This window comes from Roseateles sp., assembly GCF_036404855.1.
Classification (GTDB): domain Bacteria; phylum Pseudomonadota; class Gammaproteobacteria; order Burkholderiales; family Burkholderiaceae_C; genus Pelomonas.
In genome coordinates, this window is record NZ_DASWYS010000197.1 from 1 (window position 1) to 43,129 (window position 43,129).

Sequence of the window (43,129 nt, forward strand, 5' to 3'; positions counted from 1 at the left end):
TGCGCGTTGTTGGCTGCCGCCACGGTGTTCGGGCTGTTCGAACAGTTTGGCATCTTCCGCGGCGAGGCCAAGCCGGAAAGGGAACTGATTGCCGCCGTGGACCTGCGCATCGGCAATCCGGCCGGGGCTGCCGAGCGCGGCGAGGCCCGGGCCCGGAGCGACATCGAGGCCGGCCTGCTGCAGCTGCAGGCGGCGGGCACCGAAAAGATGGATGCCGCCAAGGCCCGGCAACTGAAGCAGCGCTACGCCGTCACCTGGGTTCGCAAGGCCGAGAAGGCCTCGCCGCTCACGCAGGCCTTCGCGGACGCCTACAACCGTGTGATGTTGGCCGAGATCGAGCGCCGCCATGGCCGGGAGCTGGTGGACGAGCTGGTGCGCGGCGAGCATGGCGGTCTCGTCGGGCCGCAGAAGCCGGGGATGCAGGAGAAGGCGTCATGAAGCTCATCGGCATGCTGGATTCCCCCTTCGTGCGTCGCGTCGCGATTTCGATGCGACTGCTGGGCCTGCCCTTCGAACATGGGGCCATTTCGGTGTTCCGCGGCTTCGATGCGTTCCAGAGCATCAATCCCGTCGTCAAGGCGCCCACGTTGATTTGCGACGACGGCAGCGTTTTGATGGATTCGACTCTGATGCTTGTTTACGCGGAGGCCCTGGCCGGCCGCAGCCTGATGCCCAGTGCGCCGACCGAACTGGTGCGTGAACTGCGCCTCATCGGGCTGGCGCTCGCGGCCTGCGAGAAGACAGCCCAGATCGTCTACGAACGCGGCCTGCGCCCTGCAGAGAAGCGCCACCAGCCTTGGGTGGAGCGTGTCACCGGCCAGCTGAACGCGGCCTATCGCGAGCTGGACGACGAGCTGCGCGGGGCGATGCTGGATGCGAGCGAGGCGAACCTGCGCCAGTCCGGCATCACCGTCGGCGTGGCCTGGACCTTCACGCAATGCCTGCTGCCTGAGGTCGTGCCGGCGGACGGCTTCCCGCAACTCGTCGCGCACGCGTTGGCCGTGGAGTCCCTGCCGGTCTTCCAGGCCATCCCCTGCGACGATGGTGTGCAGCTGAGCTGATGGCCATGCCCGCGCAGGCCCCTCAGACCGTCTACGTCTTCCAGGGCGGTGGCGCTTTGGGTGCTTACCAGGCGGGCGTCGTCGAAGCGCTGGAGTCGGCCGACCTGCAGCCGGACTGGCTGGTCGGCACGTCCATCGGCGCGATCAATGCGGCGCTGATCGCCGGTAACGCGCCGGCCGACCGCCTCACGGCATTGCGCCAATTCTGGGATCGCGTCACGCGGCCGGGCTTGGCGGCGCACCTGCCGGTCAATCCGTTTACGGCGCTCTGGCAGCAAGGGTTGCAGACATGGCAGACGCTGACCACGGGCATTCCTGGCTTCTTCAAGCCGCGGGGCCCGCAGGCCTGGGACATGAACCGTCGCGCACCGCTGGCTGAACTTGGCTTCTACGACACCGCGCCGTTGGCGGCGACGCTGCGTGAGCTGGTGGACTTCGACCGTATCGCCCGGGCCGAGACGCGGCTGACGCTCTGCGCCGTGAACGTGCGCAGCGGCGAGCTGGCCTTGTTCGACAACCGCGACAGCCACATCCGCATCGGCCCCGAACATGTGATGGCCAGCGGCGCGCTGCCGCCCGGCTTCGCGCCCGTCGTCATCGGCCACGAGGCCTACTGGGACGGCGGCATCTACTCCAACACGCCGCTGGACGTGGTGCTGGACGACAGCGAGCGCCGCGACTCGCTGTGCTTCATGGTCGACCTGTGGGACGCCAGTGAGGCCGCCCCGCACACGATGGCGCAGGCGCTGACGCGCTACAAGGACATCCAGTACGCCAGCCGCATCTGCGAGCATCTGGACGACCACGAGCGCATGCAGAATCTGCGCCGCGCGCTGCGTCTCGTCGGCCGCAGGCTGGATGCCGCGACCGCGGCGGAGCCTTCCGTGAAGCAACTGCTGGCCATGGGCTGCGACGCGCACATCGACGTCGTCCACCTCGTCATGCGCGCGCTCCCGGGTGAGGACTCCTGGCGCGACATCGACTTCAGCGATGCGCGCCTGCGCGCACGCTGGGCGGCCGGCCTGACGGACGGCCGCCGCATGCTGGCCCGGGCGCCGTGGCAGGAGCCCGCGCGCCACGGCGTGGGCATGCGCGTGCACACGCTGGACGATCCAGCCTAGGCCTTCGCCAGCGCGTCCAGCTTCTGGACGGTTGCCCAGTTGCGGGTCGTGCCGCGCTCTCCGAGCCTCTTCAGCAGCGCCACGGCGGCCTTGCTCTCGAGGATGCCGTTGCCGCACCACAGCCAGGCTGCGTCGGCTGTGACGACGAAGCTCTCGCCGCTGGCGGCCACAATGTCGGCTGCGGTCTGCAGGGCCTCGACGTCCGCGGTGATGGCCACGAGCAGGCGGCTCGGGTCATCAGCCTCAGCGACGGGCTGCGCGGCAGCGATGGCGGCCCACTCGGAAGCCGTCTTCAGGATGACGGCCGCATCAACGCCAAGTTTGTCGAGGACGGCGCCACGTATCCGGTCGGCATCCAGCTTTCTCTTCGCATCGAAGACGGCATTGCCGCTGTTCAGCAGCGTCGTGACATCCGTCGCTCCCAGTTCGGCGAGCACGACCTTGAGGTCGGCCATCGCAAGGCGCTTGGCCTTGCCGACGTTGATGCCGCGCCAGAGGGCGACGTAGCGCATCAGCTCATCCCTTGATGACGCAGCAGCGCATCGATCTTCGGCTCGCGGCCGCGGAAGGCCTTGAAGTTGACGATGGCATCGCGCGCGCCGCCCTGCTCCAGGACCTCGGTGAGGAATCGCTTGCCGGTGGCAGCGTTGAAAACGCCTTCCTCTTCAAAGGCGCTCCAGGCGTCGGCGCTGAGCAGCTCCGCCCACTTGTAGCTGTAGTAGCCGGCCGCATAGCCGCCCGCGAAGATGTGCGAGAAGCTGTGCTGGAAGCGGTTGAAGCTGGGCGGGACCAGCACGGCGACCTCGGCGCGGACCTCGTCCAGCAGCTTTTGCACGTCGCTTTCAGAGCCCGGCTCGCCATGCAGCCGCATGTCGAACAGCGCGAACTCGATCTGGCGCAGCGTCATCAGCCCGCTCTGGAAATTCTTGGCGGCGATCATCTTGTCGAACAGGTCGCGGGGCAGGGGTTCGCCGCTGTCGACCTGGCCGCTGAGCTGCTGCAGCACATCCCATTCCCAGCAGAAGTTCTCCATGAACTGGCTGGGCAGTTCGACGGCGTCCCACTCGACGCCGGAAATGCCGGACACGCCCAGGTCGTTGACCTGCGTCAGCATGTGGTGCAGGCCGTGGCCGAACTCGTGGAAGAGGGTGATGACGTCGTCGTGGGTCAGCAGGGCCGGCTTGTCTCCCACTGGGCTGGCGAAGTTGCAGGTCAGCAGCGCCACGGGCGTCTGCTGATCACCGGTGGGCTTCAGCCAGCGGCTGCGCACCTCATCCATCCAGGCGCCGGGACGCTTGCCGTTGCGCGCGTAGAGGTCGAGGTAGAACTGCGCGATCAGTTGGCCGCCGCGGCGCATCTCGTAGAACTTGACGGTCTCGTGCCAGACGGATGACCGGGCTTCGGAGATGGCCACATCGAACAGGCGCTCGATGATGGAAAACAGGCCGGCGACGACCTTGGGCGCCGTGAAGTACTGCTTGACGGTCTGGTCGCTGAAGGCGTAGCGGGCCTCCTTGAGCTTCTCGCTCCAGTAGGAGACGTCCCAGGATTCCAGCGGCTGGCCCTTGGCGAAGTCGCGCAGTTCTGCGAGGTCTTTCTCGGCAAAGGGCCGCGCGCGTGCCGCCAGGTCACGCAGGAAGGCGACCACTTCGGCGGGCGAGTTGGCCATCTTGGGCGCCAGCGACACATCGGCGAAGCTGGCGTAGCCCAGCAGGCGGGCCTCTTCCTGGCGCAGTGCGACGATTTCGCGCATGGCGGCCGTGTTGTCCCACTCTGGCTTGCCGGCCTCGCTGGCGCGGGTCACGTACGCGCGGTAGAGCTTCTCGCGAAGCTCGCGGCTCTCGGCGTACTGCATGACGGGGAGGTAGACCGGGAAGTGCAGCGTGAGCTTGTGGCCGCCGTCGTCGAGCTTGGTGGCATCCAGCACGTCCGGCGGCACGCCGGCAAGTTCCTCGGTCGAAGCCACGTAGCTCCAGCCGTCGGTGGCATCCAGCACATGCTCGCTGAACTGCTGCTGCAGTTCAGCGCTGCGCTCCTGGATCGCGGCGTAACGCTCGCGGGCCGCGCCTTGCAGCTCGGCGCCGGAAAGCACGAAGTTGCGGATGGCGTGCTTGAGCACCTGCTGGCGCGGCGCGCTCAAGGTCTTGCCCTGCGCGGCCACGACGGCCTTGTACTTGGCAAACAGTGCCTCGTTCGCGCCCATCGCCGTGCTGAACTCGGTGACGGCCGGCAGCATCGCGTTGTAGGCCTCGCGCAGCGCCGGTGTGTCGGCCACCGCGTTCAGGTGCCCGACGGCACCCCAGGCGGCGCCCAGGCGCTCGGTGGCGGCGTCCAGGATGCGCGAGAGCGCGTCATAGTCGGCCGGCGTCGTGGGCTTGACGGCGTCGTCGAGTGCCGCCTGCGCGGCGGCCAGCAGCTCAGTGATGGCCGGCTGCACATGCTCGGGCTGGATGGCCGCGAATTCGGGCAGGGCGGCGGTGGACAGCAGGGGATTCGTCATGATCAGGCGGACTTGAGGCTGCGTTCCGCGGATTCAAGCGTGTTGACCAGCAGCATGGCAATGGTCATAGGACCCACGCCACCGGGCACCGGAGTGATATAGCCGGCGACTTCCTTCACGCCGTCGAAGTCCACGTCGCCGCAAAGCTTGCCTTCATCGTTGCGGTTCATGCCCACGTCGATGACGACGGCGCCGGGCTTGACCATGTCGGCCGTCAGCACGTTTCGCTTGCCGACAGCGGCGACGATGACGTCGGCCTGGCGGGTCATCGCGCCCAGGTCGGCGGTGCCGCTGTGGCAGACGGTGACCGTGGCGTTGGCGGCCAGCAGCATCAGGGCCATGGGCTTGCCGACGATGTTGCTGCGGCCGATGACGACTGCGTGCTTGCCTTTGAGGTTGCCCATGCCAATGCTCTCCAGCATCTTCATGCAGCCGTAGGGTGTGCAGGCCTTGAAACCAGGCTCGCCCACCATCAGCGCGCCGGCGCTGGCGACGTGGAAGCCATCGACGTCCTTGGCCGGGGAGATGGCTTCGATGACCTTGTGGTCGTCGATGTGCTTGGGCAGCGGCAGCTGGACGAGGATGCCGTGGATGCTGGGGTCGTTGTTCAGCGCGTCGACGCGGGCCAGCAGCTCGGCCTCGGTCATGGAGGCGTCGTACTTCTCCAGGCGCGAGTGGATGCCGGCCTCCTCACAGGCCTTGACCTTGTTGCGCACATAGACCTGGCTGGCCGGGTTGTCGCCCACGAGGACGACGGCAAGGCCGGGCTGCCTGCCCTGGGCAGTCAGTGCAGCGGCGCGGGTGGCGGCCTCGACGCGCAGTTGCTTGGAAAGGGCGAGGCCGTCGATCAGTTGGGCGGTCATGTTTTCAACTCCAGAAATGCAAAGAGGCCGCAATGCGGCCTCTGGGGAACGTCGTCGGGTCAGGCCTTCGCCGTTGCGCCGAGGGCGATCTTCAGCAGATCGGCCACGGTGTTGGCGTTGAGCTTCTCCATGATGTTGGCGCGGTGGGCTTCGACCGTCTTGATGCTGATGCCGAGGTCGTCGGCGATTTGCTTGTTCAGCCGCCCGGCCACGATGCGCTCGAGCACCTGGGCCTCGCGCGTCGTGAGCCGCGCCAGCAGGGCGTCGCGGCTGGCGGCTTCTTGGTGGCTGGAGAAGGCGTCGCGGGCCTGGTCGAGCATGCGCTCCACCAGTGCCAGCAGCTCCTCTTCCTTGAAGGGCTTCTCGATGAAGTCCATCGCCCCCTTCTTCATCGTCTGCACCGCCATGGGTACGTCGCCGTGGCCGGTGATGAAGACGATGGGCAGCGGGCTCTTGCGCTCGATGAGGCGGTCCTGGAGTTCCAGGCCCGTCATCCCATCCATGCGGATGTCGGCGATTAGGCAGGCGACCTCGCGGGGGTCGTAGCGGGCCAGGAAGGATTCGGCCGAGTCAAAGCACTTGACCCGGTAGTCCTTGCCTTCGAGCAGCCATTGCAGGGAGTCGCGAACAGCCTCGTCATCATCGACGACGTAGACATTGCCCTTCTTCGGGATCAAGCTCATGGTGCAGTGGGTTCGGTTCTCTGAGCGCTGCCGGAAGCGTCTGGCACGGTGTCCTGACGCAGTTGTTCTGAGGTGATGGTGACCGGTATCGTGAAGGCGAATCGGCAACCAACGACCAAGGAGCCATTGTAGAGGTTCTCGGCTTTTATCCGGCCCTGATGCGACTCGACGATAGACCGGCATAACCCTAATCCGATGCCGAGGCCGTCGGCCTTGGTCGAGAAGAAGGCCTCATACATGCGGGCCAGCACCTCATCGGGCAAACCCGGCCCCATGTCGGTCACGGAAAACTCGATGTGGCCGCCCAGTTCGGCGCTGTGCTTGGGCACGATGCGCAACTCGATGTGCCGGCGTGAGGTCGGGAGCGAGGCGTTGTCGATGGCCTCGGCGGCGTTCTTCAGCAGGTTCATCAGCACCTGCTCGATGAGGATGGGGTCCACCATCAGCTGTGGCAGGCGCTGGGCCACATAGGTGTGGATGGCCACGTTGCGGCGGCGCAGTTCGATGCCGGCCAGTTCCACCGCGTCCTCGACGATGTCGGCCGCGTGGGCCGGCTGGCGCTGCGGCTCGCTGCGTTTCACGAAGTTGCGGATGCGGTGAATGATCTGGCCGGCGCGCTCCGCCTGCTTGGCGGTCTTGGTCAGCGCGGCCAGCAGCGCGTCCTTGTCGATGCTGTCGTTGCGCACGCGGCTGACCATGCCGTTGCAGTAGTTGGTGATGGCGGTCAGTGGCTGGTTCAGTTCATGGGCAACGCTGGAGGCCATCTCGCCCATGGTCATCAGCCGGCTGGTCACCTGGGCCTTATCTGCCTGCAGCGCGGCCTGGGCCTCGGCGTGACGGCGCATGGTGATGTCGGTGGCGATCAACATCTGAGCCAGGCGCCCGTCGGTCCATTGCAGATAGCGCGCACGCACGTCGAACCACATGGCCAGGGACTCGACGTAGACCTCGCGCGGGTCGGAGCCCATGTCGGTCAGGGCTTCGGCGGGCAGGCCGGAGTAGTCGTCGACCTCGTCGGAGGAATCCGTCAGGCCGCGGCGACTGGTCGTGCCCACGAGCTGGCCGCCGGCCAGCAGCGCATGGCCGGCCGGGTCGGCGCCGAACCAGAGCCGGTAGCTGCGGTTGGCGAATAGCAGCTCCGGTGGGTTGACCGACAACACCGAGACGGCGGCGTCCAGCCCCTCCAGCACGGTGGTGAAGCGCTCGTGCGAGGCCGAGAGCTGGTCGCGCACGCGCTTGGCCTCGGTGATGTTGGTCATCGAGGTCATCCAGCCGGTCTGCTTGCCCTTGGTGTCCACCAGGGGTGACACATAGACGCGGGCGTCGAACTGGCTGCCGTCCTTGCGCTGGATCTTGACCTCCACGCCGCCGGAGGGGCTGCGGCCCTGCAGCTCCTGTTGCAGGGCGCGGGCGTTGTCCTCGCGGCGGTCACTGGGCCAGAACGGGTAGGGCGGCGTGCGGCCCACGAGGTCGGTCTCCAGGAAGCCGGTCATCGCGCAGAAGGCCGGGTTCACGTAGGTGATGCGCGTGTCCATGTCCATGGCGCGCATGCCGGTCAGCATGGAGTTCTCCATGGCGCGGCGGAAGTTTGTCTCCAGCGTCAGCGCGTTCTGGATCTGAGTGCGGCGGCGCATGTGTCGCCAGGTGCCCAGCAGCATCCAGACCGTCATCCCGGCCAGTGCCAGGACCAGCCAGAACAGCGCGTTGTTGATGAGGCCGATGGAGGTGCGCCAGCCCTGGCCGCGCAGCACCAGGCCGTTGAGTGCGGGTGCCAGCGGCACGTCGTGCAGCAGTGCGGCGCGACGCAGCATCTGCCCCGGCATGGGCGTGACGGTGCTGGCGACCACCTGGTCGCGCGGCACGTCCAGCACGGCGATGCTGTGGCGCGTCGCCACTTCGCTGGGCACGTAGTAGCGCAGCAGCGACTCCACGGTGTACTCGGCGATCAGCACGCCGGCGAAACCGCCCCGGTCGATCAGCGGGATGTGGAGCTGGAAGACGATGGCGCCATTGGTGTCGGGGAACGGGGACGAATAGACCGGCTGGCGGCGCTCCTTGGCGGCCTCGAAGGCGATCGCCGGTGCATTGGACTGGTTGGGCATCGGCATGGACGGGTCACTGCCGTCTGCCGACATCAGCCCGTCGGCCTGGAAGCCCGCCGCGCCGACGCTGCTGCGGCGTTCGCGCTTGGCGCTGAGCCAGGTCACATGCGTGAGCTCGGGGCGCTCGCGTGCGAAAGCCTGGGCCTGCGCGGAGAATTCGTGGGCATCGATCTGGCGCGTGACAACCTCGCGCGCAATGCGCACCAACTGCTCCTGGTTCTCGATGAGGCGCAGGCGAATCTGCTGCTGGGCGATCTCGGTGTCGCGCTTGACGGACTCGGTCTCGCGCTCGATTTCTTCGTTGCGCAGATACCAGAAGGCCGAAATGATGGCCGCCAGGAACAGCAGCACGGAGATCAGGGGCCCCAGCGTGGCCAGGCGGTCCTGGCGGGACGGCGACTGCCGGAACCACCAACTGGTGACCAGGCGGCGCAGCGTCGCGATCCAGCGCTGACTGCGGTTGGGCGGAGCGGAGGCAGGGGGCATGGCGCAAATTATCCGGGCCGGCATTGCCGCCCAGAATTTCACAATAAGAAATCGATTCGCACAATTTGGGAATTCGGGCGGGCTTGTGAGACACTCCGCCGGCCCGGGGGTCGCAGTCCGGGTAGACCCCTGTCAGAAACTCAGTCCGCCGCCCGCCAGAGGCGCGCCAGATATAGGAGACCGGCCATGTCCGCCCAGCCGAAAGACATTCCAGGCGCCGCATTGAATGACGCCGACCCGCAGGAAACCAAGGAGTGGCTGGATGCGCTGTCCGCCGTCATCGACCGTGAAGGCGCCGAGCGTGCGCACTTCCTGATCGAGGAGATCCTGGAGCACGCCCGCCAGCACAGCATCGACCTGCCGTTCTCGGCCACGACCGGCTACGTCAACACCATCGAGGCAGACCAGGAAGCCCGCTGCCCCGGCAACATCCAGATCGAGAAGCGCCTGCGCGCCTACATGCGCTGGAACGCCATGGCCATGGTCGTGCGCGCCAACCGGCTGGACCCTGCCGACGGCGGCGACCTGGGCGGCCACATCGGCTCGTTTGCGTCAGTGGCCAGCATGTTTGGCGCCGGCTTCAACCATTTCTGGCACGCGGCCAGCGAGGACCATGGCGGCGACTGCCTCTATATCCAGGGCCACAGCGCGCCCGGCATCTACGCCCGCGCCTTCCTGGAAGGCCGGCTGACCGAGGAGCAGCTCGACAACTTCCGCCAGGAAGTCGACGGCCAGGGGCTGTCGAGCTACCCGCACCCGAAGCTGATGCCCAACTTCTGGCAGTTCCCCACCGTCAGCATGGGCCTGGGCCCGCTGATGGCGATCTACCAGGCGCGCTTCCTCAAGTACCTGCACGCTCGCGGCATCGCCAACACCGAGAACCGCAAGGTCTGGGTGTTCTGCGGCGACGGCGAGATGGACGAGCCGGAAAGCCTCGGCGCGATCGGCCTGGCCGCGCGCGAGAACCTCGACAACCTGGTGTTCGTCGTCAACTGCAACCTGCAGCGGCTGGACGGCCCGGTGCGTGGCAACGGCAAGATCATCCAGGAGCTCGAGGGCGAGTTCCGCGGCAGCGGTTGGAACGTCATCAAGCTGATCTGGGGCAAGGGCTGGGACGAGCTGCTCGCCCGTGACAAGAGCGGCAAGCTCAAGCAGCTGATGATGGAGACGCTGGACGGCGACTACCAGGTCATGAAGGCCAAGGACGGCGCCCATGTCCGCGAGCACTTCTTCGGCAAGTACCCCGAGACGGCCAAGCTCGTCGCCCACATGAGCGATGAGGAGATCTTCGAGCTGCGCCGCGGCGGCCACGAGCCCGAGAAGGTCTATGCCGCCTTCCACAAGGCCCACAACAACACGACGGGCCAGCCGACCGTGCTGCTGGTCAAGACCGTCAAGGGCTACGGCATGGGCAAGGCCGGCGAAGGCAAGAACACCGTCCACCAGACCAAGAAGCTGACGGACGACGACATCAGGTACATCCGCGACCGGTTCAACATCCCGGTGCCGGACAGCGAGCTGCCCAAGATCCCGTACTACAAGCCGGCCGAAGACACGCCGGAGATGCGCTACCTGCACGAGCGCCGCCAGGCCCTGGGGGGCTACCTGCCCAGCCGCCGTGCCAAGGCCGAGGAGCATTTCAAGGCGCCTGACCTGGCCACCTTCCAGGCCGTCCTGGATCCGACCGCCGAAGGCCGCGAGATCTCGACGACGCAGGCCTATGTTCGCTTTCTGACGCAGTTGCTGCGCGACAAGGAGATCGGCCCGCGCGTCGTGCCCATCCTCGTTGACGAGGCGCGTACCTTCGGTATGGAAGGCCTGTTCCGCCAGATCGGCATCTACAACCCCAAGGGGCAGCTGTACACGCCGGTCGACAAGGATCAGGTCATGTACTACCGCGAGGACAAGGCCGGCCAGATCCTGCAGGAAGGCATCAACGAAGCGGGCGGCATGGCCAGTTGGATCGCCGCGGCGACGTCGTACTCGACGAACAACCGCGTGATGATCCCGTTCTACGTCTACTACTCGATGTTTGGCTTCCAGCGCATCGGCGACCTGGCCTGGGCGGCGGGCGACATGCAGGCCCGCGGCTTCCTGCTGGGCGGCACGTCGGGTCGCACGACGCTGAACGGCGAAGGTCTTCAGCACGAGGACGGCCACAGCCACATCCTCGCGGGCACGATCCCCAACTGCGTGTCCTATGACCCGACCTTCGCGCACGAAGTCGCCGTCATCATGCAGCGCGGCCTCAAGCGCATGGTCGAGGACCAGGAGAACGTCTTCTACTACATCACCCTGCTCAACGAGAACTACCCGATGCCGGGCCTGAAGGCCGGCACCGAGGAGCAGATCCTCAAGGGCATGTACCTGCTTGAAGAGGCCGATGCAAGCAAGCCCGTCAGCGTCAACCTGCTGGGCTCGGGCACCATCCTGCGCGAGAGCCAGGTCGCCAAGATGCTGCTGGAGGAAGACTGGGGCGTGGGCGCCAACGTGTGGAGCTGCCCGAGCTTCAACGAACTGGCTCGCGACGGCCAGAACGCCGAGCGCTGGAACCTCCTGCACCCGACCGAGCTCGCCTGCGTGCCCTTCGTGACGCAACAGCTTGGCCAGACCAAGGGGCCGGTCATCGCGTCCACCGACTACATGAAGAACTACGCGGAACAGATTCGCGCCTTCATCCCGAGCGGCCGCACGTACAAGGTGCTGGGCACCGATGGCTTCGGCCGCAGCGACTTCCGCTCCAAGCTGCGCCAGCACTTCGAGGTCAACCGCCACTACATCGTCGTCGCCGCGCTGAAGGCGCTGGCCGACGAAGGTGCAGTGCCCGTCGCGCGCGTGGCCGAGGCCATCGCCAAGTACGGCATTGACGTGAACAAGATCAACCCGCTGTACGCCTAAGCCACCGGGAGACAAGACATGGCATTGGTTGAAGTCAAGGTTCCCGACATCGGCGATTTCGACGAGGTCGGCGTCATCGAAGTGCTCGTCAAGGTCGGCGACACCGTTAAGGTCGAGCAGAGCCTCGTGACCGTGGAGAGCGACAAGGCGTCGATGGAGATCCCGTCGTCGCAGGCCGGCGTCGTCAAGGAGATCAAGGTCGCCGTGGGCGACAAGGTCAAGCAAGGCAGCGTGCTGGTGGTCGTCGAAGGCGAGGGTGCTGCTGCCCCCGCGCCTGCCGCTCCGGCACCGGCCGTGTCCAAGCCGGCACCGGCACCGGCACCTGCTGCGGCCGAACCTGCTGCGCCCGCATCGGCGGCTGCGCAGGGGGGCTCCGTCACCATCGAAGTGCCGGACATCGGTGACTTCGACGAGGTGGCCGTCATAGAGCTGCTCGTGAAGGTGGGCGACACCGTCAAGGTTGAGCAGAGCCTGATCACGGTCGAGAGCGACAAGGCCTCCATGGAGATTCCGTCGTCGACGGCGGGCGTCGTCGAGGAACTGCTGGTCAAGGTGGGTGACAAGGTCAGCAAGGGCTCGCCCCTGGCCCGCGTGAAGGCAGTCGGCGGTGCTGCTGCCGCACCCGCTCCCGCTCCGGCCTCCGCGGCGGTTGCCCCTGCAGCAGCGGCGCCCGTCGCCGCGGCAGCGCCGGCGGCAGCACCTGCCGCTGCCGTGCTGCCCGCGCACCAGCCGACCTCCCCCACGGGTCAGCTGCCCCACGCCTCGCCCAGCATCCGCAAGCTGGCACGCGAGCTGGGCGTGCCGCTGGCTGAAGTGAAGGGCACTGGCGCTAAGGGGCGCATCACCGAGACCGACGTGCAAGGCTTCGTCAAGGCCGTCATGAGCGGCTCTGTGCAGACGGCCTCGCAGAAGGCAGCCGCGCCCGCGGGCGGCTCTGCGGCCGGCGGTGCTGGCCTCAACCTGCTGGCCTGGCCCAAGGTGGACTTCGAGAAGTTCGGTGCGGTGGAGCGCAAGGAGCTGTCCCGCATCAAGAAGATCTCGGGTGCCAACCTGCATCGCAACTGGGTCGTCATCCCGCACGTGACGAACCACGACGATGCGGACATCACCGAGCTCGAAGCCTTCCGCGTGCAGTTGAACAGGGAGAACGAGAAGGCCGGCATCAAGGTCACGATGCTCGCCTTCATGATCAAGGCGGCCGTCGCGGCGCTGAAGAAGTTCCCCGAGTTCAACAGTTCGCTGGACGGCGACACGCTGGTGCTGAAGAACTATTTCCACATCGGCTTCGCGGCGGACACACCCAACGGTCTTGTCGTGCCTGTCATCAAGGACGCCGACAAGAAGGGCATCTTCCAGATCAGCCAGGAGATGTCCGAGCTGGCCAAGAAGGCCCGCGACGGCAAGCTGGGCCCGGCCGACATGAGCGGCGGCTGCTTTTCGATCTCGTCGCTGGGCGGCATCGGGGGCAAGTACTTCACGCCCATCATCAACGCGCCGGAAGTGGCCATCATGGGTGTCTGCAAGAGTTCGATGGAGCCAGTCTGGGATGGCAAGGCCTTCGTGCCGCGCCTGATCCTGCCGCTGTCGCTGAGCTGGGATCACCGCGTCATCGACGGCGCGGCTGCCGCACGCTTCAACGTCTACTTCGCGTCGCTGCTGTCCGACTTCCGTCGGATCGCGCTGTGATCGGGAGTCGAACTCATGGCACTCATTGAAGTTCAAGTTCCCGACATCGGCGACTTCGACGAAGTCGGCGTCATCGAGGTGCTGGTCAAGGCTGGCGACACGATCAAGGTCGAGCAGAGCCTGATCACCGTCGAGAGCGACAAGGCCTCGATGGAGATTCCGTCGTCGGCCGCCGGCGTTGTGAAAGAGCTGAAGGTCAAGGTCGGCGACAAGGTCGGCAAGGGCTCGGTCGTGCTGACGCTGGAGTCCGAAGGTGCTGCTGCACCCGCCCCGGCTCCCGCGGCGCCTGCGCCGGCTCCGGTGGCTGCGGTGCCCGTACCAGCGCCCGCTGCCGCGACCTACTCCGGCAGTGCGGACCAGGCCTTCGACGTCGTCGTCCTGGGCGGTGGCCCCGGCGGGTATTCGGCCGCGTTTCGCTCCGCCGACCTCGGCCTCAAGGTCGCCATCGTCGAGCGCTACGCGACGCTGGGTGGCGTCTGCCTGAACGTGGGCTGCATCCCGTCCAAGGCCCTGCTGCACGTCGCGGCGGTCATGGACGAGGTCAGCCACATGGCCGACCTGGGCGTGGCCTTCGGTGCACCCACCGTCGACATTGACAAGCTGCGCGCGCACAAGAACAAGGTCACCGGCAAGCTGACCGGCGGTCTCGCGGCCATGGCCAAGATGCGCAAGGTGACGGTGCTGCGCGGCGTCGGTTCGCTGCTGGATGCGCAACACCTTAAGGTCGAGGCCACGGAAGGTGCGGTCGGACAAGCCAAGACCGGCGCGACGCAGACTGTGGCGTTCAAGCGCCTCATCATTGCGGCCGGTTCGCAGGCCGTGCGCCTGCCGTTCCTGCCGGCCGACCCCCGCATCGTCGATTCGACCGGTGCGCTGGAGATGGGCGTCAAGCCCGAGAAGATGCTCATCGTGGGCGGCGGCATCATCGGCCTTGAGATGGGCACGGTGTACTCCACCCTCGGCGCGCGCCTGGATGTCGTCGAGATGCTGCCCACGCTGATGACCGGCGCGGACCGCGACCTCGTCAAGGTCTGGCAGAAGTTCAACCAGGGCCGCTTCGACAACATCATGTTGAACACGAAGACGGTCGCTGCCGAAGCCAAGCCCGATGGCATCTACGTGACGTTTGAAGGCGAGGGAGCCCCCAAGGAGCCCCAGCGTTACGACCTGGTGCTGCAGGCGGTGGGCCGCACGCCCAATGGCAAGAAGATCGGCGCCGAAAACGCTGGCGTCATCGTTGGCGACCGCGGTTTCATCCCAGTCGACGTGCAGATGCGTACCAACGTTGCCAACATCTTCGCCATCGGTGACATCGTCGGTCAGCCGATGCTGGCCCACAAGGCGGTGCACGAAGGCCATGTAGCGGCGGAAGTGTGCGCCGGCGAGCTGCTGGGCGACGACAAGCTCAAGAAGTCGCAGTTCGATGCCCGCGTGATTCCGAGCGTGGCTTACACCGACCCCGAGGTCGCGTGGGTGGGCATGACCGAGGACGAGGCCAAGGCCAAGGGCATCAAGATCACCAAGGGACTGTTCCCCTGGACGGCCTCGGGCCGTGCGATCGCCAATGGCCGCGACGAGGGCTTCACCAAGCTGATCTTCGACGAGGAAAGCCACCGCATCATCGGCGGCGGTATCGTCGGCACGCATGCCGGCGACATGATCGGCGAGATCGCGCTGGCCATCGAGATGGGGGCTGATGCCGTGGATATCGGCAAGACCATTCACCCGCATCCGACGCTGGGTGAGTCGCTGGGCATGGCCGCGGAAGTGGCGCACGGCTCCTGCACCGACGTCCCCCCGGTCCGGCGCAAGTAGGCGCCATGCGCCGGCCGGGAGCGGTCGCGCTGCTGGGCCTTGCCGCGTTTGCGGCAGCGGCCCAGCAGCCTGTCACGTGGTCCATCGCTCCCCATGCAACTGACGCGAGACTGGCGGCTGGAGAGCCGGCACATTGGGTCGCCTACGACCCGGCCACGGCCGGGCCTTTGCTGGTGTGGCTGCCTGGCACTGGTGGCCAGCCCGAGCGCGGTCCCAAGGCCCTCTTCGCCGAGGTGCTGGGTGAGGGCTACCGGCTCGTGGCGCTGTCCTACCACGACACACCGGCCGTGGCCCAGGTCTGCACGCCCGCGCGGCTGCGCATGCAGCCGGCATGTGCTGCGCAGTTCCGCCAGCAGCGTGCCTGGGGTGACCAGTCCGGTGCGCCGGTGGATGACCGGCCCGAAGACGCCATCGTGCCGCGCCTCTCACAGCTGCTGCGCCACCTGGCCGGGCAGGACCCGGCGGGCCATTGGCAGGGCTACCTGGACGGCAACGAGCCGCGTTGGAGCCGCATCGTGCTGATGGGCCAATCGCAGGGCGGTGGCATGGCGGCTTTCATCGCGCAGACCCGCGCGGTGGCGGGCGTGGTGGTGTTCTCCGGCGGCTGGGACCATGGCGCCAATGGTGACATCGCCGCTTGGTACCGACGTCGTAGCGTCACGCCGCTCGAGCGCTGGCAGGCCACCTACAACGCGCAGGAGCCTCAAGCCGGCACGCTGGAACGCATCTACCGCACCCTGGGCATCCCGGCCGCGCAGGTGCATGTGCTGGACCTGCCGGTCGTCACCCGCCTGCCCCACACCGATGGCGTGGGCAATGCGGCCTACGCGCCCCTGTGGCGCGAGATGTTGAATGCGGTCAAGCCGCAGCAGCCCTAGCTGGCCAGGGTTTTCACGATGCCGTGCAGGCTATCGGCAATCACCCGTTCGCGAAGTTGCATGCGTTCCGGCAGCGGGTACCGTGGCATGCCCAGCACCACCAGCAAGTAGCCAACCAGCTTGATCAGAGACAGCGCCGAGGCTTCGGCCAACCGGACCTCGCTGGGCTCGGTGGTGCCGGCGCAGGCAGCCACACGCTCCCGCTCCAGCTGGATCAGCTGACGGTAGACCGGCTGGTCCTTCATCGGCACAGCCTCCTTGCCGTCGCCCTGGGGCGTCGACATGTAGATCATGCGGAACTGCTCCGGACGGGCCTCCCAAAAGGCCAGGAAGCTGCGCAGGTGCCCCTCCATCACCTTCAACGGCGCGCGCCGACCCATCGAGGCGGCCAGCAGCTCAGCCAGCAGCGCTTCGAAGACTTCAAGCCACAGCCCCTCCAGCAGCGCCTGCTTGTTGGGGAAATAGCTGTAGAGCGCCATCGTCGACAGGCCGGCGTCCTGGGCAAGTCGCCGCATGGACAGCGCGGCCGGGCCCTCGGCGTCGTGGATCCCACGCGCCAGTTCCAGCAGTTTTAGCTTCAACTGCGCCATCTCGGCCGGGCCACGGCGGACTCGGGGTTTGGCGACAGCCGCCGGAGGCGGCGTTCTGGTCGTCATGTCTCCTCCCTTGCGTTGCATGCCGCCTCGTGAGCGGGATGTCGTTGATGTACGTCAACGGTTCCAGTCTCCCACGTTAAATACGCACGCGGCGCTCTGCCTCTAGGTTCTGGTGAATACCGTACGCGTACAACAATCTGAGAAGCCAGACATGCGAAGTCCTTGCATGTCGGATTCCGCCTGCCACGTCCAAGACCTCCCATGCAATTCCTTACCCGCATTTCCGTCGGCGCCAAGCTGGGCCTGGCCTTCCTCACGGTGCTGCTGATCACGGTCATCCTGGGCTCGCTGGCCATCTTCCAGCTGGGCCGCGTCAACGACACCGCCAGCGACATGGGCGACAACTACCTGCCCTCGGTGCGGGAGCTGCAGGAAGTCGCAAAGCAGGCCACCCGCTACCGGACCAGCGAGTACCGCGTGGCGCTGTCCGATCCGGCCGAGCGCAAGGCGGCGGTGGAGTCGTCGCAGAAGTACCTGCAGTTGATGGAGGAGCACCTGGCGATCTACGAGAAACTGCCGACCACACCCGAAGAGTCGGCCATGCTGAAGCGGTTCAAGGAGAGCTGGGGCGCCTACCTGGAGAACAGCCGGACCTTCAAGGCCGCTGCGCTTGCGGACGACGAGGCCCGGGCGAAGACGCTGCTGGTCGGGGACGGCCTTGCCAAGTTCAATGCCACCATCCAGGACATCGACGCGCTGGTCGAGCTGAACGGCAAGAACTCGGAGATCGCCAATGAGCTCGGCGACCGGATCTACGCCAACAGCCGCAACCTGATCATCGGCATGACCGTGGTGGCGGTGTTGCTCGGCGCGGCGTTGGCGTGGAGCATCACGCGACAGATCACGCGGCCGCTGGCGGCCTCCGTGGAGCTGGCCGAGGCCGTCGCGAGCGGGGACCTGACGCGCAGCCTGCGTGTCGTCGGTGGGGACGAGCTGGCGCAGCTGCAAAGCGCGCTGCTGCGCATGGTCGGCCAGTTGAAGAACGTCGTCAGCCAGGTGCGCGAGGGCGTGGACTCGGTGTCCAGTGCCGCTTCGCAGATCGCAACCGGCAACCATGACCTGTCGGCCCGCACCGAGCAGACCGCATCCAACCTCGAAGAGACCGCATCCAGCATGGAAGAGCTGACCGGCGCCGTGGGCCAGTCGGCGGACACCGCCCGCCAGGCCAACCAGTTGGCCAGCACGGCGGCCGAGGCAGCAGCCCGGGGTGGCAAGGTGGTCGGCGCGGTGGTGCAGCGCATGGATGAGATCAGCGATTCTTCGCGCAAGATCTCCGACATCATTGGCACCATCGACGGCATCGCCTTCCAGACCAACATCCTTGCGCTGAACGCGGCCGTGGAGGCCGCCCGTGCCGGAGAGCAGGGTCGCGGCTTCGCGGTAGTCGCTGGCGAGGTGCGCACGCTGGCCCAGCGCAGCGCCGAGGCGGCGAAGGAAATCAAGACGCTGATTGGCCGCTCGGTCGAGACCGTCGAGGCCGGGGCAGCCGATGTGGCCGAGGCCGGGCAGTCCATGGAAGAGATCGTCGCGAGCGTGCGCCGCGTCACGGATCTGATGGCCGAGATCGCGGCCGCCGCGGTCGAGCAGCGCGACGGCATCGCCCAGGTCAACCAAGCCGTCGCCAACCTTGACCAGATGACGCAGCAGAACGCCGCGCTGGTCGAGGAGTCGACGGCGGCCTCGTCCTCGCTGAGCGACCAGGCCCAGAATCTGGCCGAGGTGGTGGCGGTCTTCAAGATCGCCTGAGACCGGGCCGGCCTGGGTCGCCGCAGGCGGCAGGACAGGGCTTCGAGGCAGGGCAGACTTTTGTCATGCGCCGGGTTTTCCCGCCGTGACTTGTCGCAGCCCGGGCGGATTGGCGTGCTAATGGGGTCAAAGGAACCCCCAGCATGAAGGTCCGCCCCAACCGTCGACAGGTCCTACAAATGAGCACCGCCCTGCTTCCCGGCGCCGCCCTCGCGGCCACCACTCCTCCCAAGCGCATCCTTGTCCTCGGCGGCACCGGCTTCCTCGGCCCGGCCATCGTGGAGGCGGCCCGTTCGCGAGGTCACACGCTGACCCTCTTCAACCGGGGCCGAACGCGCCCCGGGCTGTTCCCTGACATCGAGAAGCGCCAGGGCGACCGCGATCCACTCAAGGGCGAGGGCCTCAAATCGCTGGAGAGCGGCGAATGGGACGCCGTGATCGACGACTCGGGCTTCTATCCGCGCATGGTGGGTGCGTCGGCCAGCCTGCTGGCGCCACGGGTCAAGCACTACATCTACATCTCCAGCGTCAGCGCCTACCGCGAGCCCGCCCCGGTCAATGGCGACGAGGAGGCGCCGCTGGCAGTGCTGACCGACCCCCAGGTCGAGGACATGGGCAAGGGCTTCGAGAACTACGGTGGGCTCAAGGCCGCCTGCGAAGCCGCAGCCGAAGCGGCGCTTCCCGGGCGTACGGCCGTCGTGCGGCCCGGCTTCATCGTCGGTCCCGACGATCCCAGCGGCCGTTTCACCTATTGGCCGGCGCGTTTCGACAGGGGCGGCGAGGTGGCCGTGCCCGGCGCGCCGAGCGACCCGCTGCAGCTCATCGATGTCCGCGATCTTGCCGAATGGCTGGTGCTACTGGTCGAGAACGGCACCACGGGCCGCTTCAACGCCCTCGGGCCCGCCCAGCCCATGAGCTGGGGGCGCGTCATCGCCGCCTGCCAGAAGGCCACGCCCACGGGCGGGAGCGTCACCTGGATTCCTGGTGAGTTTGTCGCCCGGCAGGAAGGCATCAGCTTCCCGATCTGGGTGCCCCACCAGGGTGACACCCGGGGCTTCCACACCTGGCAGAACCGGCGCGCCGTGCAGGCCGGCCTGCGCTTCCGCCCCGTCGAGCAGACGGTGGCCGATACGCTGGCCTGGTACCAGGGGCAGCTCCAGGAAAAGGAAGGACGCACGCGTCTGGCTTTCTCGCCCGAGCAGGAGGCCGAGGTACTCAAACGCTGGAAGGCCACGAGCCCGGGCTGACGCACAGGCCTGCCCGGTGCGCTCTTCGGGCTAACGCTGGGCCTGGGGGCGCCGGCTGTCGTCACAATGCCGGGATGACCTTCTTCTACTGGTTCATGGCTTTGGCCATGGCCGCCACGCTGGTGCCTTCGGCCCTCTACATGGGCATCTATGTCTTCACCGGGGCAGACGAGGCACTGGATCGCGCGCGTAAATTGTGGAATTTTCTGCGCGTCTTCACGCTGCTGGGCTTCAACCTGACGCTCTGGGGCCATGTCGTCGTGGCTGCCTGGCAGCTGTTCCGCTAGAGCCGAGACTCGTACATGTGCGGGCAGTCTGCCGTGCCGAAACGGTCCACCGGCACGCGGAAACGCTGCCCGACTCGCAACTGCATCCACCGTTCCAGGTCCATGCGGCACGTCCAGAGGTGGTCGCCGCCGTCGCTGAGCTCGATCTCGTAGTAGGCCTCGCGCTTGCCCAGGCGTTCGCTGCCCGGCTGGCCCGGCGGCGCCACGCGCAGCGGCGGGCGAGGCCAGTCCGGCCGGGTATCGGGGCCGCCCTCGGTCTTCGCGATCCAGCTGCGGCGCCAGGCCAGCACCGTATAGCGGCAATGCTCGCCAGGCTCGGCGCGGCGGCCGGCTGGGTCAGCGACCACGCGCCGGGTGATGTCGAAGGCGCCTTCGGGCAGCTCGTCGCACCAGTCGGAGCCGCCTTCCGCGCGCAGCCGCTCGACGACGATCTCCATGCGCCAGCTGCGCCGGGTGAGCTCCACGGCGACGCCGGGCGGGCCGAACACCCACCAGCCCACCGTGCCCAGCGTCGCCACGATCATGGCGACGAGGACGAGTGTGCGCAGGCGTGGCAGCCGCATCGGGCTCAGACGGCGTCGAACTGCAGGTTCACCGCCTCTTCCCACTGCGCCAGTTCGTCCCAGCCGATGTGCAGCCAGCCCATGGCGGCGGCGTGGTGGCCGGCCCAGTCGGCGTCTTCGGGCAGGCCCTCGTGGCGGCGCATCAGATGCTCGGCGATGAGGCCGGCGGCGATGAGCGTGTGGATCTCGGGCTCGATGTCACCATGGCCCAGGGCTGCGAAGTCGTGGTGCAGACGGATGGCTGCGATCAGTGGTGGAGCGAGGTTCCACACCCGCACGACCAGGGCGCCGACGACTGCGTGGTCCGTTTTGTGGTTGGCGTTTTCGGTGGCGATGTAGGGGCGGTCAATGCGCGCGCCGGCCTCCACCATCGTCGATGCATAGCCGCGCACACTCTGCAGCAGCACCGGCATGCCGACGTGCAGGAACAGGCCGAAACTGTGGGCGAGGTCGGGCGACAGGCCCGGGAGCTGCTGGGCGATGGTGGCCATCGCGATGGCGCGCTTGGTGCTGCGCTGCCAGAAGCGCACCAACTGCGGCGCGTTGACGGGAATGGCGTGCTGCAGCAGAAAACCAGTCATGACCGACACGCTCTCGCGCAGGCCGATGCGGTTCATGGCCTGGCCCACGGTGGTGCAGGGCAGGCCCACGGGCTTGAACAGCGGGCCGTTGGCGATGCGCAGCAGCGTGGCGGCCATGGCCACGTCGCTGGAGGCGATGCGGGCAACCAGCGTGAGATCGGGCTCCGGCGTGCTCATCGCCTGTTGCAACTGGGCCAGCAGCTCGGGGCAGGGGGGAATCTGGATCTGCTGCAAGGGGCCGCGGCGGCGCGACTGGTCGAGGTCGTCGCGGATCTGCTGAGCGCGCGATGCGTGAGTTGAGGCCGGGTTCTGCATGATCACAAAATCTTAGGTTGCCTCCGTGCGGGTACAGTGAATTCAATCGCTGCCCCCCGTCAATCTTGCCCACTTCCCCGCCTCGCGTTGCTTTCGCCTTCCGCCCGCGCCGGTGGTGGCTGGCCGCCCTGGTGGCGGGCCCCCTGCTGGCCGCGGCGGCCTACGACGCGGCGCGCGTGCTCGACGCGGCAGCCCTGCGCGGCCCGCGGGTGGTCGAGCAGGCCCAGGCCTTGGTGCAGCAGATCGAACACAGCGGCACGCAGGAGGAGTTGCAGCGGCTGAGGGAAATCAACGATTTCTTCAACCGTCGCCTCGCATTCAGGGACGATGCCGTCACGTGGGGCGTGCCGGACTACTGGGCCTCGCCACTGGAGAGCCTGGAGAAGCGCGCAGGCGACTGCGAGGACTACGCAATCGCCAAGTACTTCAGCCTGACTGCCGCGGGCGTACCGACGGCCCGGCTCCGGCTGGTCTACGTGCGGGCGCGGCTGGCCGGGCAATCGCTGGCCCATATGGTGCTGGCCTACTATGCCCAGCCGGGCGCCGAGCCGTTGATCCTGGACAACCTGCGGCCGGAGGTGCTGCCCGCATCGCAGCGGGCGGATCTGACGCCGGTATTCAGTTTCAACACCGAGGGCCTGTGGCAGGGTACGGGCCAGGTGACGGCGGGTGATCCGCTGGCGCGCCTGTCGCTGTGGCGCGAGCTGGTCGCCAAGGTCAGAGCAGAGGGATTCTTGTGATGGGGAGTGAGTCATGTCGTTGATGCGGCAGATCGCCTGGCTGGTGCTGGGTGTGGTGCTGGCTGCGTTGGTGGGTGCGGTCGGCCTGTCCACGCTGTCCACGCAGCAGTTGATGCGTACCCAGCTCGAGCTGAAGAACGCCGACAACGCCCAGGCGCTGGCGCTGGCGCTGTCGCAGCAGAAGGGGGACGGCGAGCTGATCAAGCTCCTCGTGTCCGCCCAGTTCGACACCGGGGCCTACGAGTTCGTGCGCTGGCGCGGCATTGACGGCGCTACGCTGTTCGAGCGCAGCGAGGCGCCGCGTCGCGGCCAAGCCCCGGGCTGGTTCCGTGCGCTGTTGCCTATCACCGCAGAACCTGGTGTCGCCCAGGTGTCCAACGGCTGGAACGCCATCGGTTCGGTGGAATTGAAGAGCCAGTCCAGCTACGCCCATGATGCGCTGTGGCTGAGTTCGCGCAGGCTGCTGGCCTGGCTGCTCATCGTTGGCATCGCTGCGGCCGTCGTGGCCTGGGCCGGCCTGCGCCGCATCCGTCGTCCGCTGGATGCCGCCGTGGCCCAGGCGGAGGGCGTTCTGGTGGGCAGCTACGGCCAGGTCACTGAGCCGCGAGTGCCCGAGCTGCAGCGCCTGACACGTGCGATGAACGCGATGGTGCAACGGGTCAAGGAGATGTTCGAGGCCCAGGCGGGCCAGTTGCTGGTGCTGCGCGAGCAGGTGCACCATGACCCGCTGACCGGCGTGTCCACGCGCCGACATTTCCTCGCTGAGCTGGACGCCGCGCTGCAGCGCGACGATGGCCCGGCCATCGCGGGTCTTGTGCTGGTGCGGCTGCGCGATTTGCCGGGCCTGAATGCCCGCCTCGGCCGCGTTGCCGTGGACGACGTGTTGCTGACCGTCGTCACGGCGCTGCAGGCTTATCCCGAGTCCGTTGCCGGCTGCCGCGTCGGCCGACTCAACGGTGGCGATTTCGCGCTGTGGTTGCCCGCCGAGGGCGTGGCTGCCGAGACGGCCCATGCGCTGGCTGACGCGCTGCGCGCCAGCCTCCCGGCCTTTGGCCCCGGCGTGCAGGTGGCGCTGGGCGCCATCGAACTGCCGCGTGAGCGGCCCAGCAGCGTCTGGCTGGGCGAGGCGGACGCCGCGTTGGCGCGCGCCGAGCATCTCAGCGAGGCGCGTGGCGGTTTCGTCGTCGAGATCGTGGCCGACCCTGGCCTCGGCCGCGAGCAGGGTGAGGGCCTGTGGCGTGCCCAGCTGCAGCAGGCCGTGGGCCAACAGCGAGGCCGTCTGGCCGAGTTCCCGGTGTGTGATCGTGCCGGCCGCGTGCTGCACCTGGAATGCCCCCTTCAGCTGGACTTGGGAGCAGGGTTCGCGCCGGCCGCCACCTGGCTGCCGCTCGCCGCCCGCGCGCGGCTGACGGCCCATGTGGACCTCTTCGCGGTCGACATGGCGCTCAAGGCCATCACGGGAGACGGCCAGCCTCGCTGCATCAATGTGGCGCCAGCCTCGTTGGCGGATGCCGTTTTCCTGCCGCAACTGCGCGAGCTGCTGGGCCTGTGGCCGCAGGCCGCGCGGGGCCTGCTGCTGGACCTGACCGAGGCCGCCGCCACAGAGCATTTCGATCGCCTGCTGGAGCTTGGCCAGCAACTGCGACCTCTGGGCGTCAAGCTGGGCCTGGAGCATGCGGGTGCCGGCCTGGCCCAGGTGGAACGCCTGTACCAGGCTGGCTTGGACTACGTGAAGCTGGACGCCTCGGTGCTGCTGGGCGTCGCAGGCGAGGCCGGTCGCGCCGCCTTCGTGCGAGGCATGGTCATCATGCTGCGCAGCTTGGCCTTGAAGGTCTACGGCGAGGGCGTGGTCGACGAGATGGATGCCCAGGCGTTGTGGGATTGCGAGCTGGACGGGCTCACGGGCCCGTGGGTGACTGCCAGCATGCGCGAGCACTGATCGATCCCGCGCCCCCCCGCGCGACCAGTCGTCTCGAACGCGAGATCTGCGTTGCCGGTCGCGACCGAAGCGCGGCCAGGGGGCGGGGGGGCGCCTGCGCTGTCGCAGATCGACGGCCCCCCTTAGATCTCTGCACGGGTGGAGAAGGGGGCGCTGCCGCCCGGCGCGGCGCGCTGAGCCCGGCCGCCAAGGACCCCGGCTAGATTTTCATCTCCCATCGCACCTGCCACTGCGTGTAGCTCGGGCCGCCGCTGCGTGAGGTGATCACCTGCTCGCCGGTGTTGATCACGCTGCCGGTGAAGTAGTCCAGCGCGGACAGATTGGATGCGGACACCCGCACCGACTGCTCCATGTTGATGGCCCACAGCGCGAAGGCGTCGACGACGGCCTTGCGGTTGGCGGTGCTCTCGGTGATCAGTGTCTGTTGGGTGGTCGTCGACGGCGTCCAGTTCAGCGAGGCGCCCAACGTGAGCGGCAGCGAGCGCAGACGGTAATCGGCACCGAGGTTGGCCGTGCCCTTGGGCTGGCCATCGATGTGGTTGTTCGGACCCGGGATGCCGTCCACGCTGGACGTGAAGAAGCTGAGATTGCTGCGCACGTTGATGGGCAGCGCGTTCTCGAAGTACTCGTCCAGGCGGAAGCGCGCCTCCAGCTCGACGCCGGCCGTCGAGGCCTTGCCGATGTTCTGCGGTCGGGAGACCCAGCGTTGTGTCGCAGCCCAGCGCACGGTTTCCAGCGCCGTGACGTTGCGCATCAGGTTGGTGATGCGCCGGGCGAAGAAGTTGGCGCTCAGCAGGCCGCCCTTGGTCAGGTAATGCTCGTAGCCAATCTCAAAGCCTGTGGCGAGCTCGGGCTTGAGGTCGGGGTTGCCGGCGCGATCGGGCGTGTTGGCCTGGTGCGGCACCTGGCTATTGATGGTGGGGCGCGCGATCAAGTCCTGCAACTGCGGGCTTCGGTAGCTGCGCGTCAGGCTGGCGCGGATCATGTCGCGACCGCGCTCGTCGAGCTTGTAGCGCGCATGGGCCAGCGGCGTGAAGACGCTGGATTTGTTGTGTGCGTCGTAGCTTGCCGCGCTGGACTTGGTCGTGATGCCTTCCCAGCGTGCGCCGGCGTAGAAGTCCCATTGCTTGCCGACATTCCATTCGTCCTGGGCGTAGACGGCGATGCGGGTCGATGCGGCATCGAGGTCGTCGCCGAAATCGTCCAGCCCGGTCTGCGGTTTGCCGTTGACGAGGGTGATGCGGTTCTGGTGGCGGGTGGTGCCCTCGGCCTCGAAGCCGCTCACCAAGGCATGGTCGCCGCCGAGGTTGTGCGACAGCTTGGCCAGCGCGCTCCAGTTACTGTCGCGGCTGGTGGTGCTGTCGTCCTGCAGTCGCGAGTCGGTTCCGGCCAGGCTTTCCTGCCGCACGCTGTGGCTTTCGCCGCGCGCGCGGCCCAGGCCGCCGCGCGCCTCGATGCGGGTGTCGGCGCTCAGCCGGCTCTGCCACTGCGCGTTCAGCCGTGCCATCGTGAAGCGGTTGTCGCCCTGAGTGTCAGCAGCGTCGTAGAAACCGGCGGGCCGTGGATCGGGCGTGGGGGTGGTGGTCTGCAACAGCTGGGAGCTGCTGGTGGAACGCGTGGACACGATGAAGGGCTGGATGGCCAGGCTGTCCGTCGCGTTCAGCTTGAGTTGCACGCGGCCGTTCAGGTTCAGCGAGCTGCGCTCGTCCTGGCTGCGGCCTCGGGAGATCAGCAGGCTGTCGCTGTCGCTCGCGACCGTGTGGGTCAGCGTGTCATTGATCAGGTTGTCGATGCGCTCGCCGCGCATCGCGTTGACGGTCAGGTTGTAGGCATGGCCGTCGCCGAAGTTGTCGTTGCGCGTCCAACTCATGCCGGGGCTGATCTGGCCGCGCTCGGTGGCGAAACCGGCGCGGAATTCATTGAGTCGTTTCTTGAGCGCCTCGCGCAGCACGACATTGATGGTGCCGGCCACGGCGCGGGTGCCGTATTCCGCGGTGGGCGCGCGCAGCACCTCGATGCGCTCGACCTGCTCGGGTGGCAATTGGTCGAGCGAGAAGCCGGGGGGCATCCGCTCGCCATTGACGAGGATCTGCGTGTAGCCGCCACCCATGCCGCGCATGCGGATGTCGCCGCCACGCCCGGGGCGGCCACCAGTCGTCACGCCGGGCAGGCGCTTGATCATCTCGCCCAGTGTTGAATCGCCGAACTTCTCGATTTCCTCGCGCGTGATGACGATCTTGCTGGCCGTCGAGGCCTTGCGGATGGATTCATCGCTGGCATTGCCGCTGACTTCCACGCGCCTGAGTTGCTCCGCCTGGGCCTTGGCCGCCTTGGGTGCCGGTTCCGACGCCGTGGCGTCCGGCGGTGTGGGGCGGGTCTGGGTCTGAGCTTGGGCCTGGGCGGCAGCACAAAAGGTGCCACCGGCCACCAGCATGGCGGCCGCGGAAACACGGTGAAGTTGCATGTTTTCCAGCTTGCCATGTAGGCTGAGCCGGCTTGTGGCGGTACCGTTAACGAAAGCTTTCTTTACTCACGGCAGCGCGATTCGCTCACCGGCGTGAGGATTTCGCCCGAAGCCCCCGCGGGCGGCGCCTCGGCAGTCGCGGGCTAGACTGCCTTCCCCGCATTCCCTGAACTGCCTCCTGCCATGACCGCGATCTCCGAAGCCCAGCTTGAACCCCTGCTGCAAGCCGTGGTGGACCCTGGCTGCGGCCGCACGCTCGGCGAGATGAAGGCGATCAAGGCGGTGAAGATCGAGGGAGCCGACCTGGCCGTCGAGATCGAGTTGGGCTATCCGGCGGCCAGCCAGCACGCCGCCCTGCGTGCGGCCCTGGTCGCCGCGGCGAAGGGCGTTCCAGGCGTCGGAAACGTCAGTGTCGCCATCGCCACCAAGGTCGTCGCCCACGCCGTGCAGCGCGGCGTGCAACTGCTGCCTGGCGTGAAGAACATCATTGCCGTGGCCTCCGGCAAAGGGGGCGTCGGCAAGAGCACGACGGCCGCCAACCTCGCGCTGGCCCTGGTTGCTGAAGGCGCCCGCGTGGGTGTGCTGGACGCTGACGTCTACGGGCCCAGCCAGCCGCTGATGCTGGGTGCCAGCGGCCGGCCCGAGACGCTGGACGGACAAAACATGGAGCCTCACATCGCGCACGGCCTGCAGGTCAACTCCATCGGCTTCCTCGTCGACGACGACCAGGCCATGATCTGGCGCGGCCCCATGGCCACTCAGGCGCTGGAGCAGTTGCTGCGCCAGACGCGTTGGCAGGACCTGGACTACCTCATCGTCGATATGCCGCCCGGCACCGGTGACATCCAACTCACTCTCTCGCAACGCGTGCCGGTGACGGGCGCCGTCATCGTGACGACGCCGCAGGACATTGCGCTGATCGATGCCAAGAAGGGCCTGAAGATGTTCGAGAAGGTGGGTGTGCCCATCCTCGGCATCGTCGAGAACATGGCGGTGCACATTTGCTCCAACTGCGGCCATGTCGAGCATATCTTCGGCGCCGAGGGCGGTGCCAAGATGGCGGCCCAGTACGGCAGCGAGCTGTTGGCCTCGCTGCCGCTGGCGATGAGCATCCGTGCGCAGGCTGATTCCGGTACACCCACCGTTGCGGCCGAGCCGGACGGCGATGTGGCGGCGCTCTACAAGGCGCTGGCGCGCAAGGTCTCCGCCAAGATCGCCGCGCAGGGCAAGGACTACTCGTCCAAGTTCCCGAGCATCTCGATCTCGAAGTCCACCTGACCCCACCTCAGGTGGGCGCGGGGTTGTCGGGTCACGATACCCGACTTAAGTGCTCCCCCTGGAATGCCCTCCCTGGACAAGGGCGGTGCTTTGTGAAGCAATCGGGACGTGCCGAGGTTCGGCCAGATTCATCACGATGCCCGCGGCGAGGCGCCTGCGGGAACTCCCAGGAGGCAAATCGAATGGACATGAACCGGAGGCAGTTCTTCCGGGTGAGCGGCGCGGGGTTGGCAGCGTCCAGCCTTGTGGCCTTGGGGTTCTCGCCGACGGCGGCCCTGGCCGAGACGCGCAACTTCAAGCTCTCCCGGGCAACCGAGACCCGCAATACCTGCCCCTACTGCTCGGTGGGCTGTGGCGTCATCATGTATTCCCTGGGCGACAAGGCGAAGAACGTCACCTCGTCCATCATCCACATCGAGGGTGACCCGGACCATCCGGTCAACCGCGGCACCCTCTGCCCCAAGGGCGCGGGCCTGCTGGACTTCGTGCACAGCCCCAACCGCCTGAAGTTCCCGGAGATCCGCGAGCCCGGTGCCACGGAGTGGAAGCGGGTCAGCTGGGATGAGGCGTTGGACCGGCTCGTCAAGTTGATGAAGGCCGATCGCGACGCCAACTTCCAGACCACCAATGCCGCAGGTCAGACGGTGAACCGCTGGACCAGCACCGGCATCTTGGCCGCCTCGGCCTCGTCCAATGAAACAGGCTACATCACGCACAAGGTGATGCGCGGCCTGGGCATGCTCGTATTCGACAACCAGGCACGTGTTTGACACGGCCCGACGGTGGCCAGTCTGGCCCCGACGTTCGGCCGCGGCGCGATGACCAACCACTGGGTGGACATCAAGAACGCAGACCTCGTGCTCATCATGGGCGGCAATGCCGCCGAGGCCCACCCTTGCGGTTTCAAGTGGGTCATCGAAGCCAAGCATCACAACAAGGCCAAGCTCATCGTCGTGGACCCGCGCTTCACGCGCTCGGCCGCCATGAGCGACTACTACGCGCCCATCCGCGCGGGCACCGACATCGCCTTCCTGGGCGGCGTCATCAACTACCTGCTCAGCAACAACAAGATCCAGACCGAGTACGTACGGAATTACACCAACGCGACCTTCATCGTCGGTGAGGCCTATCAGTTCGAAGCCGGCATCTTCAGCGGCTACGACGAGGCCAAGCGCAGCTACAACCCTGCCTCCTGGGGCTATGAGCTGGACGACAAGGGTTTTGCCAAGGTCGACATGACCATGGAGCATCCGCGCTGCGTGCTCAACGTCATGAAGCAGCATTACTCGCGCTACACGCCCGAGCAGGTCAGCAAGATCACAGGCACGCCCAAGGACAAGTTCCTCAAGGTCTGCGAGTACATCGCCAGCACCTCCACGCCCGACCGCACCATGACCATCATGTATGCGCTCGGCTGGACGCAGCACAGCATGGGCTCCCAGATCATCCGTACCGGTGCGCTGATGCAATTGCTCCTGGGCAACATCGGCGTGCCGGGTGGCGGCATGAACGCGCTGCGCGGCCACAGCAACATCCAGGGCCTGACGGACCTGGGTCTGCTGTCCACGTCGCTTCCGGGTTATCTGAGCTTGCCCAAGGACGCCGAGCAGGACTTGGAGACCTATTACAAGACCCGTGCGACCAAGCCGCTGCGTCCCAACCAGATGAGCTACTGGCAGAACTACCCGAAGTTCTTCGTCAGCTACATGAAGACGACCTTCGGCAAGGCGGCCACGGCAGAGAACAGCTGGGGCTACCACTGGCTGCCCAAGTGGGACACCGGCTATGACGTGCTGCGCGCGTTCGAGATGATGAATCAGGGCAAGCTCAATGGCTACATCTGCCAGGGCTTCAATCCGGTTGGTTCCTTCCCGAACAAGAAGAAGATCGTTGCGGGCCTGTCCAAGCTCAAGTATCTGGCCATCATCGACCCGCTGAACACCGAGACGGCGGAGTTCTGGAAGAACTTCGGTGAGCACAACGACGTGAAGTCGGCCGAGATTCAGACGACGGTGTTCCGCTTCCCGAGCACCTGTTTCGCGGAAGAGGACGGTGCGCTGACCAATTCCGGTCGCTGGCTGCAGTGGCACTGGAAGGGCGCCGAGCCCCCGGGCGAAGCCAAGGGCGACCAGGCCATCATCGCCGAGCTGTTCATGCGCCTGAAGGCCGCCTATGTGAAGGACGGTGGGGCCTTCCCCGACCCCATCCTGAACCTGACGTGGCCCTATCTGCAGCCGACCAATCCATCGCCGGAGGAACTGGCCAAGGAATACAACGGCAAGGCCTTGGCCGACGTGCTGGACCCCAAGGATCCGACCAAGGTCCTGGCCAAGGCCGGTGAGCAGCTCAGCGGCTTCGGCCTGTTGCGCGACGACGGCACGACGGCGGCTGGCTGCTGGATCTACACCGGCGCGTGGACCCAGGCCGGCAACCAGATGGCGCGCCGTGACAACAGCGACCCCTGGGGTATCGGCCAGACGCTGGCCTGGGCCTGGGCCTGGCCGGCCAACCGGCGCGTGCTCTACAACGCGGCATCCTGTGACCCCACCGGCAAGCCCTGGAACCCCAAGCGCCGGCTGATCAGCTGGTCGGGCGACAAGTGGGCCGGTTCCGACGTGCCGGACATCCGGCCGGACGCCAACCCCACCGACGCCGACGCGGTTCGCCCATTCATCATGACCGGCGAGGGCGTGGCGCGCCTGTTTGCCCCCAGCGGCATGGCGGATGGCCCGCTGCCGGAGCACTATGAGCCCTTCGAGACGCCGCTGACCACCAACCCCATGCACCCGGAGAATGCCAAGGCCAAGTCCAACCCGGCCGCGCGCGTCTTCAAGGGCGACATGGAGGCCTTTGGCACGCCCAAGGACTTCCCGTACGTGGCGACCAGCTACCGGCTGACCGAGCACTTCCACTACTGGACCAAGAACGTGTTGACGTCGGCCGTGATCCAGCCGCAGCAGTTTGTCGAGATCGGCGAGGAACTGGCCAAGGAGAAGGGAGTGGCCAATGGCGACTGGGTCAAGGTGAGCAGCAACCGAGGCTTCATCAAGGCCGTGGCCGTCGTCACCAAGCGAATCCCGTCGCTGGACGTGGACGGCAAGCGCGTGCACACGGTGGGCCTGCCCAACCACTGGGGCTTCGTCGGCGTGGCCAAGCCCGGCTATCTCGTGAACACGCTGACCCCCTTCGTGGGCGACGCGAACACGCAGACGCCGGAGTTCAAGAGCTTCACCGTCAACCTTGAGAAAGCCTGAGGGAGCGCGCCATGTCATCACTCCAATCCCTCGATATCGCCAAGCGCTCCGCCACCACCACGCCATCCACGCAGGCTCGCACCCATGTTCCCGAGGTGGCGAAGCTCATCGACGTGTCCTCCTGCATCGGCTGCAAGGCCTGCCAGGTGGCCTGCATGCAATGGAATGATCTGCGCGACGACGTCGGCGACAACCACGGCACCTACGACAACCCGCGCGACCTGACGCCCCAAAGCTGGACGGTCATGCGCTATTCGGAGGTAGAGGTCGAGAAAGACAGGCTCGAGTGGCTGATCCGCAAGGACGGCTGCATGCACTGCGAGGACCCGGGCTGCCTGAAGAGCTGCCCGGCCCCCGGCGCCATCGTGAAGTACACGAATGGCATCGTGGACTTCATCTCCGAGCACTGTGTGGGTTGCGGCAACTGCGTGACCGGCTGCCCCTTCGACGTGCCGCGCATCAGCAAGGTGGACAGCAAGGCCTACAAATGCAGCCTCTGCTCCGACCGTGTCGGCGTGGGCCTAGAGCCGGCTTGCGCCAAGGCCTGTCCTACCGGTGCCATCCGCTTCGGCACCAAGGAAGACATGCTGCAGTTCGGTGCCGAGCGTATCGTCGACCTGAAGGAGCGCGGCTATGCCAACGCGGGCGTCTACGACCCGCCGGGCGTGGGCGGCACCCATGTCGTCTACGTGCTGCAGCACGCTGACAAGCCCGAGCTCTACCATGGTCTGCCCAAGGATCCCAAGATCAGTCCCCTGGTGTCGTTGTGGAAGGGCGCGGCCAAGCCGCTGGCCGTCGCGGCCATGATCGGCGCTGCCATCGTCGGCTTTTTCCACTACACGCGGGTGGGACCGATCGAGGACCCGGACGATCCCGAAGCCGATCGCAACGTCGCTCGCAGTGATGTCGGCGACGACGCAAATCATCCCTCCGCCTGACAGGAGCGCAGCATGGCTACACGCTTCATTCAGCGCTACAGCGCTGGCGAGCGCACCAACCACTGGTTGATCGTGCTGCTCTTCCTTGCCGCCGGGCTGTCGGGCCTGGCGTTCTTCCACCCAGCTTTCTACTTCCTCACCGCGTTGTTCGGCGGGGGCACGTGGGCGCGCATCCTGCATCCCTTCATGGGGCTGTTGATGGCGTTGTGCTTCCTCGTCATGTTCCTCAAGCTGTGGCGCTACAACGTGATGAACGCGGCCGACAAGGAATGGATGAAGCACAGCGGCGCGATGCTGCGCGGCGACAAGAGTCGCATGCCGCCGGCCGGCCGCTACAACGGCGGCCAGAAGCAGGTATTCTGGCTGATGGCCATCTGCCTGCTCGTTCTGGTGCTGACGGGCTTCATGTTCTGGCAACCCTGGTTCGCCGACAGCTTCCCCATCCTTGCGCGGCGCATTGCCGTCGTGCTGCATGCGCTGTCGGCCACAGTGCTGATCCTGACCGTCATCGTGCACATCTACGCGGCGATCTGGGTCAAGGGCACGATACGGGCCATGACGCGGGGCACGGTGACCGAGGGCTGGGCGCGTCAGAATCACGCGCAATGGCATCGTGAAATGACCGGAAAGCAATGACCGTCGGCAGCACGCAAAAGATCCTCAGTCCCGAAGAGATTGCCGTTCGCGCTGGCGAGCAGCTCAGCTTCCTGCACCTGCCCGACGCCGGCGTCTTTGCCGACCGCGCATTGCGCCTGCGCCAGTTGGCCGCCGGTCATGCGATGCGAGATTTCCTGCTCTTCGTCGCCGAGCTGGCCGAGGCCCAGCACCGTGCGCTGTCCGCCGTGGTCGCCGTGCCACTGCCCACGCCGCAGCAGATCGACGCCGCCGCGCGTGATGGCCTGCCGCTGCTGCCGGCGGAGACCTGGCAGCGAGAGCCGGCTTGGCGCAGTTCTCTGCGTGGGCTGCTGAACGATCTGGCCCGCCGACTGCCCGACGGGCCGCCCAAGACCACAGCCCTGCAGCTCGCCGCCGCGGGCGACGAGCACCTTGAAACGCAGGCCGGTCGCCTGCTCAGTGGCGTCATGCTGGGACTGGATCTGGCCAGCGCGCCGTTGATCGCCGCCGGTCTCCAACTGCACTGGGTGCGGCTGGTGCAGCAGACGGCTGCCCACGCCCCCGGCCCGATCGCGGCTTTCGGTCGCACCGATGACCCCACGCTGTGCCCTTGCTGCGGCTCACGTCCGGTGGCATCGCTGGAGCGCCTGGGCAGCGAGGGCGCGCGCTACCTCGCTTGCGGCCTGTGTGCCACGCAGTGGCATTTCGTACGCATCAAGTGCACCCATTGCCAGAGCACCAAGGGCATTTCGCTGCAAAGCCTCGTAGGCGCCGACGAGGCCGCGTCGACGACGGCCGATGCTGTCGTTCAGGCTGAGTGCTGCAGTGAATGCGGTCACTACTTGAAGTTGATGCACCCGGCGCGCGACAACGGCCTCGAGCCTCTGGCCGACGACCTTGCCACGCTGACGCTGGACCTGCTCGTCAGCGAGGCCGGCCTGCAGCGCCACGGCGTCAACCTGCTGTTGCTCTTCGGCGAGCCTGACGAAGCGCCACCACCACCTGGACGAGAACACTGATGAACGCGCCCGAAGAATCCGTGGTCCACGGTTCCAAGGCGAGGCCCCAAGACCTGCCGGCCCTGGACAAGTTGCTGCGCGACTGCGCCCCGCTGGTGGTTGCACACGGCCACACGCTGGTCGCCAACGAAGCAAGGGTGCTATTGGAAGGCCTGCGCCGGCGCGCTGTTGCCGGCACCTTGATGCAAGCCGAGCTGAACAAGCTCTCTCACATGCTCGCCGACCATGTTGAGGCCCGGATGCGGCCGAACATGCGCTCGGTGCTCAACCTGACCGGCACTGTCATCCATACCAACCTCGGCCGTTCCCTGCTGGCCGACGCCGCGCTGCAGCAGGTGATGGCGCTGATGGGCTCGCCCAACAACCTGGAATTCGATCTTGAGGCCGGCGTCCGTGGCGACCGCGACGACCTCATCGAAGGCTTGCTGTGCGAGCTGACCGGCGCTGAGGCGGCCACTGTCGTCAACAACAATGCCGCCGCCGTGCTGCTTGGCATCGCGGCGCTGGCGCGCGGCCGGGAGGCCATCGTGTCGCGCGGTGAGCTGGTCGAGATCGGTGGCGCCTTCCGCATGCCCGACGTGATGAGTGCGGCCGGCGCCACGCTGGTAGAGGTCGGCACGACCAACCGCACCCACCCGCGCGACTACGAGAACGCCATCACGCCTCGCACTGCACTCGTCGTCAAGGTCCACACCAGCAACTACCAGGTGCAGGGTTTCACGGCGGCGGTTGACGAGGCAACGCTGGCCCCCATCGCGCACGCCGCCGGCCTGCCGCTGATGACCGATCTGGGCAGTGGCGCGCTGGTGGACCTGTCCAAGTGGGGCCTGCCTGCCGAACCGCTGCCGCAGGCCATGCTTGCGGCCGGCTGTGACGTGGTGACCTTCAGCGGCGACAAGCTCCTGGGGGGGCCGCAGGCCGGCCTCATCGTCGGCAGCAAGGCCAGCGTCGGCAGGATCCGCAAGTTCCCGATGAAGCGTGCGCTGCGCCTGTCCAAGCTGCCATTCGCGGCGCTGGAGGCGACGTTGCGCCTCTACCTGCGTCCCGAGCGGCTGGTGCACGACCTGCCGACGCTGCGTCTGCTGACGCGGCCCCAGAACCAGATCGTCGAGCTCGCGCAGCGACTGCTGCCTGACGTGTTGGAGGCGGTTGCGCCGCGCTTCACCGTCGAGATGGTCGCGCTGCAAAGCCAGATCGGCTCCGGCTCGCTGCCCGTCGAACGCCTCCCTTCCGCCGGTCTCGCGATCACCGCTGCGGATCGACGGGGCCGAACCCTGGATGCCCTGGCTACCGCGCTGCGCGGCTTGCCGCGGCCCGTCATCGGCCGCATCAATGAGGACCGCTTGCTGCTGGACCTGAGGTGTCTGGAAGAGCCCGCGCTGCTGATTTCGCAGTTGTCCGCGCTGAAGGAGAGGCTGGCGTGATCCTCGGCACCGCGGGCCACATCGACCACGGCAAGACCACGCTCGTGCGTGCGCTCACGGGCGTGGACACTGATCGCCTGCCCGAAGAGAAGGCCCGCGGCATCAGCATCGAGCTGGGCTATGCCTACATTGACGTGCCTCGGCACGAGGAGCGCCTCGGCATCATTGACGTGCCGGGCCACGAGAAGCTGGTGCACACCATGCTCGCCGGCGCCAGCGGCATTGATTTCGCGCTGTTGCTGGTTGCCGCCGACGACGGCGTGATGCCGCAGACTCGCGAGCACCTGGCCGTGTTGAGCCTGTTGGGCCTGAAGCGCGGCGCCGTCGCGATCACCAAGATCGACCGCGCCGAGCCCGGTCGCGTCGAGGCGCTGCAAAGCGAGGTGAGGGAATTGCTGGCTGGCACGAGCCTGGATGAGGCGCCCATTCTTGCCGTCTCCGCGCTAACCGGGCAGGGCATGCAGGCGCTGCGCGAACTGCTGTTTGAAGCGGCTCGCCAGACGCTGCCGCGTGTGACGCAGAACCTGGCCGCGCGTCTCGCCGTGGACCGGACGTTCAGTCTCGATGGCGTCGGTACCGTCGTCACCGGCACGCTGCACGCCGGCGAGATCGCCGTCGGCGATGAACTGCTCATCCATGGGCAGCGTGCCCGCGTGCGCAGCCTGCATGCGCAGAACCGGGCTGTCGACCGGGCACAGGCCGGCCAACGCTGCGCCGTTGCGCTCGCCGGCCTTGCCAGGGAGCAGGTGCCGCGGGGGCAGTGGTTGACGGCGCCTGCGGTGGCACTGTCCACCGAGCGCTTCGATGCCCGCCTCACGCTGTGGCCCGGCGAGGCCAGGCCGATGCGTTCTGGCGCGCGCGTGCACCTGCACCTCGGCGCGCAATCGGTGACGGCCAGCATCGCCGTGCTGGACGGCTGCGATGCGGTGGAGCCCGGTGCCTCGGCCCGCGTGCAACTCCTCTGCCACATGCCCGTCGGTGCCTGGCGCGGCGACCGACTGGTGCTGCGCGATGTCAGCGCTACGCGCACCCTCGCCGGCGGCGTCGTGCTCGATCCGTTCGCACCCGCCCGCTACCGCCGCACGCCCGAGCGCCTGGCCGAGCTGGCGGCCTGCGAGCTGCCCACGCCGGTCGAGCGCCGCGAGCGGTTGCTTGCACTCTCGTCGCTGGGCCTTGATCTGGCCCGCTTTGCGCAGGCTGAAGGCCTGGTCGAGCCGCTGGACGGTTGGGCGCTGGGCAATGAGGCGCGCGCCGCGCTGACGGAGAAGATGCTTGCCGTGTTGTCCGATTTCCATGCTAGGTCCCCTGACGAGCTCGGCCCGGATGCCGCTCGGTTGCGGCGCCTCGTCGCACCGCGCATCGCTGAGCCACTGTGGCGCCAGCTGTTGGCGGAGCTGCGTGCCGCGGACCGCATCGCCGTGCGCGGCGCCTTCGTGCACCTGCCTGAACACGGCGTGCAGCTTTCGGCCGCCGAACAGCGCATCGCGCAGAAGGTGTCGCCTCGCCTGGTGGCTGCCGGGGCCGAAGGCGCCTGGGCGCGCGACCTCGCCCGGGACTGCACCGAGCCCGAGCCGCTGATGCGGGCCACGCTCGCGCGTCTCGCGCAGCAGGGCGAGCTGCACCAGGTGGTGAAAGACCTCTACTGCGACACCTCGACGATGGCGAGACTCGCCGCCATTGCGCGCGCGCTGGGCGGCGGGCAAGGCATGGTCACAGCCGCAGCCTTCCGTGACGCGACGGGTCTGGGGCGCAAGCGGGCGATCCAGCATCTGGAGTACTTCGACCGCGTCGGGCTGCTGCGGCGCGTGGGGGACGAGCACCGGCTGCGCGCGGACAGCGCCCTGTTTTCGGAGGCGACCAATTGATCATGGAAAGAGAACGACACCGGTGTGTCGGCCGGGCTTCAAACCCGGTGGGTGGCGCCACGCGTCGCCGGGTGGGTTCGACTCCCTCCTCTTTCCGCCATTCACTCGGGAACGGTGTGCGATGAGCGGCGCGCCGCTGCCCCAGGGGTTCTGGCTCTGGCCAGAAGACCAGACGTGGGCCCAGCCCCTTCCGGATGGCCAAGTCCGCATCGGCATCACGGCGCTGGGCCTCAAGGCCTCTGGCGAGATCTACATGTGCCGGCCCAAGCCCGTGGGCAGCGACGTCGAGCAGGGGCGTTCCATCGGCGTTGTTGAATTGTCCAAGTCCATCGTGGCGGTGAAGTCGCCGCTGTCGGGTGTCGTCACGCGCGTGAACGAGGCGCTGGAGGAGCGGCCCGAGCTGGTCCACCAGGCGCCCTACGAGGCAGGCTGGCTGGTCGAGCTGGCGCCGTCCAGGCTCGATGCTGAGAAACCGCGGCTGGTCATCGATGAGACCGCCATCCGTGAGGCGATGGACCGCTGGGCCTGGCTCAATCAGTTGGACGCAGCATCATGAAGCGCGCTGGCCTTGCCATCCTGCTTTGGGCCGCGGACCCCGCCGATCCCGTGCGCCTGGCCACACCGTTCGCGCATGCCGCCGCAGCGGCGGCGCTCGACATGCAGGTCGAGGTCTACTTCACAGCCCGTGCCGTGCTGCTGCTCAAGCCCGGCGTGGCCGGCCAGTTGCGCGCGTCTGACCGTTTCGACAAGACCATCGCGGACTGGATGGACGACGCGCTGGAGCACGGCGCGCGCTTCTTCGCCTGCTCTGATGCGCTCGCGGCCCAGGGCCTGACGCATGAAGACCTGATTCCGGCCGCCCGCCGTCACGGCGGCGCGGTCCAATACGCGTCCCGCGCCGCCCACTCGGCGTGGGCGACCTTGGTGTTCTGACACCTCAATCTTGATCCTCAGGAGAATTCCATGGCTCTCTCTCGTGTCGTCGCCGGTCTGGCGCGTGGTGTGGTGTTGTCACTGGCGCTGGCCGGTGTGGCGGCGCAGGCCCAACAGGTGCTGCGCGTGACCGCCATTCCCGATGAGTCGCCCACGGAGCTGGCGCGAAAGTTCGCGCCGCTGGGCCAGTACCTGGAGAGCAGGCTCGGCATGAAGGTCGAGTGGACGCCGGTGACGGACTACGCCGCCGCCGTGGAGACCGTGGTCAACCGGAAGATCGACCTGGCCTGGTTCGGCGGCTTCACCTTCGTGCAGGCCAATGTGCGCTCGGGCGGCAAGATCATTCCGCTGGTGCAGCGCGAAGAGGACGAGAAGTTCCGCTCCGTCTTCATCACCGACGCCAAGAGCGGCATTGCCAAGCTGGAAGATCTCAAGGGCAAGACGCTGTCCTTCGGCTCGCAGAGCAGCACCTCCGGCCACCTGATGCCGCGCAGCTTCCTGTTGGCCGCCAAGATCAACCCCGATGTGGATCTGAAGCGTGTCGCCTTCAGCGGGGCGCACGACGCCACCATCGCCGCAGTCGCCAGCGGCAAGGTGGATGCCGGCGCGCTGAACATTTCGGTTTGGGAGAAGTTCGTGACCGAGAAGAAGGTGGACCCGACCCAGGTCAAGGTCTTCTACACGACCCCGCCCTACTACGACTACAACTGGTCGGTCCACGCCGACATGCCGCAGGCGCTGCAGGACAAGATCAAGGCGGCCTTCCTGGCGCTGGACCCGAACACGGCGCAGGGCAAGGAGATCCTTGGCCTGCAGCGTGCAACCAAGTTCATCCCTAGCAAGCCCGAGAACTACAACGGCATCAGGGCCGCTGCCGAGAACGCGGGGCTCTTGAAGTGACCCGATCGCCCGCGCTCGAGGCTTTGCTGAGCCGCTACTCGGTCGGCCCAAAGCACTTGGTCGAGCCCGGCCCGAGCGACGAGCAAGTCGCGCTGATGGCGCAGGCGGCGTTGCGCGCACCGGATCATGCCGAATTGGTGCCTTATCGATTCAAGATGGTGCGTGACGCCGCAAAACAGGGCATGGCTGCCCTGTTTGCCGACGCGGCCCGAGCGGCAGGCAAGGGGGAGGAGGGCGCTGCACTGGACGCGGAGCGGGCGCTGAAGCCGCCGATCACGATCGCTGTCGTCGCCCGCATCGACCTCGGCCATCCCCAAGTGCCGGCCCACGAGCAGTGGGCGGCCGTCGGCGGTGCCATCGCCAACTTCCTGACGGCGGCTCATGCCCTGGGCTTCGGGGGCAAGATGCTCAGCGGCGCCAAGGTGCGCGACCCGGCCATCTCAGCGGCCTTCTGCGACCCCGGCGAAACGCTGCTCGGCTGGATCGCCCTCGGCACGCCCACGCGCCAGCCTGCGGGCCCGTCGCGCAAGCTGGCCGCCTCGGAAGTTCTGATCGACTGGCATCCCCCTTGCAAGACCTGACGCCATGGAACTGACTCCTCGTGAGAAAGACAAGCTGCTGCTGTTCACAGCAGCGCTGCTGGCGGAGCGCCGCCGTGCGCGGGGCCTTAAGCTGAACTACCCCGAGGCCGTGGCCTTCATCAGCGCGGCCATCCTCGAAGGCGCGCGCGACGGCAGGACGGTCGCCCAGCTGATGAGTGAAGGCCGCGAGATCCTGACCCGCGCCGACGTCATGGACGGCGTCGCCGAGATGATTCCGGAGATCCAGGTCGAAGCCACTTTCCCGGACGGCACCAAGCTGGTCACCGTCCACCAACCGATTGCCTGAACACCATGAAGACATCGCACCGCTGGCTCGTGGCCACCGCCTTGCCCCTGGCCGCCGCGGCCGCCCAGGCCCACACCGGCGACCACAGCCAAATCAGCGGCTTTGTCGATGGCGCGCTGCACCCGCTAGCCGGGCCAGACCACCTTGCCGCCATGCTTGCCGTGGGCATCTGGAGCGCGATGGCGCTCAAGCGCCCGCTGCAAGCGCCGCTTGCGTTCGCAATGTCGCTGCTGGCCGGGGCACTGCTAGCCATGGTCACTGGCTGGCAGATGCCGGCGATGGAGGCAGCCATCACTGTCTCCCTCGCTGTACTGGGCCTGCTGGTGGCGCTGCGCTTGGCCATGCCGCCGGCCGCGGGCGCGGCCACCGCGGCCATCCTGGCCTTCAGCCACGGTGCTGCGCACGGGCTGGAGTTGCATGGCGCCGGCGCGCTGGCCGGCATGGTGCTCAGCACGGCGGTGCTGCACGGCGTGGGTCTCGCGATGGGCTGGAAGCTCCGCAATGCACCCACCCTCGCGCGCGCGCTGCTGGGCGCCAGCGTCGCAGCGCTTGCCCTGGCCCGCATTGGCGGGGTCGCCTGATGATCCCCGGCGAGCTGATCGCCGCTGAAGGCGAGCATGAACTCAATCCCGGCCGCCGCACGCTGACCCTCAAGGTCGCCAACGCCGGCACTCGGCCCATTCAGGTCGGCTCGCACTACCACTTCGCCGAAACCAATGCTGCGCTCGCCTTCGACCGCGAGGCTGCGCGCGGCATGCGACTCAACATCTGCAGCGGCACGGCCGTGCGCTTCGAGCCCGGGCAGACGCGTACCGTCGAGTTGGTCGAACTGGCTGGCGACCGCGCCGTTTGGGGCTTCCGCGGCCTCGTGCAAGGCAAGGTATGAAGATTTCCCGCCGCGCGTACGCGGAAATGCTCGGCCCCACCGTCGGCGACAAGCTGCGCCTGGCCGACACGGCCCTCGTCATCGAGATCGAACAGGACCTGACGTTGCGCTCGGGTGGCTATGGCGAAGAAGTGAAGTTCGGCGGCGGCAAGACCGTGCGCGACGGCATGGGCCAGTCCCAGCGCCCGAACGGCCCCGGCGCCGGTGACGCGGTCGACACCGTCATCACCAATGCCGTCGTCGTCGACCACTGGGGCATCGTCAAGGCCGACATCGGCCTGCGCGGCTGCCGCATCGCCGCCATCGGCAAGGCCGGCAACCCGGATGTCCAACCGGGCGTGGACATCGTCATCGGCCCTGGCACCGAGATCATCGCGGGCGAGGGTTTCATCGTGACGCCCGGCGCCATCGACACCCACATCCACTTCATCTGCCCGCAGCAGATCGAAGAGGCGCTGATGAGCGGCGTGACAACCTTGATTGGCGGGGGCACCGGCCCCGCCACCGGCACACTGGCCACCACTTGCACACCGGGGCCCAGCCACATCGCCACGATGCTGAAGGCGGCCGAGGCCTTTCCGATGAACCTGGGCTTCCTGGGCAAGGGCAATGCATCGCGCCCCGAGGGCCTGATGCAGCAGATCGACGCCGGCGCCATCGGCCTGAAGCTGCATGAGGACTGGGGCACGACGCCTGCCGCCATCGACAACTGCCTCAGCGTGGCCGAGCTGACCGACACGCAGGTCGCCATCCATACCGACACGCTGAACGAAAGTGGCTTCGTCGAGGACACGATCGCTGCGTTCAAGGGCCGCACCATCCATAGCTTCCACACGGAAGGCGCGGGTGGTGGCCATGCGCCGGACATCATGAAAGTGGTGGGCGAGGCCAACGTGCTGCCCAGCTCCACCAATCCGACGCGGCCGTTCACGGTCAACACGCTGGACGAGCATCTCGACATGCTGATGGTGTGCCACCACCTGGACGCCGGTATCGCCGAGGACCTGGCTTTCGCCGAGAGCCGCATTCGGCGCGAGACGATCGCCGCCGAAGACATCCTGCATGACCTCGGTGCCATCAGCATGTTCTCGTCTGACTCGCAGGCCATGGGCCGCGTGGGCGAGGTGTCGCTGCGGTGCTGGCAGACCGCACACAAGATGAAGGTCCAGCGCGGGGCGCTGCCCGGCGACGGGGCCGGCAACGACAACGCGCGCGTGAAGCGCTACCTCGCCAAGCTCGCCATCAACCCCGCGCTGGCGCACGGCATCAGCCATGAGGTGGGCAGCATCGAGGTCGGCAAGTGGGCTGACCTCGTGCTCTGGAAGCCCGCCTTCTTCGGCGTGAAGCCCGCGCTGATCCTGAAGGGCGGCTTCATTGCCGCTGCCGCGATGGGCGACCCCAACGCCTCCATCCCCACGCCGCAGCCGGTGCACTACCGGCCGATGTTCGGCTCCTTCGGCGGGGCCTTGTCGCAGGGTTCACTGACCTTCGTCAGCCAGTCGGGCCAGGCCAATGTCGAGAAGCTGGGCCTGACCAAGACCCTCGTGCCGGTGAAGGGCTGCCGCTCGGTCAAGAAGACTGACATGGTGCTCAACAACTACCTGCCGACGATGGAGATCGATGCGCAGACCTATGAGGTGAGGGCGGATGGCGTGCTGCTGGCCTGCGAGCCCGCCAAGGAGTTGCCGATGGCGCAGCGGTACTTCCTTTTCTAGGCTTCTTGTCCGTCCGAAGCCGCGTGTCCTGACTGGCTGCCTTGCAGTGGGACCCCGCGAGCATCCAGCCTGGCGGGAGGCGGCATGAAGCCGACCTCTCAGATCGAACCTGGGTCACCGACGGCGAAAGTGCCTGGCGGTGGACCGGGCAGAGGACCTGCTTCGTTCAAGCCGAGGCGAGGACACCGTCATTCGACAGTTGAAGACTCTGTCTCTGTATGCCGGTCAGGCTCCGTGGTGCGGAGAATTTCGTTAAGAACGGAAGTGGCGTAGTTCCCGGCGGGCAAAGAGAACGTGAGCACCAGTTGATCGGCTTGCGGCCAATCCCATGACAGGTCCTGCGGGCTCGCCACAAGCGCGCGTCGCTCCTGATCCAGGCCGGCGTGTTCCATCCCGTCGCACAAGGTGGCGTGACGTTCAGCCACTGTGTTCTCCAGGGCCTGTGCTTGATCGGTGGTGGTCACGCGCCCGCGCCCCCAGAGTGGTCCGGTGGGCCGGCCCGCGTCGTCCATCACGTCACCGGGCAGGGTCTTGCCCCAAAGTCCCTGCTGAATTCGCAGCGCCAGCACTTCATTGAAGACCAGGGAGCGTACCGCGGACAGGTAGATGCCCTTCTTCTTCGGGTTGCGCACGCGGATCTCGCGCGCCAGCATGGCCCGGCCCTGTTCGACGTTGCCGCCGTCGAAGCCAAAGCGCTGGGCGCCGAAGTAGTTGGGCACGCCCTGCGCGGCCACGGCCCGCAAGTTGGCCTCGATGGCATCACGGTCGCCCGCCACCTCACGC

At 67.2% G+C, this 43,129-nt stretch carries 36 protein-coding genes, 1 tRNA gene and 1 pseudogene; 28 read left to right on the plus strand and 10 right to left on the minus strand.

Going from position 1 to position 43,129, the window contains the following annotated elements; all coding sequences use genetic code 11:
* The 3 genes from VGF12_RS12960 to VGF12_RS12970 all read left to right on the plus strand — a co-directional run.
* Positions 1-438 (plus strand): hypothetical protein (locus VGF12_RS12960; RefSeq protein WP_331176449.1); only part of this gene is annotated, 438 nt, incomplete at its 5' end.
* Positions 435-1,061 carry a glutathione S-transferase gene (locus VGF12_RS12965; protein WP_331176450.1) on the plus strand — a complete coding sequence of 209 codons (627 nt, stop codon included), beginning with the start codon at positions 435-437 and terminating at the stop codon, positions 1,059-1,061. The genes VGF12_RS12960 and VGF12_RS12965, both read left to right, overlap by 4 nt.
* Positions 1,062-1,066: 5 nt before the next feature.
* The gene (locus VGF12_RS12970) at positions 1,067-2,182 is read left to right on the plus strand and encodes a patatin-like phospholipase family protein (RefSeq protein ID WP_331176451.1); all 1,116 of its coding nucleotides are present in this window, start codon (positions 1,067-1,069) and stop codon (positions 2,180-2,182) included.
* On the opposite strand, the gene VGF12_RS12975 is transcribed toward VGF12_RS12970, so the two are convergent.
* Genes VGF12_RS12975 through VGF12_RS12995 form a run of 5 tightly spaced genes read right to left on the minus strand, consistent with a single transcriptional unit; the run spans position 2,179 to position 8,816 of the window.
* On the minus strand, positions 2,179-2,694 hold the full coding sequence (locus VGF12_RS12975) for a DUF1697 domain-containing protein (RefSeq protein WP_331176452.1): 516 nt from the start codon (positions 2,692-2,694) through the stop codon (positions 2,179-2,181). The two genes, VGF12_RS12970 and VGF12_RS12975, sit on opposite strands and share 4 nt — an antisense overlap.
* A complete protein-coding gene (locus VGF12_RS12980; RefSeq protein ID WP_331176453.1) occupies positions 2,694-4,682 on the minus strand; it encodes a M3 family metallopeptidase in 1,989 nt (662 codons plus the stop codon). Before VGF12_RS12980 ends, VGF12_RS12975 begins: the two co-directional genes overlap by 1 nt.
* Positions 4,683-4,684: 2 nt before the next feature.
* Entirely contained in the window at positions 4,685-5,545 is an 861-nt protein-coding gene (gene folD, locus VGF12_RS12985) for a bifunctional methylenetetrahydrofolate dehydrogenase/methenyltetrahydrofolate cyclohydrolase FolD (protein ID WP_331176454.1), read from the minus strand.
* Between the two features lie 59 nt (positions 5,546-5,604).
* Entirely contained in the window at positions 5,605-6,228 is a 624-nt protein-coding gene (locus VGF12_RS12990; protein ID WP_088483486.1) for a response regulator transcription factor, read from the minus strand.
* Positions 6,225-8,816 carry a PAS domain S-box protein gene (locus tag VGF12_RS12995; RefSeq protein WP_331176455.1) on the minus strand — a complete coding sequence of 864 codons (2,592 nt, stop codon included), beginning with the start codon at positions 8,814-8,816 and terminating at the stop codon, positions 6,225-6,227. Before VGF12_RS12995 ends, VGF12_RS12990 begins: the two co-directional genes overlap by 4 nt.
* 186 nt (positions 8,817-9,002) lie before the next feature.
* Between VGF12_RS12995 and aceE the strand changes: the two genes are divergently transcribed.
* The 4 genes from aceE to VGF12_RS13015 are packed head-to-tail and all read left to right on the plus strand — an operon-like array spanning position 9,003 to position 16,093.
* Positions 9,003-11,714: a pyruvate dehydrogenase (acetyl-transferring), homodimeric type gene (gene aceE, locus VGF12_RS13000; protein WP_331176456.1), complete on the plus strand. Its 2,712-nt coding sequence runs from the start codon at positions 9,003-9,005 to the stop codon at positions 11,712-11,714.
* Between the two features lie 18 nt (positions 11,715-11,732).
* Complete coding sequence (gene aceF, locus VGF12_RS13005) at positions 11,733-13,400, plus strand: dihydrolipoyllysine-residue acetyltransferase (RefSeq protein ID WP_331176457.1); 1,668 nt, start codon at positions 11,733-11,735, stop codon at positions 13,398-13,400.
* A gap of 15 nt (positions 13,401-13,415) precedes the next feature.
* Complete coding sequence (lpdA, locus tag VGF12_RS13010; RefSeq protein ID WP_331176458.1) at positions 13,416-15,215, plus strand: dihydrolipoyl dehydrogenase; 1,800 nt, start codon at positions 13,416-13,418, stop codon at positions 15,213-15,215.
* 5 nt (positions 15,216-15,220) lie between these two features.
* Entirely contained in the window at positions 15,221-16,093 is an 873-nt protein-coding gene (locus VGF12_RS13015; RefSeq protein WP_331176459.1) for a BPSS1187 family protein, read from the plus strand.
* Here VGF12_RS13015 and VGF12_RS13020 read toward each other — a convergent pair.
* Positions 16,090-16,749 carry a helix-turn-helix domain-containing protein gene (locus tag VGF12_RS13020; RefSeq protein ID WP_331176460.1) on the minus strand — a complete coding sequence of 220 codons (660 nt, stop codon included), beginning with the start codon at positions 16,747-16,749 and terminating at the stop codon, positions 16,090-16,092. The genes VGF12_RS13015 and VGF12_RS13020 overlap by 4 nt on opposite strands.
* Positions 16,750-16,950: 201 nt before the next feature.
* On the opposite strand from VGF12_RS13020, the gene VGF12_RS13025 reads away from it, so the two are divergent.
* From VGF12_RS13025 to VGF12_RS13035, 3 genes are all read left to right on the plus strand, one after another.
* The gene (locus tag VGF12_RS13025; protein WP_331176461.1) at positions 16,951-18,495 is read left to right on the plus strand and encodes a methyl-accepting chemotaxis protein; all 1,545 of its coding nucleotides are present in this window, start codon (positions 16,951-16,953) and stop codon (positions 18,493-18,495) included.
* Positions 18,496-18,674: 179 nt separating this feature from the next.
* A complete protein-coding gene (locus VGF12_RS13030) occupies positions 18,675-19,742 on the plus strand; it encodes a hypothetical protein (RefSeq protein ID WP_331176462.1) in 1,068 nt (355 codons plus the stop codon).
* Between the two features lie 74 nt (positions 19,743-19,816).
* Positions 19,817-20,029, plus strand: a complete 213-nt coding sequence (locus VGF12_RS13035) for a hypothetical protein (protein WP_331176463.1) — start codon at positions 19,817-19,819, stop codon at positions 20,027-20,029.
* Here VGF12_RS13035 and VGF12_RS13040 read toward each other — a convergent pair.
* Together VGF12_RS13040 and VGF12_RS13045 are read right to left on the minus strand one after the other, a co-directional pair.
* Positions 20,026-20,592 (minus strand): hypothetical protein, encoded by a 567-nt coding sequence (locus VGF12_RS13040; protein WP_331176464.1) that lies wholly within the window; start codon positions 20,590-20,592, stop codon positions 20,026-20,028. The two genes, VGF12_RS13035 and VGF12_RS13040, sit on opposite strands and share 4 nt — an antisense overlap.
* A gap of 5 nt (positions 20,593-20,597) precedes the next feature.
* Complete coding sequence (locus VGF12_RS13045) at positions 20,598-21,488, minus strand: HDOD domain-containing protein (RefSeq protein ID WP_331176465.1); 891 nt, start codon at positions 21,486-21,488, stop codon at positions 20,598-20,600.
* A gap of 131 nt (positions 21,489-21,619) precedes the next feature.
* Between VGF12_RS13045 and VGF12_RS13050 the strand changes: the two genes are divergently transcribed.
* Positions 21,620-22,228 (plus strand): transglutaminase-like cysteine peptidase, encoded by a 609-nt coding sequence (locus VGF12_RS13050; protein ID WP_331176466.1) that lies wholly within the window; start codon positions 21,620-21,622, stop codon positions 22,226-22,228.
* 13 nt (positions 22,229-22,241) lie between these two features.
* Positions 22,242-24,167 (plus strand): EAL domain-containing protein, encoded by a 1,926-nt coding sequence (locus VGF12_RS13055; protein WP_331176467.1) that lies wholly within the window; start codon positions 22,242-22,244, stop codon positions 24,165-24,167.
* Between the two features lie 199 nt (positions 24,168-24,366).
* Here VGF12_RS13055 and VGF12_RS13060 read toward each other — a convergent pair whose 3' ends face one another.
* Entirely contained in the window at positions 24,367-26,631 is a 2,265-nt protein-coding gene (locus tag VGF12_RS13060) for a TonB-dependent receptor (RefSeq protein WP_331176468.1), read from the minus strand.
* 183 nt (positions 26,632-26,814) lie between these two features.
* Between VGF12_RS13060 and apbC the strand changes: the two genes are divergently transcribed.
* From apbC to ureC, 16 genes are all read left to right on the plus strand, one after another.
* Positions 26,815-27,909 carry an iron-sulfur cluster carrier protein ApbC gene (gene apbC / locus VGF12_RS13065; protein ID WP_331176469.1) on the plus strand — a complete coding sequence of 365 codons (1,095 nt, stop codon included), beginning with the start codon at positions 26,815-26,817 and terminating at the stop codon, positions 27,907-27,909.
* A 182-nt stretch (positions 27,910-28,091) separates the two neighbouring features.
* A complete protein-coding gene (fdnG, locus tag VGF12_RS13070; RefSeq protein WP_331176470.1) occupies positions 28,092-31,163 on the plus strand; it encodes a formate dehydrogenase-N subunit alpha in 3,072 nt (1,023 codons plus the stop codon).
* Positions 31,164-31,174: 11 nt separating this feature from the next.
* On the plus strand, positions 31,175-32,101 hold the full coding sequence (fdxH, locus tag VGF12_RS13075) for a formate dehydrogenase subunit beta (RefSeq protein WP_331176471.1): 927 nt from the start codon (positions 31,175-31,177) through the stop codon (positions 32,099-32,101).
* A 12-nt stretch (positions 32,102-32,113) separates the two neighbouring features.
* Positions 32,114-32,737 (plus strand): formate dehydrogenase subunit gamma, encoded by a 624-nt coding sequence (locus tag VGF12_RS13080; protein WP_331176472.1) that lies wholly within the window; start codon positions 32,114-32,116, stop codon positions 32,735-32,737.
* Complete coding sequence (fdhE, locus tag VGF12_RS13085; protein ID WP_331176473.1) at positions 32,734-33,735, plus strand: formate dehydrogenase accessory protein FdhE; 1,002 nt, start codon at positions 32,734-32,736, stop codon at positions 33,733-33,735. Before VGF12_RS13080 ends, fdhE begins: the two co-directional genes overlap by 4 nt.
* On the plus strand, positions 33,735-35,159 hold the full coding sequence (gene selA / locus VGF12_RS13090) for an L-seryl-tRNA(Sec) selenium transferase (protein ID WP_331176474.1): 1,425 nt from the start codon (positions 33,735-33,737) through the stop codon (positions 35,157-35,159). The genes fdhE and selA overlap by 1 nt, the downstream gene beginning before the upstream one ends.
* Positions 35,156-37,024, plus strand: coding sequence for a selenocysteine-specific translation elongation factor (selB, locus tag VGF12_RS13095; RefSeq protein WP_331176475.1), 1,869 nt, complete (start codon positions 35,156-35,158; stop codon positions 37,022-37,024). Before selA ends, selB begins: the two co-directional genes overlap by 4 nt.
* Before the next feature lie 4 nt (positions 37,025-37,028).
* Positions 37,029-37,124, plus strand: a tRNA-Sec gene (locus VGF12_RS13100).
* Between the two features lie 21 nt (positions 37,125-37,145).
* Positions 37,146-37,580 (plus strand): glycine cleavage system protein H, encoded by a 435-nt coding sequence (locus tag VGF12_RS13105; RefSeq protein ID WP_331176476.1) that lies wholly within the window; start codon positions 37,146-37,148, stop codon positions 37,578-37,580.
* Complete coding sequence (locus VGF12_RS13110) at positions 37,577-37,957, plus strand: DsrE family protein (protein WP_331176477.1); 381 nt, start codon at positions 37,577-37,579, stop codon at positions 37,955-37,957. The genes VGF12_RS13105 and VGF12_RS13110 overlap by 4 nt, the downstream gene beginning before the upstream one ends.
* A gap of 30 nt (positions 37,958-37,987) precedes the next feature.
* Complete coding sequence (locus tag VGF12_RS13115; protein WP_331176478.1) at positions 37,988-38,857, plus strand: putative selenate ABC transporter substrate-binding protein; 870 nt, start codon at positions 37,988-37,990, stop codon at positions 38,855-38,857.
* Positions 38,854-39,438 carry a nitroreductase gene (locus tag VGF12_RS13120; RefSeq protein WP_331176479.1) on the plus strand — a complete coding sequence of 195 codons (585 nt, stop codon included), beginning with the start codon at positions 38,854-38,856 and terminating at the stop codon, positions 39,436-39,438. Before VGF12_RS13115 ends, VGF12_RS13120 begins: the two co-directional genes overlap by 4 nt.
* Before the next feature lie 4 nt (positions 39,439-39,442).
* On the plus strand, positions 39,443-39,745 hold the full coding sequence (locus VGF12_RS13125; RefSeq protein ID WP_331176480.1) for an urease subunit gamma: 303 nt from the start codon (positions 39,443-39,445) through the stop codon (positions 39,743-39,745).
* A gap of 5 nt (positions 39,746-39,750) precedes the next feature.
* On the plus strand, positions 39,751-40,326 hold the full coding sequence (locus tag VGF12_RS13130) for a HupE/UreJ family protein (RefSeq protein WP_331176481.1): 576 nt from the start codon (positions 39,751-39,753) through the stop codon (positions 40,324-40,326).
* Entirely contained in the window at positions 40,326-40,631 is a 306-nt protein-coding gene (locus VGF12_RS13135; RefSeq protein WP_331176482.1) for an urease subunit beta, read from the plus strand. The genes VGF12_RS13130 and VGF12_RS13135 overlap by 1 nt, the downstream gene beginning before the upstream one ends.
* Complete coding sequence (ureC, locus tag VGF12_RS13140; RefSeq protein ID WP_331176483.1) at positions 40,628-42,346, plus strand: urease subunit alpha; 1,719 nt, start codon at positions 40,628-40,630, stop codon at positions 42,344-42,346. Before VGF12_RS13135 ends, ureC begins: the two co-directional genes overlap by 4 nt.
* A 188-nt stretch (positions 42,347-42,534) precedes the next feature.
* Here ureC and VGF12_RS13145 read toward each other — a convergent pair.
* A pseudogene (locus VGF12_RS13145) lies at positions 42,535-43,129 on the minus strand (hypothetical protein); the annotation flags it as partial.

Bases quoted from the DNA above. Each gene is read 5' to 3' on its own strand.
- VGF12_RS12965 (WP_331176450.1), top strand. From the start codon at position 435: ATGAAGCTCATCGGCATGCTGGATTCCCCCTTCGTGCGTCGCGTCGCG.
- VGF12_RS12970 (WP_331176451.1), top strand. From the start codon at position 1,067: ATGCCCGCGCAGGCCCCTCAGACCGTCTACGTCTTCCAGGGCGGTGGC.
- VGF12_RS12975 (WP_331176452.1), bottom strand. From the start codon at position 2,694: ATGCGCTACGTCGCCCTCTGGCGCGGCATCAACGTCGGCAAGGCCAAG.
- VGF12_RS12980 (WP_331176453.1), bottom strand. From the start codon at position 4,682: ATGACGAATCCCCTGCTGTCCACCGCCGCCCTGCCCGAATTCGCGGCC.
- folD (WP_331176454.1), bottom strand. From the start codon at position 5,545: ATGACCGCCCAACTGATCGACGGCCTCGCCCTTTCCAAGCAACTGCGC.
- VGF12_RS12990 (WP_088483486.1), bottom strand. From the start codon at position 6,228: ATGAGCTTGATCCCGAAGAAGGGCAATGTCTACGTCGTCGATGATGAC.
- VGF12_RS12995 (WP_331176455.1), bottom strand. From the start codon at position 8,816: ATGCCCCCTGCCTCCGCTCCGCCCAACCGCAGTCAGCGCTGGATCGCG.
- aceE (WP_331176456.1), top strand. From the start codon at position 9,003: ATGTCCGCCCAGCCGAAAGACATTCCAGGCGCCGCATTGAATGACGCC.
- aceF (WP_331176457.1), top strand. From the start codon at position 11,733: ATGGCATTGGTTGAAGTCAAGGTTCCCGACATCGGCGATTTCGACGAG.
- lpdA (WP_331176458.1), top strand. From the start codon at position 13,416: ATGGCACTCATTGAAGTTCAAGTTCCCGACATCGGCGACTTCGACGAA.
- VGF12_RS13015 (WP_331176459.1), top strand. From the start codon at position 15,221: ATGCGCCGGCCGGGAGCGGTCGCGCTGCTGGGCCTTGCCGCGTTTGCG.
- VGF12_RS13020 (WP_331176460.1), bottom strand. From the start codon at position 16,749: ATGACGACCAGAACGCCGCCTCCGGCGGCTGTCGCCAAACCCCGAGTC.
- VGF12_RS13025 (WP_331176461.1), top strand. From the start codon at position 16,951: ATGCAATTCCTTACCCGCATTTCCGTCGGCGCCAAGCTGGGCCTGGCC.
- VGF12_RS13030 (WP_331176462.1), top strand. From the start codon at position 18,675: ATGAGCACCGCCCTGCTTCCCGGCGCCGCCCTCGCGGCCACCACTCCT.
- VGF12_RS13035 (WP_331176463.1), top strand. From the start codon at position 19,817: ATGACCTTCTTCTACTGGTTCATGGCTTTGGCCATGGCCGCCACGCTG.
- VGF12_RS13040 (WP_331176464.1), bottom strand. From the start codon at position 20,592: ATGCGGCTGCCACGCCTGCGCACACTCGTCCTCGTCGCCATGATCGTG.
- VGF12_RS13045 (WP_331176465.1), bottom strand. From the start codon at position 21,488: ATGCAGAACCCGGCCTCAACTCACGCATCGCGCGCTCAGCAGATCCGC.
- VGF12_RS13055 (WP_331176467.1), top strand. From the start codon at position 22,242: ATGTCGTTGATGCGGCAGATCGCCTGGCTGGTGCTGGGTGTGGTGCTG.
- VGF12_RS13060 (WP_331176468.1), bottom strand. From the start codon at position 26,631: ATGCAACTTCACCGTGTTTCCGCGGCCGCCATGCTGGTGGCCGGTGGC.
- apbC (WP_331176469.1), top strand. From the start codon at position 26,815: ATGACCGCGATCTCCGAAGCCCAGCTTGAACCCCTGCTGCAAGCCGTG.
- fdxH (WP_331176471.1), top strand. From the start codon at position 31,175: ATGTCATCACTCCAATCCCTCGATATCGCCAAGCGCTCCGCCACCACC.
- VGF12_RS13080 (WP_331176472.1), top strand. From the start codon at position 32,114: ATGGCTACACGCTTCATTCAGCGCTACAGCGCTGGCGAGCGCACCAAC.
- fdhE (WP_331176473.1), top strand. From the start codon at position 32,734: ATGACCGTCGGCAGCACGCAAAAGATCCTCAGTCCCGAAGAGATTGCC.
- selA (WP_331176474.1), top strand. From the start codon at position 33,735: ATGAACGCGCCCGAAGAATCCGTGGTCCACGGTTCCAAGGCGAGGCCC.
- VGF12_RS13105 (WP_331176476.1), top strand. From the start codon at position 37,146: ATGAGCGGCGCGCCGCTGCCCCAGGGGTTCTGGCTCTGGCCAGAAGAC.
- VGF12_RS13110 (WP_331176477.1), top strand. From the start codon at position 37,577: ATGAAGCGCGCTGGCCTTGCCATCCTGCTTTGGGCCGCGGACCCCGCC.
- VGF12_RS13115 (WP_331176478.1), top strand. From the start codon at position 37,988: ATGGCTCTCTCTCGTGTCGTCGCCGGTCTGGCGCGTGGTGTGGTGTTG.
- VGF12_RS13125 (WP_331176480.1), top strand. From the start codon at position 39,443: ATGGAACTGACTCCTCGTGAGAAAGACAAGCTGCTGCTGTTCACAGCA.
- VGF12_RS13130 (WP_331176481.1), top strand. From the start codon at position 39,751: ATGAAGACATCGCACCGCTGGCTCGTGGCCACCGCCTTGCCCCTGGCC.
- VGF12_RS13135 (WP_331176482.1), top strand. From the start codon at position 40,326: ATGATCCCCGGCGAGCTGATCGCCGCTGAAGGCGAGCATGAACTCAAT.
- ureC (WP_331176483.1), top strand. From the start codon at position 40,628: ATGAAGATTTCCCGCCGCGCGTACGCGGAAATGCTCGGCCCCACCGTC.